At 57.2% G+C, this 42,896-nt stretch carries 44 protein-coding genes (1 of these 44 only partly in view); 13 read left to right on the top strand and 31 right to left on the bottom strand.

From position 1 onward, the window contains the following. Positions 1–65: 65 nt before the first annotated feature. The 3 genes from L2W58_RS07535 to L2W58_RS07525 all read right to left on the bottom strand — a co-directional run bounded on the left by L2W58_RS07535 (position 66) and on the right by L2W58_RS07525 (position 2,440). Complete coding sequence (locus tag L2W58_RS07535) at positions 66–275, bottom strand: hypothetical protein (protein ID WP_236102736.1); 210 nt, start codon at positions 273–275, stop codon at positions 66–68. 191 nt (positions 276–466) lie between these two features. Further along, positions 467–1,384, bottom strand: coding sequence for an RluA family pseudouridine synthase (locus tag L2W58_RS07530; protein WP_236102735.1), 918 nt, complete (start codon positions 1,382–1,384; stop codon positions 467–469). 3 nt (positions 1,385–1,387) lie between these two features. Then, a complete protein-coding gene (locus L2W58_RS07525; RefSeq protein WP_236102734.1) occupies positions 1,388–2,440 on the bottom strand; it encodes a 3'-5' exoribonuclease YhaM family protein in 1,053 nt (350 codons plus the stop codon). 131 nt (positions 2,441–2,571) lie between these two features. On the opposite strand from L2W58_RS07525, the gene L2W58_RS07520 reads away from it, so the two are divergent. Further along, positions 2,572–4,695 (top strand): CDC48 family AAA ATPase, encoded by a 2,124-nt coding sequence (locus L2W58_RS07520; RefSeq protein ID WP_236102733.1) that lies wholly within the window; start codon positions 2,572–2,574, stop codon positions 4,693–4,695. Between the two features lie 204 nt (positions 4,696–4,899). Here L2W58_RS07520 and L2W58_RS07515 read toward each other — a convergent pair whose 3' ends face one another. The 3 genes from L2W58_RS07515 to L2W58_RS07505 all read right to left on the bottom strand — a co-directional run bounded on the left by L2W58_RS07515 (position 4,900) and on the right by L2W58_RS07505 (position 9,255). Then, entirely contained in the window at positions 4,900–6,081 is a 1,182-nt protein-coding gene (locus tag L2W58_RS07515) for an aminotransferase-like domain-containing protein (protein ID WP_236102732.1), read from the bottom strand. Between the two features lie 464 nt (positions 6,082–6,545). Beyond that, complete coding sequence (gene argH, locus L2W58_RS07510; RefSeq protein ID WP_236102731.1) at positions 6,546–7,919, bottom strand: argininosuccinate lyase; 1,374 nt, start codon at positions 7,917–7,919, stop codon at positions 6,546–6,548. A 100-nt stretch (positions 7,920–8,019) separates the two neighbouring features. Further along, positions 8,020–9,255: an argininosuccinate synthase gene (locus tag L2W58_RS07505; RefSeq protein WP_274705050.1), complete on the bottom strand. Its 1,236-nt coding sequence runs from the start codon at positions 9,253–9,255 to the stop codon at positions 8,020–8,022. A 334-nt stretch (positions 9,256–9,589) separates the two neighbouring features. Here L2W58_RS07505 and L2W58_RS07500 point away from each other — a divergent pair, with 334 nt between their 5' ends. The 4 genes from L2W58_RS07500 to L2W58_RS07485 all read left to right on the top strand — a co-directional run bounded on the left by L2W58_RS07500 (position 9,590) and on the right by L2W58_RS07485 (position 14,171). Then, positions 9,590–10,801 (top strand): aminotransferase-like domain-containing protein, encoded by a 1,212-nt coding sequence (locus L2W58_RS07500; RefSeq protein ID WP_236102729.1) that lies wholly within the window; start codon positions 9,590–9,592, stop codon positions 10,799–10,801. Positions 10,802–10,906: 105 nt separating this feature from the next. Further along, positions 10,907–12,124: an aminotransferase-like domain-containing protein gene (locus L2W58_RS07495; protein WP_236102728.1), complete on the top strand. Its 1,218-nt coding sequence runs from the start codon at positions 10,907–10,909 to the stop codon at positions 12,122–12,124. Between the two features lie 15 nt (positions 12,125–12,139). Beyond that, complete coding sequence (gene mnmE, locus L2W58_RS07490) at positions 12,140–13,510, top strand: tRNA uridine-5-carboxymethylaminomethyl(34) synthesis GTPase MnmE (protein ID WP_236102727.1); 1,371 nt, start codon at positions 12,140–12,142, stop codon at positions 13,508–13,510. Between the two features lie 67 nt (positions 13,511–13,577). Further along, complete coding sequence (locus L2W58_RS07485; protein WP_236102726.1) at positions 13,578–14,171, top strand: nitroreductase family protein; 594 nt, start codon at positions 13,578–13,580, stop codon at positions 14,169–14,171. Between the two features lie 74 nt (positions 14,172–14,245). Here L2W58_RS07485 and mce read toward each other — a convergent pair whose 3' ends face one another. Then, the gene (gene mce, locus L2W58_RS07480) at positions 14,246–14,650 is read right to left on the bottom strand and encodes a methylmalonyl-CoA epimerase (RefSeq protein WP_236102725.1); all 405 of its coding nucleotides are present in this window, start codon (positions 14,648–14,650) and stop codon (positions 14,246–14,248) included. Between the two features lie 110 nt (positions 14,651–14,760). Further along, positions 14,761–15,249, bottom strand: a complete 489-nt coding sequence (locus L2W58_RS07475; RefSeq protein WP_236102724.1) for a universal stress protein — start codon at positions 15,247–15,249, stop codon at positions 14,761–14,763. Between the two features lie 131 nt (positions 15,250–15,380). Between L2W58_RS07475 and L2W58_RS07470 the strand changes: the two genes are divergently transcribed. Continuing rightward, positions 15,381–16,160, top strand: a complete 780-nt coding sequence (locus tag L2W58_RS07470) for a prepilin peptidase (protein ID WP_236102723.1) — start codon at positions 15,381–15,383, stop codon at positions 16,158–16,160. On the opposite strand, the gene L2W58_RS07465 is transcribed toward L2W58_RS07470, so the two are convergent. From L2W58_RS07465 to L2W58_RS07400, 14 genes are all read right to left on the bottom strand, one after another. After that, entirely contained in the window at positions 16,124–16,948 is an 825-nt protein-coding gene (locus L2W58_RS07465; protein ID WP_236102722.1) for an alpha/beta fold hydrolase, read from the bottom strand. The genes L2W58_RS07470 and L2W58_RS07465 overlap by 37 nt on opposite strands. Before the next feature lie 80 nt (positions 16,949–17,028). Beyond that, on the bottom strand, positions 17,029–17,769 hold the full coding sequence (gene pssA, locus L2W58_RS07460) for a CDP-diacylglycerol--serine O-phosphatidyltransferase (RefSeq protein WP_236102721.1): 741 nt from the start codon (positions 17,767–17,769) through the stop codon (positions 17,029–17,031). Next, positions 17,753–18,385, bottom strand: coding sequence for a phosphatidylserine decarboxylase (locus L2W58_RS07455; RefSeq protein WP_236102720.1), 633 nt, complete (start codon positions 18,383–18,385; stop codon positions 17,753–17,755). The genes pssA and L2W58_RS07455 overlap by 17 nt, the downstream gene beginning before the upstream one ends. Further along, a complete protein-coding gene (gyrA, locus tag L2W58_RS07450; RefSeq protein ID WP_236102719.1) occupies positions 18,382–20,826 on the bottom strand; it encodes a DNA gyrase subunit A in 2,445 nt (814 codons plus the stop codon). The genes L2W58_RS07455 and gyrA overlap by 4 nt, the downstream gene beginning before the upstream one ends. A 188-nt stretch (positions 20,827–21,014) precedes the next feature. Then, positions 21,015–21,824, bottom strand: a complete 810-nt coding sequence (locus tag L2W58_RS07445; RefSeq protein ID WP_236102718.1) for a formate/nitrite transporter family protein — start codon at positions 21,822–21,824, stop codon at positions 21,015–21,017. Between the two features lie 59 nt (positions 21,825–21,883). Next, positions 21,884–22,444: an ATP-binding protein gene (locus L2W58_RS07440; RefSeq protein ID WP_236102717.1), complete on the bottom strand. Its 561-nt coding sequence runs from the start codon at positions 22,442–22,444 to the stop codon at positions 21,884–21,886. Positions 22,445–22,462: 18 nt separating this feature from the next. Further along, the gene (locus L2W58_RS07435) at positions 22,463–23,209 is read right to left on the bottom strand and encodes a PHP domain-containing protein (RefSeq protein WP_236102716.1); all 747 of its coding nucleotides are present in this window, start codon (positions 23,207–23,209) and stop codon (positions 22,463–22,465) included. Next, a complete protein-coding gene (locus L2W58_RS07430) occupies positions 23,206–23,541 on the bottom strand; it encodes a serine kinase (RefSeq protein ID WP_236102737.1) in 336 nt (111 codons plus the stop codon). The genes L2W58_RS07435 and L2W58_RS07430 overlap by 4 nt, the downstream gene beginning before the upstream one ends. Positions 23,542–23,553: 12 nt before the next feature. Beyond that, entirely contained in the window at positions 23,554–24,861 is a 1,308-nt protein-coding gene (locus L2W58_RS07425) for a [Fe-Fe] hydrogenase large subunit C-terminal domain-containing protein (protein WP_236102715.1), read from the bottom strand. Positions 24,862–24,865: 4 nt separating this feature from the next. Continuing rightward, the gene (locus L2W58_RS07420) at positions 24,866–25,297 is read right to left on the bottom strand and encodes an ATP-binding protein (RefSeq protein ID WP_236099563.1); all 432 of its coding nucleotides are present in this window, start codon (positions 25,295–25,297) and stop codon (positions 24,866–24,868) included. Then, positions 25,294–25,662: a DRTGG domain-containing protein gene (locus L2W58_RS07415; protein WP_236099562.1), complete on the bottom strand. Its 369-nt coding sequence runs from the start codon at positions 25,660–25,662 to the stop codon at positions 25,294–25,296. The genes L2W58_RS07420 and L2W58_RS07415 overlap by 4 nt, the downstream gene beginning before the upstream one ends. 4 nt (positions 25,663–25,666) lie before the next feature. Further along, positions 25,667–26,191 (bottom strand): nitroreductase family protein, encoded by a 525-nt coding sequence (locus L2W58_RS07410; RefSeq protein WP_236102714.1) that lies wholly within the window; start codon positions 26,189–26,191, stop codon positions 25,667–25,669. Positions 26,192–26,206: 15 nt separating this feature from the next. Further along, positions 26,207–26,794, bottom strand: coding sequence for a uracil-DNA glycosylase (locus tag L2W58_RS07405; RefSeq protein WP_236102713.1), 588 nt, complete (start codon positions 26,792–26,794; stop codon positions 26,207–26,209). Continuing rightward, complete coding sequence (locus L2W58_RS07400; RefSeq protein WP_236102712.1) at positions 26,787–27,158, bottom strand: DMT family transporter; 372 nt, start codon at positions 27,156–27,158, stop codon at positions 26,787–26,789. The genes L2W58_RS07405 and L2W58_RS07400 overlap by 8 nt, the downstream gene beginning before the upstream one ends. A 135-nt stretch (positions 27,159–27,293) precedes the next feature. Here L2W58_RS07400 and L2W58_RS07395 point away from each other — a divergent pair, with 135 nt between their 5' ends. The 7 genes from L2W58_RS07395 to L2W58_RS07365 are packed head-to-tail and all read left to right on the top strand — an operon-like array spanning position 27,294 to position 34,756. After that, positions 27,294–28,934 (top strand): ArnT family glycosyltransferase, encoded by a 1,641-nt coding sequence (locus L2W58_RS07395; protein ID WP_236102711.1) that lies wholly within the window; start codon positions 27,294–27,296, stop codon positions 28,932–28,934. Continuing rightward, the gene (locus tag L2W58_RS07390; protein WP_236102710.1) at positions 28,931–30,103 is read left to right on the top strand and encodes a DegT/DnrJ/EryC1/StrS family aminotransferase; all 1,173 of its coding nucleotides are present in this window, start codon (positions 28,931–28,933) and stop codon (positions 30,101–30,103) included. Before L2W58_RS07395 ends, L2W58_RS07390 begins: the two co-directional genes overlap by 4 nt. Continuing rightward, entirely contained in the window at positions 30,100–31,041 is a 942-nt protein-coding gene (locus L2W58_RS07385) for a glycosyltransferase (protein WP_236102709.1), read from the top strand. Before L2W58_RS07390 ends, L2W58_RS07385 begins: the two co-directional genes overlap by 4 nt. Beyond that, entirely contained in the window at positions 31,038–31,970 is a 933-nt protein-coding gene (locus tag L2W58_RS07380; RefSeq protein ID WP_236102708.1) for a formyltransferase, read from the top strand. The genes L2W58_RS07385 and L2W58_RS07380 overlap by 4 nt, the downstream gene beginning before the upstream one ends. 24 nt (positions 31,971–31,994) lie before the next feature. Next, on the top strand, positions 31,995–33,008 hold the full coding sequence (locus tag L2W58_RS07375) for a bifunctional UDP-4-keto-pentose/UDP-xylose synthase (protein ID WP_236102707.1): 1,014 nt from the start codon (positions 31,995–31,997) through the stop codon (positions 33,006–33,008). After that, positions 32,992–33,921 (top strand): 4-deoxy-4-formamido-L-arabinose-phosphoundecaprenol deformylase, encoded by a 930-nt coding sequence (locus L2W58_RS07370; RefSeq protein ID WP_236102706.1) that lies wholly within the window; start codon positions 32,992–32,994, stop codon positions 33,919–33,921. Before L2W58_RS07375 ends, L2W58_RS07370 begins: the two co-directional genes overlap by 17 nt. Further along, positions 33,890–34,756 (top strand): ROK family protein, encoded by an 867-nt coding sequence (locus tag L2W58_RS07365; RefSeq protein WP_236102705.1) that lies wholly within the window; start codon positions 33,890–33,892, stop codon positions 34,754–34,756. The genes L2W58_RS07370 and L2W58_RS07365 overlap by 32 nt, the downstream gene beginning before the upstream one ends. Here L2W58_RS07365 and L2W58_RS07360 read toward each other — a convergent pair. The 9 genes from L2W58_RS07360 to pgsW (L2W58_RS07320) all read right to left on the bottom strand — a co-directional run. Beyond that, positions 34,722–35,777 carry an asparaginase gene (locus L2W58_RS07360; RefSeq protein ID WP_236102704.1) on the bottom strand — a complete coding sequence of 352 codons (1,056 nt, stop codon included), beginning with the start codon at positions 35,775–35,777 and terminating at the stop codon, positions 34,722–34,724. The genes L2W58_RS07365 and L2W58_RS07360 overlap by 35 nt on opposite strands. 75 nt (positions 35,778–35,852) lie before the next feature. After that, complete coding sequence (locus L2W58_RS07355) at positions 35,853–36,350, bottom strand: rubrerythrin family protein (protein ID WP_236102703.1); 498 nt, start codon at positions 36,348–36,350, stop codon at positions 35,853–35,855. A gap of 58 nt (positions 36,351–36,408) precedes the next feature. Then, entirely contained in the window at positions 36,409–37,395 is a 987-nt protein-coding gene (gene pgsW, locus L2W58_RS07350) for a poly-gamma-glutamate system protein (protein WP_338033078.1), read from the bottom strand. Between the two features lie 7 nt (positions 37,396–37,402). Further along, complete coding sequence (locus tag L2W58_RS07345; protein ID WP_236102701.1) at positions 37,403–38,974, bottom strand: dipeptidase; 1,572 nt, start codon at positions 38,972–38,974, stop codon at positions 37,403–37,405. Positions 38,975–39,085: 111 nt separating this feature from the next. Further along, positions 39,086–40,288: a M14 family metallopeptidase gene (locus L2W58_RS07340; protein WP_236102700.1), complete on the bottom strand. Its 1,203-nt coding sequence runs from the start codon at positions 40,286–40,288 to the stop codon at positions 39,086–39,088. Positions 40,289–40,298: 10 nt separating this feature from the next. Then, positions 40,299–40,475, bottom strand: coding sequence for a hypothetical protein (locus tag L2W58_RS07335; RefSeq protein ID WP_005659511.1), 177 nt, complete (start codon positions 40,473–40,475; stop codon positions 40,299–40,301). Between the two features lie 13 nt (positions 40,476–40,488). After that, positions 40,489–41,784: a transporter permease gene (locus L2W58_RS07330; protein WP_236102699.1), complete on the bottom strand. Its 1,296-nt coding sequence runs from the start codon at positions 41,782–41,784 to the stop codon at positions 40,489–40,491. Between the two features lie 24 nt (positions 41,785–41,808). Next, entirely contained in the window at positions 41,809–42,402 is a 594-nt protein-coding gene (locus tag L2W58_RS07325; RefSeq protein WP_236102698.1) for a DUF6305 family protein, read from the bottom strand. A gap of 221 nt (positions 42,403–42,623) precedes the next feature. Continuing rightward, positions 42,624–42,896, bottom strand: partial view of a poly-gamma-glutamate system protein gene (gene pgsW / locus L2W58_RS07320; protein ID WP_236102697.1) — the end only. It continues 795 nt past the right edge of the window; the window shows 273 of its 1,068 coding nt (coding positions 796–1,068); its start codon lies beyond the right edge, outside the window — the gene reads right to left on this strand; it ends in the stop codon at positions 42,624–42,626.

Genomic DNA, 42,896 nt, shown 5'->3' with positions numbered 1-42,896 from the left:
GGGCGGCTCCCTTTCGGGAAGCCGCACTCTTTATTGTTTTTTCCCTGTTCGCTCGAGAGTTCCTTCTAACCGCAGGAGGTGCATCCGGCGCAGCCTCCGGAGGAGGAGCCCACCACGGCGGTGGTCACCACCAGGTTCACCATCCACAGGAAACCCTGAAGGTCTATAGCAACTACGTCGCCGTCGAAATCGATGGATTCGGGAACCCAGACGGACATGTCCCCTTCCTTCAAGACCTGATAGTTATCTCTGATCTCGGGAGCTCCGCTCTTCACGAGAACGGCCTGTCTGGCTCCTCAACCGGCACCTAAAACTCCCTCGAAAACCGTGACTTCCGGCCCTATCTCGAGGATTCTCTCCTTCGCTCTATCGGTTACTTCCAGTTTAAGGTTTCTCACAATCCACACCTCCATGGTATGTTTTACTGTCGCCATCATACCATGAAGGGGTATCCCTAGCAACCCCTCTATCGAAGAAAAGCCCGATCGGGGACGATGCCGTTTTTCGAGCACATATCGGCCATATCCTCCGGCATGGGAGCCCTGAGGGTCTTGGAGGACAGCGAGGACAGATCCCCGAACATCTCGGGAAAGGAAACAGAGAAGGCGTGCAGCATGGGCCTTTTAGCTCCTTTGACGCCGTTGAGAGCTCTGTCGCCGTATTTAACGTCGCCCAATACGGGATGGCCTATATGACTCATGTGAACCCTTATCTGATGGCTCCTGCCGGTGATCAAGGTCACCAGGCACAGGGAAAGCCCTCCACCGGAGGCCAGACGGCGATACAGGGTCAGAGAGCTCTGCCCCTTCGAATCCACGAAAACCTTGTTGGAGGATCCGTCCTTAGACAGAGGGGCGTCTATCCTTCCCTCCTCGGGTAGATCTCCGACAACGAGGGCCAGGTAGACCTTTTCCATCTCCCCATCTCTCCAGAGAGAGGAGAGGTCTCTGAGGGCCCCTCCGGTCAGGGCCAGCACCATGATACCCGATGTATTTCGGTCCAACCGATTGACTGCCTGAGGCTGAAAGGACGATCCGGGCAGGAAGGCCCTTGTCACCACCGAGTCTCCGCCCTTTTTGTCCGGCTGACTGAGAAGGCCCGCCGGTTTTGACACGACCCAAAGGGATTCGTCCCTATAGACCGTTACGAGATGACCTCCGGTCCTTTTAGCGCCAACGTCGGTTGGAGCGCTCTCCCACGGAACCAGTATCTCCTGTCCCTCGACCAGTCTCTGGTCGAAGGAAGCCCTGGCTCCGTCGACCCGTACCTGTTTCTTCCTGAAAGCCTTCATCATGGCTCCCAGAGGCAGGGACGGCCATTTCTTTCGGATGACCTTGTCCAATCTACGACCGTCGTCGTGTCGGGAGACGACGAAGCGATCCATCGGTCAGCTCCGCTCCCCGTCGGGGCGCCATTTCCAGAAACGACGCTGAGCCGAGTAGTTGAGGTCCGAGATGGAGTCCTCCGGCTCCACTCCGCCCTCGAGCTGGGAGACCGAGTCACCCCAGCAGAACAGCTTGAAGTCGAGTTCGTCCGCCGCCGACACCACCAGGGCCTCCGGCGTGGCGGGCAGCACGGGTGATCCGTATTCCCTGAGGCCGTGGTGGCTCAACAGGATGTGTCCCAGGGCGGTCCTGACGGTTCTGTCCAGCCCGTACCGTTCTGCGAGAGCCTCGAAACGGCTGTAGCCGAGGGCGATGTGATCTATAACGGTACCCTCCACGGTCATGCCGGGGCCTGGATTCAACACGTAGGCCTCCAGCTTCCCCAGATCGTGAAGCAATCCTCCCGCCACGACCAAAGACCGGTCGGGACGAGCCTGCCCCTCTATGGCCTCAGCCATGGAAAGAGCCAGCTCCGTCACCGTCACCGAGTGCTCGAGAAGGCCGTGCACATAGGCGTGATGGTGGGAGACCGCCGCTGGCATCACCCTGAATTTCTTCCAAAGATCGCCGTCCTTGGAAAACAGCTCCTCCATGAAGGAACGGACGTCCCCTGAACACCGATCCACCAGCAGGTCGAAACGGCGCTCCAGCTCCTTAACATCCACCGGAGAGGTCTGGACGAAGGACTCGGGCCTGTACTCTTCCTTTTCCTGATCGACCAGGAAGACCTGGTTGAAGTTGTACTGGTTCTTGCCCCTAAACTCCGAGACCTGACCCATAACGCCGATCGAGCTGCCCTTGAGGTTTCCCACCAAGGTAGAGGAAGCCGGATCCTTTATCTCCGACTTTACTCCCTCTCTGAAATCCCACCACTGGGTGTTACCCCAGATCTTGGCGTCCATCGAACCAGTTTTGTCCATCAACGAAACGGTCCAGTAGCTTTTGCCGTTTTTGTCCTTCTTCTCGTGGATATCCAGCACCACACCTACGGAGGAAAACTTCTCTCCCACCGGAAGGTTCTTTACATCCTCTACGCTCTTTCTGGTCTCTGCCATAAAGACACTCCTTATCTTTACGTATCGATTCTCGAGTATAGGACATGATCGGTCAAAAGGCTAACACCTCACCTATGTTTTTCTATGATACAATCGATGCACTTAAGTTTACAAGGGAAGGAAGGCATACCATGCTGAAGGTTAAGGACGGGAATAAAAAGGATATCGGTCGCGGACTCGTCAGGATGGACCCGGTGGACATGGACAGGCTGGGCCTGTCGGACGGAGAGATCGTCGAGATCAAGGGCAGCCGAAGAACCCCGGTGAGACTGCTGGCAGCGGACCACGACGACTGTGGCCAGGGAGCTCTCTTCATGGACGGGTTAACCAGAGGCAACGCCGGAGTCGCGCTGGATGACCGCATATCCGTCCACAAGGTAGTGGTGGATTTCGCCTTCGAGGTAGCCATAAGGCCTCTTACCACCATGCACCTCCTGGAGAAAGACCTCGATCCGTCCGGACTGAAGGAAAAGCTGAGCGGACTCCCGGTTATCAAGGGAGACAGGATAAGGCTGGTCCTCGGAGGGGGAAGAGACTGCGACTTTCAGATAACCTCCACAAAACCGGGAGGATCGGTCATGATAAGCCCCGCCACCGAGCTGGTAGTCGAAAAGCCCTCCGCCGGAGCAAAGAGCGACAAGGCTACCTACAAGGATGTCGGGGGGCTCTCCAACCAGCTACAGAGGATAAGGGAGATGATCGAGCTTCCCCTGAGGTTTCCCCAGGCATTTCTAAGGCTGGGAGTAGAGCCTCCCAAGGGAGTCCTGCTCTACGGACCTCCCGGCACGGGCAAGACGGTGATAGCCAAGGCCGTGGCCAACGAGACCGACGCCTGGTTCACCCATATATCCGGACCGGAGATCATAGGCAAGTACTACGGCGAAAGCGAACAGAGGCTCAGAGAGGTCTTCGAAGAGGCTCAGGCTCACGCCCCGTCCATAATATTCATCGACGAGATAGACGCCATAGCCCCCAAGAGGGAGGAGATGGGCGGAGAGAAACAGGTGGAAAGGCGTGTCGTGGCCCAGCTTCTGGCCCTTATGGACGGCCTTCAGGCGAGAGGGCAGATCGTGGTGATCGCCGCCACCAACCTCCCCAACACCCTGGATCCCGCTCTGAGACGACCGGGGAGATTCGACAGAGAGATAGCCGTCCCCATACCGGACAGAAAGGGCAGAGAGGAGATCCTCCAGATACACACCAGAGGGATGCCCCTGGCCAGGGACGTAGATCTTACCAGGATAGCGGAGGTCACCCACGGGTTCGTAGGAGCCGACCTGGAGGCCCTGGCCAAGGAGGCCGCCATGGCGGCCCTTAGGGGCATAATGCCTTCCATAGATTTCGAGGATTTTCAGGTACCCTACGATCGTCTGAGAACCATGGAGATCGACATGAAAAGCTTCACCACCGCCCTCAGAGAGGTTGAGCCCTCGGCGATAAGGGAGGTCTTCGTGGAACGACCTAACGTCACGTGGCAAGACGTCGGAGGGCTGGACGAGATAACCGAGGAGCTTCGAGAAGCGGTTCAGTGGCCCATGGAACACGGGGACGTGTTCCGCCGCTTCCGCATATCCCCCCCGAGGGGAATAATGCTCCACGGGAAATCCGGAACGGGGAAGACCCTGCTGGTGAAGGCTTTGGCCAGAGAGAGCGGAGCCAACTACATATCCATCAAGGGTCCGTCCCTCATGTCCCGATTCGTCGGCGAGAGCGAGAGAGCGATCCGAGAGGTCTTCCGCAAAGCCAAACAGGCGGCTCCTTCGCTGCTCTGCTTCGACGAGATAGAGTCTCTGGTCCCTGTAAGGGGCAGGGACTCGGGATCCGCCTCTCAGTTCACCGAGAGGGTCATAAGCCAGTTTCTCTCCGAGATGAGCGGACTGGACGAGATGGACGGGGTGGTGGTGCTCGGAACCACCGACAGAATAGACCTGATCGATCCGGCCCTTTTCAGCGCCGGACGATTCGACATGGTCCTGGAGCTTCCTATGCCCGACCACGACGGCAGGAAGGAGATTTTCCAGATACACCTTCAGGAAAAGCCCATGGCGGATGACGTCGACATCGACTCCCTCGCAAAGGCGACCGAGGGAGCCAGCGGAGGGGACATAGCCATGATATGCCGTACCGCCACCACCGCGGCGGTACGGGAGTACATCAGGGCGGGAGAGACGGGGGATCCTCTGGTGGAATCGAGACACTTCGCGGCCATCCTGGAAAAGAGGGGCCGGAAAACGTCGTCCGCGACCGAGAAATGAGGAACATCTAAAAACTTACGTCCGAGTCTCCGCGAAGAGGCCGTTTCGGATTCGCCCTATCCCGCCCGAACCGTATTTCCGACCTGCCTGTTTCGTACGGACCGCCTCGGAGGAGTTGAGTTTTTAGAGATGCCCATAAAGAAGAGGGTCCGGAGTTCATCAGACGAACTCCGGACCCTCCACTTTTTTATGCGACTGACGGCATCACACGCTCTGAGAGAGGACCGCTCCCAATCGGCGGATGCCCTCTCTGAGCCTGTCCTCCGGCACGTTGGAGAAATTGAGACGCATGTAGTTCTCGTGCCCAGGCTCGGCGAAAAAGGCTCCGCCCGGGACGAAGGCCACCTTATGCTCCTCCACAGCGACCTTGAAGACCTCCCTGGCGTTGACTCCCTCTGGGAGCTCCACCCAAGCGAAAAGGCCTCCGGCAGGGGGGACAACTACGGCTTCCTTCGGGAAGAACTCCCTAACCGAATCTATCAGAACCGACATCCTCTTTTCGTAGACCTTGCATATTCTCTCTACGTGAGCGTCCAGGTCGAACATCTCGTTGTAGGCCACTATCTGAGCCTGGTGCAGCGTAGAGGAACAGAGTATGGCGTTTTGTTTCATATCGCCGAACTTGGAGAGTATCTCAGGAGCCGCTATCATCCAGGCCACCCTCATGCCGGGAGAGAATATCTTGGAGAAAGATCCCAGGGAGATCACCACACCGGCACGGTCGAAGCTCTTTATCGAGGGCGGACAGGGCCCCTCGAAACGGAGCTCTCCGTAAGGGTTGTCCTCTATAGCGGCTACTCCGTATCGACCGACAACCTCGGCGAAGGCCTTCCTTCGCTCCACCGACCAGTCTATCCCGGTGGGATTTTGAAAATCGGGGTTCACGTAGACCAGTCGGACGTCGTCGATCTCCTTCAGCTTACGCTCGAGGTCCTCTATTATCATGCCGTCCGAATCGGTCTCGACACCTACGAACTCGGCTCCGTAGGTCCTGAAGGCCCCAAGAGCCCCGAGATAGGTGGGACTCTCGCACAGGACGACCGACCCCTCCTCCAGAAAGACCTTTCCCGCCATATCCAGAGCCTGCTGAGATCCGTTGGTTATCAGCACCTCCTCTGCCTTCGCCGGAGTGCCGTACTTATCGGTCATCCTCCTGGCTACCATCTCCCTCAGCCTAGGGTCTCCCTGGGCCGACGAATACTGAAGTGCTTTGTCTCCCTCTCGATCCAACACGAAAGCCGTGGCGGTCTTGACCTCCTCTACGGGGAAAAGCTCCGGGGCGGGCAGCCCTCCGGCCAGGGACAATATCTCCGGATCTGAGAGAGCCTTGAGGATATCCCCTACATCGGAGGAATCGCACCATTCCAGTCTTTTAGCGAATTTCATACATAATCGTCCCCTTTCTCGTTAAGGTATATCTAGAAAGTCACGTCCGAGTTTCCTCGGAGAGGTCGTTTCGCCTCCGCCCTGTCTCGCCCAAACGTATTCCCGACCTGCCTGTTTCGTACAGACCGCCTCAGAGGGCACGTCCTGTGCCCCCTCGGCTTGGGGCGACGTCCTGTCGCCCCATCCGTACTACACGACGGCAGGTCGGAAATACGGGTTCGAATGGGCTTCGCCGAAACGACCTCTCCGAGGAGTAGCGTTTTTAGAGATGCTCTTTAGAAATACCCTTTAAAAATATGAAAAGGCCGAAGCTCTCGGAGCTCCGGTCTCCCATGGACTTGACGACAAAATAGAGCTTTCGAAAATTGCAAGAATTATACACAGCTATCTCCACGATGTCAAAGCCAAACAAAAGACGATAGAACCTCCAACGAACGACGGACTCCGCCGGAGGATCGCCCCTATCAGCTCAGCCTCGAGAGTAGATCCCGTCCCCTCTCTATCTGTCTGGAGACCTGTCTGAATCCGGTGCCACCCAGGGTATCACGTCTGGCGACGGCGGCCTCCAGGTCCACCAGGGAGAGCAGTTTTTCGTCGACGTCGCCAAGAAAGTCCTCGAATTCCTCAAGGGTCAGATCGAACAGACTCTTATCCTCCCTGACACACCATCCCACCAGACTTCCGACCCTGTGATGGGCCTCTCTGAAGGGGACTCCTCTGGTAACCAAATACTCGGCTATATCGGTAGCAAGAGCCAACCCGTCGGCGAAGGACTCGGCCGCCCTGTCGGCATCGACCTCTATGGCCCTCACCAGGGATGGGAGCACCCCCAAAACGTGAGAGAGGACGTCGAAGGAGGAAAAAAGCCCCCTCTTGTCCTCCTGCAGATCTCTGTCGTAGGTCATAGGAAGACCCTTTAGCGTCACCAGGATATCCACAAGATAGCCTATCATCTGACCGGTACGGCCCCTGACGAGCTCCAGCACGTCGGGGTTCTTCTTCTGAGGCATCATGCTCGAGCCGGTGCAGAAGGCATCGGGAAGCTTAAGCCAGCCGAACTCGGCGCTGGAATATATTATAAGGTCCTCGGCCATGCGACTGCAGTGCACTGCGAACATGGCGGAGAAGCTAAGGGCGTCGAATATATAGTCCCTCTGCCCCACCCCGTCCATGCTGTTCTCGCAGAGCCTGGAGAAACCCAGAGCCTCGGCCGTGTACTCCCGATCCAGGGGAAGGGTGGAACCGGCAAGGGCTCCGCATCCCAAAGGACATTCGTCCGCTTCGTCCATGGCGAACTCCAGCCTCTTGAGATCCCTGGAGAAAGACTGGAAGTAAGCCATCCAGAGATGTCCCATGCTGACCGGCTGGGCCTGCTGTAGATGGGTATAGCCGGGCACGATGGTCTCTCTATGGGACTCGGCCCTGTTCAGGAGGGCATCCATTAGATCTACCATACCGGCTTTGACCTGGCACAGAACGTCCTTCACGTAGAGCCTCATGGTGGTACCTACCTGATCGTTTCTGCTCCGTCCCGTATGAAGCCTGGCTCCGGCGTCGCCGATCTTCTCTGTAAGACGGTGTTCCAGATTCATGTGGACGTCCTCGAGAGACTCGTCCGGGGTGAAATCCCCCCTCTCTATCTCGTCCATAATCTCCTGAAAACCGGACCTTATGGCTTTCAGCTCCTCCTGGGATATCAGGTCCTGCTTCGCCAACATCTCCGCATGGGCGAGGCTACCTCTTATGTCCCATCGGGCCAACCTCCAGTCCAGATCGAGCGACTGGGAAAAGGCCTGGACCTTGCGATCCGTCTCCTGGGAAAAACGGCCCTTCCACATGAGAACACACTCCTCTCTTATATAGACATAGCACGACGACGAAAGGGGGCTCCGGGCCGTCCGGAACCCCCTTGAAGAATACCACGCAAGTCTCGATTTATCAGCAGGAGACGGAAATAGACTCGTTTTTCTCCGGATCCTGTTTATGAGCCTGCTTCCAGGTCTTGAGAGGCAGTCCCCATACCTTTATGAATCCTACGGCGGCGGAGTGATCGAAGGAATCCTCCTCCGAGTAGGTCGCCAGATCGTGGCTATATACCGAGCTGAGGGATTTGAGCCCCGTAACGGTAGCCATACCCTTGAAGAGCTTCACCCTCACCGTGCCGTTGACGTTTTCCTGGGTCTTGTCCACAAAGGCATCTATGGCCTCCTTCAGAGGGGAGAACCAGTAACCGGTGTAGGCGAGTTCGGCGAAGGAAGCCTCAAGCCGCTTCTTCTCCGCCAGCACCTCTTTGGAGAGGGTCATCGTCTCCAGGGCCCTGTGAGCCGAGATAAGGGTGATCGCCGCCGGGCACTCGTAGACCTCCCGACTCTTGAAGCCGACCAGACGATCCTCGAGCATATCGATCCGACCCACGCCGTGGGCTCCGGCAATCTCCCGAAGCTTCAATATGAGGGAGACTCCGTCCATGGGAACCCCGTCCAAGGCCACGGGAATACCCTTCTCGAAGGTTATCTCCACGTTTTGGGGCTTGTCGGGAGAAACCTCCTGGGCCACCGAGATCTGGAAGGCATCCTCTGGACATTCGTTCCAGGGATCCTCAAGGGCGCCGCACTCTATTGCCCGTCCCCATAGGTTCTCATCTATGCTGTAGGGAGACTGGACCGAGGCTCCGACCTCTATGCCATGCTCCTTTGCGTACTCTATCTCCGCCTCGCGACTGAAATGCCAGTCCCTGACGGGAGCTATGACCTCCAACTCCGGATTCAGAGCCCCTATGGCTACCTCGAAGCGAACCTGATCCTGTCCCTTTCCGGTACACCCGTGAGCCACGGCGACGGCCCCCTCGTTTTTCGCCACCCAGGCAAGCTGCTGGGAGATAAGAGGCCTGGACAGTGCCGAACTGAGGGGATAGGTTCCCTGATACATACCGTTGGCCTTGAGAGAGGGCCAGACGAACTCCTGCACGAACTGTTTTTTCAGGTCCATGACGTAGGCCGCCACAGCCCCGGTCTTGAGGGCCTTGGCCTTCTTCTCCTCCAGATTGACAGACTGCCCCACGTCGGCGGTCAAGGTGACCACGTCGTATCCCCGCTCCATCAGCCAACATACCGCCACGGAGGTATCCAACCCTCCGCTGTAGGCCAGAACCACCTTTCCCTTTTTCTCCATCATCTATCCCTCCATATGAACTAGCATTCTCTTTATATCAATCCATAAACTTTAGTTGCCTATTATAGGGACTCCTATGGACATGTCAAGGCGAAAAAACTGAAAAAACCTCTATCGCCGGATAGATAAGTCGAAATTTTAAGTCATTTCACTTCTTCGTAGTCAACGCTATAATGGAAATAGGCAGATTTTCAAAAATAAGTCCTCTAGGGAGGCCAAGAACTGCCAGAGACACCGAATCGAACGGGAAGCCAACGCCGCTCGACGGAAAAGACCTCCGCATAAGACGGAAGGACAATCCCAGGGATTTTTCCCGCAGAAAAGGAAGGCGATCGACTTGAGTACCGTTTGGGAGGACAACTACAGCTACACGGCGAGAAACGTTCGTCCCTCGCCGGTCAGGGAGATGCTGGCGGTCATAAAACAGCCGGGCATGATCTCCTTTGCCGGCGGCATGCCTGCTCCGGAGGTATTTCCGGTGGACAAATTCTACGAGGGGGCTCACGTCCTCAAGGACGACGGCAAAAACCTGCTACAGTACGGTACGACCGAGGGCTTCCCTCCTCTGAAAGAGTTTCTGGCGTCCTTCACCGCCGAGAGGATGGGAAGGACCGTGAAAACCGACGAGATGCTTCTCACCACCGGATCCCAGCAGGCCCTGGAGCTCTTCGCCTCCGCCCTCATAGATAGAGGAGACTTCGTGATAACGGAGAACCCCTCCTACCTGGCGGCTCTGACCACCTTCTACAACCACGGAGCCCAGTTCCTGGGGATACCCACTGATAACGAGGGGATGAAGGTCGACCTGCTTCCGGGAGTCATAGAGAAGGCCCGGGCCGAGGGCAAGAAGGTGAAGTTCATATACACCATAGTGAACTTCCATAACCCCGGCGGATCGACCATGAGCCTCGAGAGGCGCAAGAAGCTGGTCGAGATATCCCAGCGGTTCGACATCCCCATATTCGAGGACGACCCCTACGGCTACGTCCGCTACGAGGGGGAGCACCTTCCTTCCATATTCTCCTTCGACGACAAGGGAGGAACCCTCTACGCCGGATCCTTTTCCAAGATATTGGCTCCCGGGTCCAGGATCGGCTGGGTCACAGGCAGCAAGGAGATCATCCGAAAGATGGTGGTCTTCAAACAGGCGGCCGACCTCTGCTCGAGCCCCATATGTCAGTCTCTGGTCTACGAGTACTGCCGCAAGGGATACCTCTCGGAGCACCTTCCGGTGATAATAGACACCTACCGCCCCAAGAGAGACAAGATGGAGGAATGTCTTCAGAAGTACCTGGCCCCCTACGGCATATCCTGGGTGAAACCCGAGGGAGGGTTCTTCTTCTGGCTCGATATGCCCGGAATCGACTCCAGGGAACTCTTCAAGAAAGCGGTGGACAAGAAGGTCGCCTTCGTGGTGGGAACCCCCTTCTGCGTTGACGAAGCGGCTGGAATAGACAAGGCGAGGCTCAACTTCACCTTCGTACAGCCCGACGTGATAGAGGACGGAATCTCCCGACTGGCCGAGGCCATAGGGGAGATGAAGGCCTAGGGTCTGGCGTCGAAGGGACAAGAAGGCTACAATCTAGAAGGACACTTAAGAGGTCTGCCCTAAGGGCAGACCTCTTCGTCGAAGATATAATAAGGAGGAATAGAGATGTCCGATACGATCCAAGGCCTTTTGAGCCAGTCCGCAAGGGGAATAAAGCCGTCGCCCATAAGGGAGATGTTCCATCTGATAAGAAAACCGGGAATGATCTCCTTCGCAGGAGGCATGCCCGATCCCGACATCTTCCCGGTGGAACAGTTCCACCAGGGAGCGGACATTCTACTGGAGGAAGGCCGGGATATCCTCCAGTACGGGGTCACGGAGGGCTACACCCCTCTCAAGGAATTCCTGTCCCGTTGGACCGCGCCCAAGATGGGCAGAGAGCCTTCGATGAACGAGATACTCATAACGTCTGGCTCCAGCCAGGTAGCCGACCTCCTCACCAGGGCCACGGTAGACAGAGGAGACTACGTCGTCTGCGAGGAGACCTCGTTCCTGGGCAACACCATAAACATGTACAACCAGGGAGCGAACTTCCTTACCATACCCTGCGACGAGAACGGAATGCTGGTAGACAAAATCTCCGACGCAGTGGACCAGGCCAGATCGGAAGGCAAGAAGGTCAAGTTCATCTACACCATACCCAACTTCCACAACCCCCTGGGCTGTACCCTGTCGCTGGAGAGGAGAAAAGAGCTGGTCGCCGTCGCCAAGGACAAGGGGCTCATAATCCTCGAGGACGATCCCTACGGCTGCGTCAGGTTCGAGGGAGACGAACTGCCCACCCTCTACTCCCTCGACGACGCCGGGTTGGTCCTCTACGCCGGGTCGTTCTCCAAGATACTTGCCCCGGGAACCAGGGTAGCCTGGGCTATAGGCCCTAAGGACCTCATAAGGACCATGACCGTATTCAAACAGGGTGTGGACACCTGCACCAGCGTGGTGGCCCAGGCACTGGTCTACAAGTACTGCCAGTCGGGCAACCTCGACGCCTTTTTGCCCAAGATAGTGTCCCACTACAGGGCGAAAAGAGACGCTATGGAGGCGGCTTTCGCAAAATATCTTCCTAAGGAAGAGGTAGAGTACGTTACCCCCAAGGGAGGCTTCTTCTACTGGCTCACGACCCCCAACATCAGGGCGGAAGACCTCTTCCAGAGGTGTCTGGAGAAAAAGGTCGCCTTCGTATGCGGCGCTCCGTTCTTCCCCAACGGAGGGGGCGAACACAGCTTCAGGATGTGCTTCACCTTCGCCTCGCCGGAGGAGACCGACCGAGGGATCAAGGCCATGGGAGAGGCCATGAGGGAGCTACTGGCCGAAAAAGGGTAACACGAGGAGGTCGCCATGTTCGGAGACACCATAGCAGCAATCTCCACGGCATGGGGGGACGCAGGCATCTCGATAATTCGGATGTCCGGCCCCGATGCCTTCGATTTCGCCGGGTCCCTCGTAAGGACCCTTACCCCGCCGGATAAGATGAAGTACAGGATTATGTACAACGGATCGCTCCTGGACGAGAGCGGAGGTTCCATCGATCAGGTGTTGCTCGTCCTCTTTCAGGCTCCCAAGAGCTACACCGGCGAGGACCTGGCGGAGATACACTGCCATGGCGGAAGCCTGGTGGCACAGAGATGTCTTGAGAGGTGTCTCCAGAAAGGCTGTCGTCACGCCGATCCGGGAGAGTTTACCAGGAGAGCCTACGAAAACGGCCGACTGGACCTTTCCCAGGCGGAGGCGGTAAACGGCATAATCCACGCCCGCAGCAACGAGGCGTTGAGGGCGGCCAACAGGACGCTCCAAGGGGAGCTATCCCGGTTCGTCCGAGAGATATACGACGAGTTGCTGGGGCTATCCGCCGAGCTGGAGGTAGGCATAGACTTTCCCGAGGAGGACGTTCCCTACATAGAGGATCAGGACGTCTCCGACAGAATGGAGACCCTTATTCAGGATCTGGGAGACCTGTTGGATCGCTGCACCACCGGTTACCTCCTGAGAGAGGGGATAAGGGTCGCCCTGATCGGGAGACCCAACGTCGGGAAATCCTCTCTCCTCAACTCCCTGCTCAGGGAGAGCAGAGCCATCGTGACCTCCATACCGGGAACTACCAGAGACGTGATAGAGGAGGTCTTCACCCACAGAGGCATCCCTCTGAGACTGATGGACACGGCAGGACTAAGGGAAACCCCGTCCGACGAGGTCGAGGCCATGGGGATAGAGAGAACTACCAAGGCGATAGACGAATCGGACGTGATCCTATGGATATTGGACGGAAGCGAGCCCCTGGAGATACCGGACAGGTCTCTGGCAGGAAAGCTATCGGGAAAACCCCACATAGTAGCCCTGAACAAATCCGATCTGCCCAAGGCCTTCGACGAGACGGATATAGCGAAGCTCCTTCCTGAATCCTGGGTAATAAGGATATCGGCACAGGAAAAGCGGGGACTTGAGGAGCTGAAGGAGGCCATAGTGGACCTGGTATCGGGAACGGGGACCCTAGACGCGGGACTCAACGCGACTGCCAGGCAGGTAGAGGAGATAAGGGTAGCCATCGAATCCCTGGCGGACGGAAAGGGAGCCCTGGACTCCTATTCGGATCAGACCCTGGCCGCCTCAAGCATCAGGGAGGCCCGATCGGCCCTGGAGAGACTATTAGGACTCCAGGACGACGAGGCTTTGCTCGACCTCGTGTTCTCTCGATTCTGTGTCGGAAAATAACTACTAATATGCAATTTGTAAAACCGGTTGTTTGAGTATATTATAGAGTGGCGGAGGAGGGTGAGCCATGGAAAAAAAAGCGAGAACAAACTACCCTATAAACGACCTTTTGGTCAGACGATGGAGCCCCAGGGCCTTTTCTTCCAAGATTCCCGGGAAGGAGATAGTCCTGTCCTTTTTCGAGGCCGCCCGATGGGCGCCGTCTTGTTTCAACGAGCAGCCCTGGACTTTTATCTACGCCACCAAAGAGGATCCCGAGGAGTTTCAGACCATGCTGGACTGTCTGGTACCGGGCAACGTCAGGTGGGCCTCGGAGGCACCGGTACTGGTTATAGCCGTGGCGGCGGAAAAATTCGCCAGCGGCAGGGACAACCTGTGGGCCTGGCACGACGTCGGGATGGCGGTTGAAAACCTCATACTCGAGGCCACGTCCAAGGGCCTGTTCGCCCATCCTATGGCCGGTTTCGATGGAGACAAAATCAAGGAGACCTACGATATACCTGAGGACTACACCCCTGTTACTGCCATAGCCATCGGATACCCCGGAGAGGCGTCTTCGCTTCCAGAGGATCTACAGGAGGCCGAGGTAGCACAGAGGGAGAGGAAAGCGGTTTACGAGTTCACCTTCCGCAGAACCTGGGGCGACAACAGAGGGGTTTAAAAAGCATAAAAGAGCCGATCCGTCTAGACGGATCGGCTTTTTTGTCGTCTCTATACTGCCTGTAGGCAGTTGGGTCAGCTTCTCTCGCAGAGTTCCAGCAAGACACCGCCGCTGGCCTTGGGATGCACGAAAGCTATCTTTGCGCCGCCGGCTCCGATTCTGGGGGTCTCGTCTATCAGGCGAACACCCTTTTCCTTCAGCTCGGCCAAGGCTTTCTCGAGATCGTCAACCCTGATCGCCATGTGGTGGATACCCTCGCCCTTCTTCTCTATGAACTTGGAGACCGGGCTGTCCTCCGAGGTCCCTTCCAGAAGCTCTATCTCCGTCTCCTCGATGGGAAGGAAGGCGGTCTTCACCTTTTGATCTGCGACCTCCTCCACTCCATGACAGTGGATACCGAGACTATCCTCCCAGAACTTTAAGGATTCCTCTATGCTCTTAACCGCTATTCCGATGTGGTCCACGACCTTTACGTTCACCACGAATCTCCCCTTTCAAGAACATGGATCAATTGTATCAGGTTTTTACCGTCCCGACACGGGGGAAAAGAGAGGACATTCGACCTGTTTGAATATCGTCGGACCTTATCTCAACTCTCCTCGGATGACTCCTCTTCCTCCTCCATCGGAGGACGGTATATCAACACGGAACAGTTGGCATATCTGGCCACCGAGGTGGCGGTGCTGCCGACCAGGAACCACTCTAGAGCCGACTGCCCTCTGTGCCCCATTATTATCAGATCTATATCCTTATCCTTGGCCAGGTCTATTATGGAGGTGGCGGGATTGCCCTCTTTAACTATTACGTGTATCCTTGCCGGGTCGTAGCCTATACAGGTGTTGCTCTCCTCGCTACAGGCGGACTTTATGTACCGTCTCAGCTTTTTCTCCGCTATCTCCAGTATCTCCTGGCCGAACTGAGGCGGGAGCCAGGGCTCGTAGCCCTTCCATAGCGTTGGATGGGGAACTATGTGGATGAAGCCAATGTCGGCATCCATCATAGCCGCCATCTCGTAACCGTAACGGACCAACCCCTCCGAGAGATCGCTGAGGTCCACTGCTACCAGTATCTTCTTCATATGGATCTCCTCCTTCCTGCCGCCGACGGATCGACGCTTTCCAAGCTCGGTCTCTAAGGTTATTATGGCAAGATAAAGGAGCAAACACAAGAAAGAATGTTTAGGAATAGACCGGAAAGGATGAACCGTATATGTCGCTTCCCAGCTATACCCTGGCGGCCATAGGAGCGGTGATAGGAGCGGTGGCGGGATCTTTTTTCAACGTCGTCGCAGAGAGGACCGTCTCGGAGAGACCCTGGTGGGGCTCGGAGAGGTCCACCTGTCCCAGCTGTGGTCAAACCTTGCAGGCCCTGGATCTGATCCCTCTGATCTCCTGGGTCGTCTCCGGAGGAAGATGCAGATACTGTAAAGCCGCCATATCGATGAGATACCCCATCGTGGAGCTGCTTTACTCTATGTGGGGGGCGGTGGCCCTCTACCTATGGGGACCGTCTCCGGCAGGAGTCGGGGCTATGGCGGGGGGATGGCTGATGATGCTCAACGCCCTGACGGACCTCGAGTCGGGCTACGTCTACGACCACCTGGCCGGGACCATCGCCGCGACAGGAGCGCTACTTCGGATTTTCGGAGGGACGGAAGCCCTGCTGGACGGGGCTATCGGCGCCGCCGCCGCCGCTGGGATCATAGCGATCATAGTGATATTGAGCAGAGGCGGAATGGGCTGGGGAGACGCAACTCTGATGGGAGGAGCGGGAGCTCTTCTCGGATGGAAGATGGCCTTGATAGCCACCTATCTGGGATTCATGATAGGCGGACTCTTCGCCGTACTTCTCTTGTTGTTGAAAAAGGCGGCAAGAAAGGACTCGGTTCCCCTCGCTCCCTTTCTGACCGCCGGGTTCATGGCAGCTCTCGTATGGGGACCCGACATACTGGGTTATCTGGGACAATCGCCCGGCTGGCCCTGGAGATGAGCCGACACCGTCTCCGCCATAAGATCCAGAGGTTGTGTAGAGGGAACTCCATCTAGGCTCCTGAAGGGATGATCGGCCCCGTCGATCACGGTAAAGTAACTGCTGGAGACCGATATCAGGTCGAAAAGCCTCCGACAGGAGAGCTCGTCGAAGGTATCGTCCTCGCTTCCGTAAAAGAAATCCACAGAGGAGACCTCCACGTTTCGGCAGGCCTCCCGGAGGACCTCGGGCTCACAGATGGAGCTCAGTACAGGCAAGGAGGTCTTTATGGAACTGCCGGACCTCAGGGTATCGCCGCTACCGGAGATGACCAAAGCCTCTACCCGGTCCAAAGGCACGGAGGGGACCTCCAGGCCAAGATCGGAAACCGGCTCCACCGCTCCTCCTGCGATCATTAGAGAGTCTATTCCACCGAGAGAAAACCCCCATAGGCAGATCCTCCCATCGGGAAATAACTCGGAAACCTTGCTTAGCCCCGACATATGGTCGAAAAGCTCCTGGCCGTATTTTTTTCCAGAAAAAGCGGCGTAGGCCCAATCGGACCGGTCGGGAAAATCTGACCTGTTCCTCTCGTCCCTGCTTGTCTCGACCAGACAGGTAGTTATTCCCCGTTCCGACAGTCTCCTGGCCAGATCTCCGTATTTATTGCCCTCCTCCAGAGACGCCACTCCGTAGACACCGTGAAAGAGACAGACCACCCAAGGGCTTCCCTTAGGGGCCTCGAGGACCTCGATCCTGACGGAACGATCGCCGTAACTTCCAGGCGCATCCACATAAAAACCGCTCATCTACTGGACACCTCCATAGGACGAGAAAACGGGAGAGAAGGTTTCCCTCCTCTCCCGGCTAAAGACGACAGACTTTACGTTTAATCTCCGTCGTATTCCACAGAGTCCTCTTCCGCAATGGACAGCCAGGCCTGCCAGTCGAAGCGGATGAGACCGCTTACTATGTAGACCGATATCAGGGCCAAGAGAGCCTTTTCCTTGAGGAGAAACACCACCGTGGCCACCAGGACCTTCAGGAAGAGCATCCTCTTTCGATCAACTCCACCTCTTTTAAGCCCCTTCAGATTGCTGTAGGAAACGGTGGAGATCATTAGAGATCCAGCCAAAACCACCATGGCCGCCATCGCCGCCGGAGACAAAGAGACACCGGCGATGGTCCAGGAGGCCAGAAAGAGCCCCCCCGCCGGTATGGGAAGTCCCTGGAAGGGACCGGGAACGTGAACGACGTTGAACCGGGCGAGACGAAGCGCCCCACAGAGGGCGAAGAAGACCGCCACTAAAGCCCCCCCGACACCGGGAACGGAGGACAACACCGTCGAGTAGACCAGTATGGCCGGAGCCACGCCGAAACTCACGACGTCGCCGAGACTGTCGAACTCCACTCCGAAGGCGCTGCTGACCCCCAGCATCCTGGCGACCTTTCCGTCCATGAAGTCGAAGAAGACGGCGAAAGCGACCAGCCAGGCCGCGGGGAAAAACTGCCCCTTCATGGTCAATATCAAAGACAACATGCCGCAGAGCAGGTTCCCGCTGGTTATCATGTTAGGGATGTAGGCCCTCCAGTGAATATCGTGGCCCTTCAGCTTAATCGGTCCTCTCATGGCGACACACTCCTATACAGGTTTTGCCGGCGAAAACCTTTTGTCCGACAGATGTCTTTAACTGTACACCTTCGGGAAGATAGACGTCAACTTTAGAGCCCAACTTAATCATGCCGAAACGCTGACCTCTATCGTATCGACCTCCCCTTCTGGTCCTGGAGACGATCCGTCTCGCCAGAAAACCGGCTATCTGGACCACCATGGAAGGCCCGCAGTCGGTGTGGAAGCCTAGGTAGAATCTTTCGTTGTCCTCCGAGGCCTTATCGGCGAAGGCCATCCATTTTTTGCCCGGAACGTATTTCATGTACTCCACCGTACCGGCCCGGGGAAGCCTGTTGACGTGCACGCTGAGAGGGTTCATGAATATGCCCACTTTGGTGGCAGTACCGGTGTAGGGATGGTCCACCGAAACTATCTCCACGACCTCTCCGTCCGCAGGTGAGACCCATCCCTCCGGGCCGCATTCGGGGACCCTGTCGGGGTCCCTGAAGAACCACAGCACCAAAGCGGCCACCGGCAACAGCAGAATCAGCGAAGGGATCCATAGGACCGTCCCCGCCGCCACGGCGCTCCAGGCAAGAGCTATGGTGACGTAGCCGTCCTTGGCGAACCTCATTCCAGATCCTCTCCGTCCATTTTAACCACGCTCAGATCCACCACCGAGTCCCCGCCGTCCAGACGGACCACTATCGATCCTGCTGCGGTACGGCCGAGTACCCTGATCTCCTTAGCCGCCACCCGAATCATGCGGCCTTTGGCGGTCATGACTATGATCTCGTCGTCCTCGGAGACGGACGTAGCGGCTGCGAGCAACCCGGTTCTGGAGTTGGTCGTCATGACCTTCATGCCGCCTCCGCCCCTGTGGTGGACGGTGAAGTCCTCGAAGTTCGTCCTCTTTCCTATGCCGGTCTCGCTGACCAGGATGGGACGACGATCCTCCGTGACTACCTCGCAGCTTATTATCCTATCTCCGTCCTTGAGTCTCATCGCCTTGACTCCTCTGGCGGACCTGCCCATGGGACGGAATTCGTCCTCCGAGACCCTCAGGGCCTGTCCCATGGCGGAGATCAAAAGGAGGTCGTCCATCCCGGAGGTGGGAAGGATCTGGGCTATCTCGTCTCCCTCGTCGAGGGTTACCACCCTGCGGCCCGCCCTGGTGAGGTTGTCCAGCTCGGAGGAGGGAAGCCTCTTGGCTATGCCCCTTCTCGTAAGGAAGAAGAGGAAACCGGCTTCTTGGCCTCTGCGGGTCTTCATGCTGACGACTCTCTCGTCGTCCTCTAGGGAGATGTATTTGCCGATGAGCTTGCCCTTTCCGGTCCTGCTCTCGGATATGACGTACCCCTTTATGGCGAACACCCTGCCCTTGCTGGTGAAGAGGAAGATGTCGTCGTGGGTGGTCCCCACTCCCATGAGAGACACCTCGTCCTCCTCCCTGAGCCTGGCTCCTCTACGACCCTTGCCTCCCTTAGCCTGAAGCGAGTAGTCCTCAAGGGGAACCCTGCGCAGATAACCGTCCCGGGAGAGCATTACCACGATGTCCTCCCGGGGTATGAGGTCCTCGTCGGAGCAGTCCTGACCCACCCTGTCCACGATCTTGGTCCTGCGATCGTCGCCGTATTTGCCCTTCAAGGCGACCAGTTCCTCCACTATGACGCCGTCCAGGACCTTCTCGCTGTCCAGGATCGAACGATACCTCTGGATATCGGCAAGAAGCCCGGCGAACTCGTCGTTGAGCTTATCCCTCTCGAGTCCGGTGAGTCTCTGAAGCTTCATGTCCAGGATGGCCTGAGCCTGGATCTCTGTGAAGCCCAGTTCCTCCACAAGCCGTTCCTTGGCTAAAGCGGCGTTGTCCGACCCTCTGATCAGGGCTATGACCCTTTCTATCACGTCTAGGGCCTTCACCAGCCCCTCCAAAATATGGGCCCTGGCCTCGGCCTTCTGCAGCCGGAACTCGGTCCTCCGTCTGACGACGGTCCTTCTATGCCCCAGGAAGACATGGAGCATATCGGTCAGGGAAAGCTCCACCGGCCGTCCGTCCACCAATGCGAGGTTTATCACCCCGAAGGTGTTCTGGAGCTGGCTCCTCCTGTAGAGCTGTCTTATTACGAGCTCGGGGTCGACGTCCCTGGAGACCTCGAGCACTACCCTGAGCCCCTTTCGGTCCGACTCGTCCCTGATGTCGGTGACTCCGTCGATGGTCTTGTTTTGCACACATGAAGCTATGGTCTCTATCATTGTGGTCTTGTTGACCATATAGGGGATCTCGGTGATGACGACGTTGCTCTTACCCCTCTTGCCCTCCTCCACGTGCACCAATCCCTGCACCACCAGGCGGCCTCGACCGGTGCGGTAGGCGTCTATTATGCCGTCCTTTCCGAGAATTATCCCGCCGGTCGGAAAATCCGGACCGGGCATACGAGCCATCAGCTCGCCGAACTCGGCCTGGTCTCCCGCCTCTATGAGATAACATATGGCATCGACGACCTCTCCAAGGTTGTGGGGAGGCATATTGGTGGCCATACCGACTGCAATGCCGGTGCTTCCGTTAACCAAAAGGTTGGGCACCTGGGAGGGCAACACCATAGGCTCCTTCAGGGATTCGTCGAAGTTGGGGCCCCACTCCACCGTGTCCTCGTCGATATCCTGAAGCATAAGCTCTCCCAGCTCCTGGAGTCTGGCCTCTGTGTATCTCATGGCGGCGGCGCTGTCTCCATCGATGGAGCCGAAGTTGCCCTGTCCATCGACCAGGGTGTAACGCATACTGAAATTCTGGGCCAGTCGAACCATGGTATCGTATATGGCCGAGTCTCCGTGAGGATGGTACTTACCCATGGTCTCTCCGACCACCCTGGCGGACTTCTTGTAAGATTGATTGTGTCTGAGCCCCAGTTCCTGCATGGCGAAGAGGATACGCCTCTGCACCGGCTTCAATCCGTCCCTGGCGTCGGGGAGAGCTCTCCCGACTATGACGCTCATAGCGTAGTCCAGATAGCTCCTCTTGATCTCCTCCACCAGAGGATGACGGATTATCTTTCCGAAAAGAGTCTGTTCTTCCATTAAAAAACCTCCGTAGGGGTAAATTTGAGAACCCCGTCTTTATGCGACGAAAGATCTTTCGTCGCATAGCCTATTTATTTTATCACGAAGGACAACGGCGGTGACGGGAAAGTCCCGCCACCGCCGCCGCCCCGTGTCGCGAAGAGATTGGAGGTAAATGCCCCGAGATGAAGGTCCCCCTCGGACCCTCACCGCGAGACAAGATTGGATTTAAATACCGAGAAATAAAGAACCGCCACGAAGAGAGCTCCTCCCACGATGTTGCCGACCGTGACCGGTATCAGGTTGTTGACGTATCCCCAGAGGCTGACGGCTCCGAGGTCACCGGCAGGAAGAGCCGCAGCGGCGACAACCGAGGGGTCTCCCTTCAGAAGAATCCCCATGGCCATAAAGTACATGTTGGCGATCGAGTGCTCGAATCCAGAGGCCACGAAGACCATTATGGGAAAGTAGATCGCCCATATCTTTCCTATCACGGTCTCGGAGCTCATGGAGAGCCACACGGCCAAGACCACTATCCAGTTGCAAAGTATGCCCCGAAAGAAAGCCTCCCACCAGGGAAGACCCATCTTTCCCGCAGCGATGGCCAGAGCCTTGGCTCCTATATCACCTCGCCACAGTCCAGTATTATACACGAGAACCGCCACCAAGACAGCCCCCAGTAAGTTGGCTAGATACACCCAAAACCAGTTTCTCAGCACGTCCCTCATGGGAAGTCGGCCAGCCATGACCGCAAGAGGCATAACGCAATTGCCGGTGAAGAGCTCCGCGCCGGCCAAGACCACCAGTATAAGCCCTATGCTGAAGACCGATCCTCCGATCACCTTGGCGACCCCGACCGAGGCGACGTCGAAGGTGGTCACAGTCATCGCCCAGCCCCCGAAAGCGACGTAAGCTCCGGCCAGACCTCCCAGGACCATCATCTGAGGAACGGACCAAGCAGCCTTCGTCTTGGCTGAATCGCATACGGAACGGGCGATGTCCAGGGGTTTTTTCATCGAGACACGTCCTTTCTATATTTTACGATCGGATCGGTCAAGTATAACAAAAATAACGGCTATTCGGGCGAAGTTTCCTCGATCGCTCCGACGTTCTCAGCCATATATTCCTTAAGCCACAGGGCTATGTTCGGGTCCCTCAGAGCCTCTGGGTCTCCTAAAATATCCAGGATCTCCACGCTATCCAGCACGAAGACCCTGCCGTCTATCTCGTGACGATATATCCACCGAACAGTCGGATCCGACATCAGGAGGGTCACGATCGACGAGGGAACGTCTCCCATCGGAGGAAGGTCGATGGAGTCCAGCCGAAAAGAGGCCTTCAAGGAGGTACCGACTCCCAGGCGAGAGGATAGTTCCAGAGAACCACCGCATAGCTCCGCCGACTGACGTAGAAAGGGGATCCCCAGCCCGACCTTTCTGGTGGTCCTTGTGGTGTAGAAGGGATCCACCACCTTGGCGCAGGTCTCCTCGTCCATCCCGTCGCCGTCGTCCTCCACCAAAAGGGTAAGCCAGCCTCCGGCACGATCCTCTACGAGATCTACCGTGACGTTACGGGCTCCGGCTCCTACACTGTTCTCAGCTATGTCCAATATGTGAAGGGACAGATCGTCAAGCATGGAGATTTCCTCCTTCCGTCATATGATAACAGACCGTCCACCCTCTCCTCTAAGGGCCAGGGCGACCTCGTCAAAAGTGGGTTCCTCCAAAAACATCAGAGAACAGCGATCTTTCGATATCTCCTCCAGTCGATGGGAATCGGACGACCTGAGAAAGGTTCGGTCGGGATAGCTCTCCCTCCAAAGGCCGATCTCGTCCGTCGTGACCCTGGGGGAAAGCTCCAGTCCGTCCACCGGGAGGCTCTTTGGCACGAAACCGAGGACGGCGGGATAGGAAAAAGCCGGTCTGTCCACGTGGGCCAGTATGGCCACTCCCCTCAGCTCATGGACCCGATCTACCACACGATCCACCGAACGATCCGTTCCCTGTATCAAGAGCCTGGAGACCATGTCGACCACCCCGTTATCCCGGTCTATTACGACCTGATACCCAAAGACGTCCTCTCTGTTGGGGACATCGGGCAGGGTATCCCAGACCCACTCCTGACAGACAAGGGCCGAGCCGTAATCGCCGAACAGGGCCACCACGTGAACGTCCTCGGCCGACTGGATCTCCATGCCTGGGATTATCCTTATGGGCTGACCCTCCGCCGCCCCCGCCAGAGCCGGGTAGTTGAGGCAACTGTTGTGGTCGGTCACCGCCAGTAAGTCTATGCCCTGTTCGACCGCTCTGCTCACTATCTCCGGAGCCCCCATCTCCAGCTCGCCGCAGGGGGACAGGACGGTGTGGAGATGGAGATCGACGACGAAGGGCTTCAAGGTCATTCCCCCTCGACGAGCCCCATGCCGTATATCCTGCCGCACAGGCCGTAGGCGGACATCTCCGTCTTCGCCAGGGTTATTCCCTCGGCGTCGCATCGGGCCACCAGGTCCTCCTCGACAGGACGGCCCGCCGCCACTATAACTAGAGGCATATCCCTGAGCACCGCCACGGCCGCCACGTTTACGTGGGAATGTATGGTTATCCATCCCCAGCCGGGCTGTCCTTTGGCCATGACGAAACTCAACAGATCGCCGACGACCATCCCGGACACATCCGCCTGGACGTCTCCGGCGGTCAGCACGGTCAACCCTAATTTATCCACTAGCTCATTCACCTTCAAAAGGGATCACCTCTTTCTGTTCAAAGCGTGAGGCGAACGGGACGACAGCTCCGCCACCTCCCGAGCCAGTTCGTAGATTCTCTCCCTGAGCTTGAATATGCAGTCCGTAGGCTCTCCGTTACCTCTGACCACGTCCTCGGCAAGGGCCTTGCAGGACGGACGCCCACAGGATCCGCAGTCTATATGGGGCAGCTCGGCGTAAATCTGGTTCATCTCCCTCAGCCTCACCATGGCCTGCCCCAGATCCTGGTCCAGAGGGAGTCTCTGCCTCGCCTTGAGGGGATCCGCTAGCTTCCATATTCCGATCTCGTACCATCGACTCACCGCCTCGGTCTCCTGTTCCGTCATGGTCCATTCCACGTCTATGTGATCCAACCTGAGGTGGGTCAGAAAGCGGGATTCCAGGTTACCTACCCCTCCGATACAGCCGAGATCGCAGGCACGACACTCTATGTAGTCGACCCCCTCCAGCCTTCCGAGCTCCAACTCCCTGAGGAGATCCATCGTGTTTCTGAGTCCGGCGACGGAGATGGTCCTTATAGGCCTATCGCAAAAGGCAGCGACGTGCTTGGCTTCTCCTCCTCTTAGCGACCATAGGAGATAGCGGAGATCGCCGCCGCAGGGCTCCACCGGTTGATCGACCTCGACCCCACCGGCCAGGAGATCCCTGACGACGTTCTGTATGGAAACGGCGTATTTCATCGAGCTCTTCGAACGTCCCTCCGGGGACCTGACCAGGGCCACCTTGGCGGGACAGGGAGCTATCAGGGTGACGTCGTCTCCTCGTCCCGTATCCTCCCGCCAGAGGGAGACCGCCGTCTCCAGAGGAGACTCGACCGACACGAAGCGACCGACCAGCTCGGGATAGTTTATCTGTATCAGCCTTATGACCGACGGACAGTAGGTCGAGATAAGAGGGAGACCCTCCGGCCCCCTCTTCTCTATTTCCTTGGCGATGGCGTAGGCGGTGACGTCGAAGGCCAGGGACGTCCAGGGAGTTATGTCCTCCAACCCCGCCTCTTTCAACCTGGAGCTGAACACCTCGGGGCAGTTGTAGCCTCTAGTTTGAACGTAGAAGGCCGGGTCCGCCGCAATAAGGGCGCTGTCCTGACTGGCCAGGAGCCGCCAGTTGTCCTCGTTGATCAAGATGGCCCTATCCTCGCACTTTCTAATGCATTCGCCGCAGTCGACGCAGAGTTCCGGAATGATCATGACCTTTCCGTCCAGCACTCTCATGGCCTCGGTGGGGCAGACCTTTATACATCTGGCGCATCCCCTACAGGCGGAAAGCTGAACCTTGATGCCGGTAGTCACCACATCACCCTCTCTCGAAACGCAAGGTGGCCCTCAAGGTGGTTCCCTCTCCGAGAGCCGTCTCTATGTCGAGTTCGTCCGAGTTCCTCTTTATGTTAGGCAAGCCCATCCCCGCTCCGAACCCGAGCTCTCTGATCCTGTCCGAGGCGGTGGAGTAGCCTTCCTGCATGGCCAGATCGACGTCGGCGATCCCTGGACCGTGATCGACCGCCTCTATCACCAGGCTATCCGAGGAGATGGAGGCCTTTATGACCCCTCCTCCGGCGTGGATCATCACGTTCATCTCCGCCTCGTAGACCACCACGGAGGCCCGCCTCGTGACGTCCGACGGTATGCCAAGCATCTTCAAAGTACCCTTCAGCTTGGTAGAGGCCTCCCCGACCTCCAGAAAACTATCGCCCTTGACGACGTATTCCTCAACGTAGACCTCCGTCATCTGGGACATCGCCTCTCTATCTCGCAGGGCAACATCCCCTCCCTGAAGAGGATTCCACAGGTCTCGAACATGCTTTTGTAGGAGAGCAAAACGGGCATATTCAAAGAGGAAGCCAGCTCCACAGCCTCTTTCTGCGGATACTTTCCCCTGACGAACACTACCGCTGGAATGTCCAGCATCTGGGCGGTCCTGACGATCTGTATGTTGGTCAGACCGGTCAGCAAGAGCGATCCCGGGACGGCGAAGGCCAGGACATCGCTCATCAGGTCGGCACCGTAGACCCTCTCGACCTCCAATCCCTCCAGCAGATCGTCTCCGTAGAGGACGTCCGCCTCTATATGCCGGACCACCTCGAGCAGATTCATGGATCTACCACCGCTCCAGGTGAAGCCTGTCTCCCGGATCGCCGCTATGGGGCCTCTTGGTCTCGGCGGGATAGCCCACGGAGGCCAGTCCCATTACCGGCACGTTACCCGGGACCCCCAGCATCTCCTGGATTCGGGCCCCTCCGTCGGAAAGATGACATACCCCCAGCCACACAGCCCCTAGCCCCAGGGCCTGAGCGCCTATCAACAGGTTCTCCATGGCGGCGGCACAATCCTGCTCCCAGTAGCGACGAGACAGGTCGGTCTTCTCCGTCTCGGCACAGATCGCCACGGCCAGAGGGGCCTTGGCCAGCATGGCGCCGTAGGGATGGACTTTCGACAGTTCCTCCAGGGTCCCTCTTTCCTTTATAACCACGAAATGGGTCGGCCTGCCGTTTCCGGCACTGGGAGCCGCGGCGGCACAGCGGACCAGGACATCTACCTTGTCGTCCTCTACGGGTCTGTCCTCGTAGCTCCTGATGCTCCTCCGTGCAAAAATGGTCTCCATTACCTTGTTGTCCATCTCCATGGCGATACCTCCTGTTCAACTTGTGGTTCTCACGAAATCGACGAGAGCCCTCAGATCCTCCAAAGTAGAGGCGACCGGACGCCCTTCCTCTCTGGAACGATTGCGCAACAGATAGGCGGGGTGGAATATGGGCCTGACGGCCAGATCCATGCCACCCAAGCTACCGCGGTGAAAACGCCCCCTTAGGGTAGAGATCCCCTCTTTGGTGTCCATGATCGCCTGGGAGGGGACGTTCCCCACGGTCACCACCACCTGCGGTCTTAGAAGGCCGACGATATCCTCCAGCCAATGGAGACAGGCCTTGATCTCCCCTTTTTTGGGGTTCCTGTTTCCCGGAGGACGACAGTGGACGACGTTGGATATAAACAGATCCTCCCGTTTAAGCCCAGCCTCGGCCATGAGATCGGTGAGGAAACGGCCGGAACGACCCACGAAAGGTCGCCCCGAAGAGTCCTCCTCCGCACCTGGGGCCTCTCCCACCAACAGGACAGAGCTGTCCTCCGGGCCCTCTCCGAACACCACGTTGTTCCTCGTCTCCCAAAGGGGGCATTTGCGACATCTCCCGACGGCCTCCTTCAGTTTCAACCAGCTCAAATCAGCCACCTACCGAAAGGGCGACCACCCCGAAAAGGATGGCCCCTATACCCAAAAGCTTCGATAATCCCATAGGCTCGCCAAACCAAAACACAGACACGGCCAGAACCAGAACGTAGACCATGGCGGACATCATAGGATATGCCACGGACAGGTCTACCCTGGAAAGGGCGGCGCTCATGAAGATAAAGGAGACCCCGAAAAGCGACACCCCCGCTATAGCCCAAGGGTTAGAGACTATCTGAAACAAGGCCCTCAAGGCCCCATCGTCCATCAGATCCCCTCTTCGGCCGAACCCCGCCTTCATCATAGAGCTACCGGCGGCGTTGGTTAGGGCCGAGCCGAGTATCAACATAAAACCGAGCCTATCCATAGGACAACTCCTCTCCCCTCGGATCGTCGAAAATTGCAAAAAACCTCGAGACCGTATATTATCGCCGAGGTCGTCTTTTCCATTATACACGGGGATATAAAACAGCTGAAACGGCGGTTGGGGGAATGATACTTTATGTTCAAATCTGACGTGAGAAACGGGATACTCCTTTTCATACTTTCCGGGGTCATGTTCTTCTCTCTTCTGGGAGGACACGGCCTGCTGGAACCCGACGAGGGGCGTTACAGCGAAATTCCCAGGGAGATGATCGAGTCGGGAGACTACGTCACCCCCAGGCTCAACGGGGTGCTATATTTCGAGAAGCCGGTCCTCCATTACTGGCTGACGGCGTCGGCCTTCTCCGTTTTCGGCCAAAACGAGTTCGCCTCCCGGTTCTGGCCGGCCCTGCTCGGGGTGCTGGGGGTCCTCTCGACCTACGTTATGGGATCGGAGCTTTACGGTAAAAAAAGCGGCTTCCTGGCAGGGACGATCCTGTCCTCCTCGCTGCTCTACTACGCCACGGCTCAGATCAACCTGACCGACATGCCTCTGAGCGCCTTCGTGACCCTCGCCATGATCGGGTTCGTACTCGCCCTTCGAAGGAACAGACGATGGTTGATATTGTTCTATCTGGCCATGGGGGCGGCGGTGCTGACGAAAGGGCTCGTAGGCATAGTCCTTCCCGGCGGGGCTATACTCATGTACATACTGTGGACCAGAAGATGGTCCATTGTGACCTACTCTCTGTACCTTCCAGGCATCGCCCTCTTTCTGGCGGTAACCGTTCCGTGGTTCAAGGCGGTCTGCGACGCAAATCCCGACTTCTTCCATTTTTTCTTTATCCAGGAGCATTTCCTGAGATACACGACAAGGCTCCACCACAGATACGAGCCTTTCTGGTACTTCATTCCCATAGTGATACTGGCGACCGTGCCATGGACGGGCTTCCTGGTGCCCTCGAGAAAAATATCGACGGATAAAAACGGCCAGACACCTCTGATGATCTGCTGGTTCGCATTCGTGTTCATCTTTTTCTCGGCCTCGAGCTCCAAGCTGGTACCCTACATGGTGCCGGCCCTTCCTCCTCTGTCCATACTGATAAGCGCCAGGGCGATCTCATTGACGAAGAGGGGAAATCTGAGATCTCTAAAGACCGCGTTGGCCTGGACCTCCACGATAACGGTCCCCCTGGGAGCCGCCTTGATCGCCTATCCTTTTCTCCAGGACGACCTTCCCCGTGATATCATGGTTGGTCAACTGGTCCACAAAGGGATAATATTGCTTTTAGGAACCGTTGCCGCCTGGATCTTCGCGTCCAGGAAAAACCTGGAGAAAACCGTTATATGCCTCGCCGTCACGGGGGTAATATGGACGGGGTCCTTCAAGACGGGATTCTCACTGTACGACCGGATAAACTCGGCCAGGGACCTGGCGATGCTTATAAAGCCCCATATCGAGGAAGGAGACGTCATGGCTCAGTACGGCCAATACCTACAGGGAATAACCTTCTACCTCGAGAGGAGAAACGTGTTGGTCGACTACGAGGGAGAGCTGGCCTTCGGGGCATCCAGAGAAAGAGATCCCCGATGGTTCATCGGCCTTCCCCAGTTTATCCGGCTCTGGAACGGCGGCGACAGGGTTTTTCTGATCGCTAAAAAAGAGAGCTACGACAGCACGCTGAAGGACAGGCTTGAACCGGCCTACGTCCTGGGAACCGACTGGGAGGGCGACAACGTCGTGATATCCAACAGAAAGACAGAGGAGGCGACAAAATGAGAGAATCATTTCTTCCCTTCGCCCGTCCCGACGTGGACGAGGCATCCATAGAGGACGTATGCGACTCCATAAGGTCCGGGTGGCTGACCACCGGGCCGAAGACTGTAAAATTCGAGAGGGAGTTCGCCGAGAAGGTAGGAGCCACCCACGCCATGGCGGTGAGCTCCGCCACGTCGGGACTGCATCTGGCCTTTCTGGCCTTGGGTATAGGTCCGGGAGACGAGGTGATAACCACTCCCATGACCTTCGTGGCGACGGTCAACGCCGCCATATGGACCGGAGCGAAACCGGTTCTGGCGGACATAGACTCGAAGACCCTGAACGTGAGGCCCGAGCTCATGGAAAAGCTCGTCAACGAGAGGACCAAGGCCCTGGTCCCGGTCCACTTCGCCGGACGTCCCTGCGACATGGACTCCATAGAGGACCTGGCGTCCAGACACGGCCTGGCGGTGGTGGAAGACGCGGCCCACGGCCTGGGAGCTTTCTACAGAGGGCGTTCAATAGGGTCGGACAGGGGGGCCAGACGATGCTCGGTGTTCAGCTTCCACCCGACGAAAAACATCACCACCGGGGAGGGAGGCATGGTATGCACCTCCGACGAGGATATGGCGGAAAGGGTCTCGGTCCTGAGACAGCACGGCATGAGCAAGGGAGCCTGGAACCGCTACGCCGCCAAGGGGCCCCCTCACTACGACGTTCTGTTCCCGGGATACAAGGCCAACATGATGGACATACAGGCGGCCATAGGCAGAGGACAGCTCCGTCGTCTCGATAGATTCAACAGCAGAAGACGTGAGATAGTCGCCAGATACATGGCCGAGCTATCGGACCAGCCCGGGTTGATACTGCCCCAACCTCAATCGGACGACACTCTCCACAGCTGGCACATATTCACCCCCTTCGTGGACGTGGACGTCCTCGACATAGACAGGGACGGCTTCATGGCGGCCATGAGGGAGCTCAACATAGGCACGGCCCTGCACTACCAGGCCTTGCATCTGTTCTCCCACTACAGGGACAGATACGGATGGAAAAGGGGCGACTTTCCAGAGGCGGAATACGTCTCTGACAGGATAGTATCCCTCCCCCTGTTTCCCGCCATGAGCGATACCGACGTGGACGACGTCGTAAAAGGGGTCCGATCCGTCCTGAGGTCTCATCTAAAATGACCCCGGAACTATCGGTCGTCGTTCCCGTCTACAACGAAGAGGCATCCCTGCCGGAGCTGTTCAGACGAGTCCTTCCGGTGCTGGACGGCTTGTCCAGATCCTACGAGCTGATACTGGTGGACGACGGCAGCAGGGACAGATCTCTTGCTATCTCCCTTAAGTTCAGGGAAAAGCGAAAGAATCGGGTCAAGGTAGTGGAGCTGAACGGCAACTTCGGCCAGCATATGGCCATAATAGCCGGGTTCTCCATCTCCCGAGGGAAGATGCTGATCACCATGGACGCCGACCTGCAGAACCCTCCTGAGGAAATACCCCGGATAGTGGATGCCATGGAAAGAGGACACGACGTGGTCGGCACGATCAGAAAGTTCAGACAGGACCCCTTGTTCCGCAAGGCCGCCTCTAAAATGGTGAACGCCGTGACCAACAGGATCACAGGCCTCAGGCTTCACGACTACGGATGTATGTTGAGAGGTTACGACAGGCGTATCGTGGACCTCATATTGCAATGCCGGGAGACCACGACCTTCATACCGGCCCTGGGGCAGAAGTTCGCCGTAAACCCCGTGGAGATAACTGTCAGACATTCGGAGAGGGTAAAAGGGGAATCCAAATACGGCCTGTTCAGACTGATAAGGCTTAACTTCGACCTGATGACGGGCTTCTCCATCGCCCCCCTCCAGGCCGTGACGGTTACAGGAATGACCGTTGCGGTCATGAGCCTTCTCTTCACCGCCTTCCTGATCCTCAGGAGGATAATAATAGGACCCGAGGCGGAGGGACTCTTCACCCTGATGGCGATAAACTTCTTTCTGATGGGGGTGACCATGATCTCCGTAGGCATAGGAGGCGAATACATAGGCCGAGTCTATCAGGAGGTAAGGCAGAGACCTCGCTACGTCGTCAGACAGGTCTATCAGGAGGAGGAAGAGCTATGAGTAAACCGGCCATAGCGGTATTCGCCTACAACGAGGTGGGATACCGCTGCCTGGAGACCCTGTTCGACATGGGAGCCAACGTAGTTGCGGTCGTGACCTACACCGACGACACCGACGAGGAAATATGGTTTCGATCGGTGGCGGAGCTGGCCAGGAGCAGGGGAATAGAGCCCTGGCTCGATCTGGACCTGAAGGACCAGGAAAACGTAAAGACGATAAAGAAACTCAAGCCCAAGCTGATCTTCTCCTTTTACTACCGCGACATCATACCGGAGAAGATCCTCAAGACCGCAAAGCTGGGAGCCTACAACATGCACGGGTCCCTGCTGCCCCGCTACAGAGGGAGAGCCTGCATCAACTGGGCCATACTGAACGGAGAGAAAGAGACAGGGGCGACGCTCCACCGCATGACCTCCAGGATAGACAGAGGCGAAATCATAGACCAGGAGGTCGTCAGAATAGAGGAAACCGATGGGGCCAAAGAGGTCTTCCTGAAGGTATGCGACGCGGCATCGGAGATAGTGGCAAGGACCCTTCCGGAGCTGGAGTCGGGCAGGGTCGTCGGAGCCGCCCAGGACGAGACCATGGCCACCGAGTTCGGAGGCAGAAGGCCCGAGGACGGCATAATACGCTGGTCCAACGACAGCCGCAGGATATACAACCTCATAAGGGCAGTGACCCACCCCTATCCCGGAGCCTACACCGACTACAGAGGCAGAAAGCTCTTCATCTGGTGGGGAAAACCCCAGGAAGGGGCCTCACTGGGGAAACCCGGCGAGGTGCTGTCGCTGGATCCCCTCACGGTGGCGACCGGACGGGGAAACCTCATGATACTGAGAGCCCAGCTGGACAAAGAGAACGAGATGGACGGACCGGACTTCGCCCGGAAAAACCTGAACGTAGGAACCCTGCTGGGACAGGGCTCCTAGGAAGACTAAAAACGGAGGAAATAAATGAAAGTATTCGTGCTAGGAGCAAACGGCTTCATAGGATCCCATCTGATAGAGAGAATTCTGGAGAAAACCGACTGGACCGTCACGGCCTTCGATCTGAGGGACGACAATCTGAGAGGATCGGACAACCCCAGGCTATCGATCAAATTGGGAGATCTCTACGAGGAGGATCGCTGGATAGAGGACGAGATAGCCGGCAGCGACGTGGTTATCCCTCTGGCCGGAATAGCAAAACCGGCCTACTACATAACCAACCCCCTTATGACCTTCGAGCTGGACTTCGAACAGAACCTCAAGATAGTCCGGATGTGTGCCGAACGGGGCGTCCGGATAATCTTCCCCTCCACGTCCGAGGTGTACGGCATGAGCACCGGAGACTGGCTTATGGAGGACGAGAGCCTGCTGATCCAGGGCCCCATAAAGAACAGCAGATGGATATACAGCTGCAGCAAACAGATGATGGACAGGGTCATAGCCGCCTACGGACAGGAAAGGGGGCTTCCCTACACCCTGTTCAGGCCCTTCAACTGGATAGGCCCCAGGCTGGACACCTTCAGGGACGCGGAGGAGAGAAAGGCTCGCTCGATAACCCAGATGATCTACGACGTCTCGATCGGACGACCGATAACTCTGGTCGACGGAGGAAGACAGAGGCGAAGCTTTACCTACGTCACAGACGGGGTAGACGCCCTTATAGCCATAATAGCCGACGTAAAAAAGAGCGCCGACGGCGAGATCTTCAACATAGGCAATCCCGACAGCAACCACTCCATAAAGGGGCTGGCGGTGGCGGTGGTGGATGCGATGAAAGACTTCCCCAAATTCGCCGAGGCCGCTTCGAAGGCGACCTTCGTGGAAAAGGACTCGACCGAATACTACGGCAGGGGCTACGAGGACGTACAGGACAGAAAACCGTCCATATCCAAGGCGGAGGAGCTGCTGGACTGGCACCCCCAGGTCGACTTCCACGAGGCGGTCAGGAGGACAGTGGCCTTCTATGCGAATCGCCCTTAAAGTCGACGTAGACACCCTGAGGGGTTACCTCGAGGGAGTCCCCCGCCTGCTGAGACTGATGGACCGAAGGGAGATAAGGGGATCGTTTTTCTTCTCCTTCGGACCGGATAACTCGGGCAAGGCGATACGACGGATATTCCGAAAGGGATTCATATCCAAGATGGTTCGAACCAACGCGCCGGGGACCTACGGCCTCAAGACCATGATGTACGGCACTCTGCTTCCGGCACCCATGATAGTGCCCTCCGCCCCCTCGATACTGAAAAAGGTCGCAAAGAGCGGCCAGGAGACGGGTATACATTCCTGGGATCACGTGAAGTGGCAGGACCGTCTGGACCGTCTGTCGAAATCGGAGGTAGAATCTCTTCTTCGAAAAGCCGGGAAGATGTACCGGGAGGTCCTAGGGACGCCCTCTCTGTCCTGTGCCGCTCCTGCCTGGAAGACCAGCCTCGCCAGCCTGTCCATACAGGACCGTATGGAACTTCTCTACGCCAGCGACGCCAGGGGGAAAAGCCCCTTTCTTCCGTCTCTGAGAGGAAGGGTTTTCCGAACCCCTCAGATACCCACGACCCTCCCGACCATGGACGAGATACTCGGAAGGGTCGGCTGCACTCCCGACAACGTCAACGACATCTACATGTCGCTTTTGACGGAGGGTCTGAACGTACACACGGTCCACGCGGAGATGGAGGGCATGTCGATGCTTTCCAAACTGGACGAATTCGTGAAAAGGGCGAAATCCGACGGCGCCGAGTTCGTGACCCTCAAGGAGGAGGCGGAAAAACTGGATACGGAGAAACTTCCGGTCTGCGAGATGATCCAAGGAGAGATCCCCGGCAGAGCCGGAGCGGTCTCGCTACAGGGGAGGGAGGTATATAACCTTGAGGATAGGGGTCGATCTGGGGGGACATAAGATAGCCGCCGGAGTCGTGGAAAAGGGCAAGGTAGTAAACCGGGCCTGGGAACCCACCCCCAGGTCCAGGACGCCGGAGGAGACCACCGAAGCGGTGGAAAGGCTGGTCAAATCCCTGAAGGTGAAGTCGACAAAATCCATAGGGATAGGGCTCCCGGGGATGCTGTCCCTGGACGGAAGATCCGTTTTGAGACTGACCAACCTGCCCCGATGGGAGAACTTTCCCATGGCGGAGATCCTCGAGAAAAAACTCTCCCTCCCGGTAGCACTGGACAACGACGGAAACTGCGCGGCCCTGGGAGAGATGGAATCGGGAGAGGCAGTCGGGATGAAGGATTTCGTGATGATGACCCTGGGCACGGGCATAGGAGGGGCTATCGTATCAGGAGGTCGCCTGATAAGAGGTCACAGAGGTCTGGCCGGAGAGATAGGACACGTGGCCCTGCTCCACCACGCCCCCTGTAACTGCGGCGGCGTGGGACACGGGGAGACCCTCTTCTCGGCGGACACCTTCGACCTCAGGTGCTCGGAAAAAGGGGTTCCGTCGGTGCCGGATCTGTGGGACCGACGGAACGACGAAGAGCACAGGGGCTTCTGGGACCGATCCCTGGAGGGACTGGCCTGCGTGATGATATCGGCGATACACCTTCTCGATCCGGAGGCCATCGTCCTGGCAGGTGGGCTGTCAAACCTGCCGGGACTGGTCAGGGAGCTGCGACCGTTCCTGGAGGAGCGCCTGGCCATAGCTTTTCGACCGATGCCCCCTGTTAAAATATCCTCTCTCGGAAAGGACGGTCCGGTTATAGGAGCGGCGTCTCTGACGAGCACTCCCTGAGATAGTGGGACAGGACGAACCCCGGAGCGGAGGACGAGGCCAACAGAGAATAACATCCGAGAGCGTGGATGAACTCGACGGGATAGTCCATCTGACTCCAGACGGTGAACCCCCTGCCGGCTAGTGAGGCTATCCCCACCCCGGCATAGCTGCCGGGGTTCTTCATGTCCCCCTCTGCCTGACTGCAGGCTATGACGTGGGGCTTGGGAAGCCCGTCGAAAGCGCTCTCCACCGCATGAAGAGCGCCGGAGGGGGCGTTGCCCGCTCCGTAGCCCAGTATGGCCAGAACTCGCTCCTCACCGGAAAGCCTGGGAGAGAAACCTGGCGTACAGAACAGCCAGGCCATCCGGCTGCTTATATTCCTCGCCTCTTCCGGGCCGTGGCCCATGGCCTTCTCCGCCAGAGGAGACAGGGTATGGGAAAGAGGCTGTCTCACAGTTCCCTTTCGGTCCTTCCTGGCCCATTCAGGGTTGAAGTACATAGGCTGACCGTTGGTGGCCACATAGGCGTCGGGATGAAGAGCCTGGGCCTTGTGGGCCCTGTTCCCCGGGATCAGCTTCCAGTTGCAGTAGATCCATACTCCGGAGATATCCGAGCAGGCCACCTGGGCCGCTCCCCTGAGGTTTACCGTGACGTCCTCCGGCATATAGTCCAGTGTGAGCTGACTGCCGGTAAGCACTATGGGCACGTCCACGTGGGGAAAACACAGGCTGAGCCAGGCGGACGTGTAGGCCATGGTGTCCGTTCCGTGGAGGATTAGAAAGCCGGTAGCGCCGTTCTCGAGCTCCCTAGCGATCGATGACGCCAGCTCGACCCAATGACCGGGATCCAGATCGGAGCTGTCCAGCCCCGGAACTCCCCAGGGTTCGCGACATATCACGTCCACGTCTCTGCCGGCGAAGAAACCGGAGAGATGCTCCCTTAGAGCGCCTACCACCGTGCTGTCCGGTCCCTTGCTTCCTCCCTCTCCGAAGGCGCTGGCTATGGTGCCTCCGGTGAAAAGCACTACAAATCTCTGCAAATCCCGTCACGTCCTTTTTTGCAAAATAAGGGTCCGGACGGATACGTCCGGACCCGGTTCAAACGATATAAGCCCCTACTCCACCAGCTCGTAGGCCTTGGACGGAGCTCCGCAAACCGGGCACTTGTCCGGAGCGGATCCTTCCTCGATGTGGCCACACACGGTGCACAGATAGTAGTCCACCGCCCTCCTCTCCGAGAGGTGCTCCAGGGCTTTTTTATACAGCTCGGCGTGGACCTTCTCCACCTCGTTGGCCAGGGAAAAGCCCTTATGGGCCTTCTTCTCACCCTCCGCCTCGGCGTCGTCGATGAAGGGAGGATACATCTCGGTGTACTCGTAGGTCTCACCGGCGATGGCGTCCTTGAGGTTGGTCTCGGTGTCGCATATCTTGCCCATGTTGCGATAGTGCATCTTGGCGTGAAGCGTCTCCGCGGCGGCGGCGGCCCTGAAAAGCTTGGCAACGGAGGAGAATCCTTCCTTATCGGCCACCTCGGAGTAGAAGAGATACTTTCTGTTGGCCTGGGACTCGCCGGAAAATGCCTCGGCCAGGTTTGCCATAGTTTTTTCGCCCATGATCAATTCCCCCTTGAAAAGGTTTATATACCCTCTCGGGGGTATTATATCATGTGGACTACCTCCGAGAAAATCGGTGTCTCCGCCAGTTCAGGGGATTGTCGCCGTAGGGGATAGACCACCTATCGCACAGGTCCCTCACGCAGAGAAGATGGATCACAGGAACCCCGCCACGGAGAAAACGGGAGAGCAGCCCCTCCGAGGGCATCGATTCGAAGGGCTTCGACGTCGTCCCGCCGGGGAAGGAAGCCGACTGGTCCGAGTCTCCAAACGTCACGGAGGCCCCTCCGACCCCTACGAAACATCCTACTTCGCCGCCGGATGCCTCGTCGTAAAGGTCCATCCTGACCTCGACGCTCTCATCGAGGGACTCCTCGCAGATGAACCTCTCCTCAGATCCAAGTCTAAAGGCCTCGTCCAAGGTCAGATCGCGCCACTCCGGAAACAGAGGAGCGTCGTATCTGTCGTCGTCTCCTCCAAGGGAGAACCCCAAAAGCTCGAAATCCAAAGAGCCTCTGTCCTCCAGGAGCTTGACCATGTCCACAACGTTGAAGCCGACCTGGTTGGCCCCGTACATCGACGACCCCAGAGAGCAGATCAGAAGGGGACGGAGCCCCATGGCGTCGCAGGCGGACAGCACCGCCACCAGCAACCCCGGAAAAGAGCCGCTGGCCCCTATCGCCACGGAGTCACCTCTCTTCAACCCCATACGGCGAAACTCGCCGACCAGAGCCGCGGCGAAAAGGGGGTTTGCCGAGGCTATCTTGTCCTCCAGATGGCCCAGGGTGGTCGTGAGAGGGGTAAACTCCTCTCCTATCACTCCGATCCCGTATGGATCCAGGTCGGGAGACGCCACTATCCCCAAGGCCTCTCTCTCGGACTTCAGGATCCTCAGGGAGTTCTCCATCGTTACCGAGGCGGCGATACCTTCGTCGTATCCCCATGAAAACGACCTCGGCAGGAGCGTGCTTCCCATAAGGAAACAGCATAACAGGACGCTACGAGAAAGGCCCCCCTTGAGGGGGGCCTTCAATAGATCGATCACGGCAGAGCTATCTCTCGAGGGGTCCGTAACCGATGAAGTCGTTCCACCACTGGGGATAGCCGGTGGTCTTGAAGTTCCTGTAGCCCAGAGCGTAGTTGCCGAGAAGGTGATCGCCCAGCTTCAGCCAGGTACGGTTCCAGTCCACTGCCCTGTCGTAGGCGAAGCGGGTCAGCTGGTCGATGGCCTGGTTCTTCTTGCCCTGTCTCCAGAGTTTAGCCGCGTCCTTCTGTACCGCGTAGGTCTCGGTAAACTGCTCCCTCATCTTGGGATCCCTGAGGGCGTAGATCTCCTCGATGGCCTCGCAGTAGCGAAGGGTGGCCATCTCCTGGACGTAGCTGTTGACCCACCAACCGGAGTCGCGGCGGAAGTCCTCGAAACGGGATCCGACCTCGTAGAACTCGGGAAGATTCCTCATGATCGGCCAAAGAGGGGTAAGGTAGGTAGTGTCGGGAGCGCCGTATCCGAACCAGCTGATTCCCTTGATCGGGGCGGGAAGCTTGGGATCAACCTCTCCGATGTGGACGTAGCAGGTTCTGTGCATGTTGATGGATCTCTCCCAGTCCCCCTCGCCCTTGTTGGCGATCCTGATGGGGTTGCCCCAGGGTCCGGCGGCAGGTCCCTCGGTGAGGTCGTAATCGGTACCCTCGTAATAATCTCCCTTGATCTTGAAGATGTCCCAGGTGGAGAGCTTCTTGTCGGGCTTCACGAAGAGAGGGTAGTTATGCTCCTTAGGGCTCTGCTTCAGAGAGGGAGCTACCAGTTCCTGAGCCCTCCAGACTCTCCTGGTGGAGTAGAGTCTGTCGTGATGGGGAGCGTAGACCTGGGCGGGACTGAAACTCTTCCAGTTCACGTTTCCCTTGATCCAGCCCTTGTTGACGCCGTAGGAGACGATATTGGGAGAATGCATGACGTTCTCCTTGTCGGTCAGGTCGATATCCCTGAGCCTGGCCCTGTTGGCGGACACGAAGAACATGTCGTCGGGCATGCGAACTGCGCACCACAGATCGCGGCCGTAGAACTCGGCGATCCAGACCTCGTCTCCGTCGGTAACGTTGATGGTCTCTCCGCTCCCGGCCCAGCCGAATTCCTCGACCAGGTCGCCCATGATCTTGACTGCCTCACGGGCGGTAGCGGCCCGCTCCAGGGCTATGTCCTGAGCCAGCCAACAGTCGATGATACCGTCGCTGTCCTTTACCAGGTCCTTCTTGATCTCCTCGTTATCGGTTCCGAAGGTGGACTCGCCCATGGCGACGCCCATCTCGTTCATGAAGGAGTAACGACTCTTGAAGTAACGATAGGTATGGCTGGCCTGGGGCATCTCCCCCATAACATCGCCGGGCTCGTAACCGTGATCGTTCATTATCAGCTTGCGAACCGATCCTTCCGGCCAATCCTTCTCCTCTATGATCCATAGTTTGAAGTTGGCACTGGTGGAATCGTCGTTATGGGTGATGATGGAAGTTCCGTTTACGGTGGCGTCCTTGCCGACTGCGACCACCGTACAGGCCGAGGCGACCAAAGCCATGGCCATTACCAGGCATAGCGCAACAGCAAGGGATGCCAGTTTCTTGTTCCTCATCGCTCACACTCCTTTGTATAAATCCGGTTATCTCTGCAAAAACTACAGCCCTCTAGCCGCTATTTTAGCTTTCTCGACGGACCACCTCCGTTCATCCCGATTTTTAGAAACTCAGTTCCAGAAGACCCTGGTGCTGTGGGCCTTGGCCGGATCGTGGAGATAATGGCCTATGCCGTTCTCCATGAGCCCGTCGAACTCGGGCCATTGAAGCTGTATTTCCTTTTCGGGGAAGAAATCGTTCATCTGACGGACCAGCTCGGCTATGGAGGACAGATGCCGCCCGACACGATATTTCATGGGACCGCCGAACTCTATATCGTACTCGGGAACGCAGTACAACAGGCCGTGCTCCGAGGCGGTCTGAAGGAACTCGTCCTTGCCCTCCATCATTAGCTCCTCGGTTATCTTACCGGCCACCCGATCTATGAAGGGCTCCATGGTCTCCATCAGGACCGCCAGGACCCCCTCGTATCCCTGCTCGGGAACGGGGGAGAAGTCTCCGACCTCCCTGTGAGATAGCCCTCTCAGGCTCTTGGGACTGGCCTCGCACTTCATCGGAAAGGTGGTGGCGCTGAGATCCATAGCCGCCATCATGGCAACGTCCAGAGCCCTGTCGTGGGCCACGTAGGTGCTAACCACCGGATACATCAACGACGCCTCGTGGGTATCGCAGTACAGGTCTGCCTTTTCCTTCCTTATCAGCTCCATGACGGCGTAGGCCAGCTGTTCCGTAAGGTTACCGTCGGGACGACCGGGATATGTCCTGTTGAGGTTCCTGGCGTCGGTGTACGCCAGGTTCTGCTTGGACGGATAGTGGACGTAGGTGAAGGGATCGGGCCACTGGTCCAGAGGATCGGTGGATCGATCTCCTATACGGTAGGCCCTGGGGCCGTGTTCGGTCTGCACGTGCAGAAACTTGGGATAGGCGTTGCCCAGCATGCCTACCTTGGAAGCGCTCAGGTTGGTGTGAGGAATTATGAACACCCTTCCCTTGGAGACGGAGATGTTCTCCATAGCCACATAGGCCGCCAGCATGGTGGCAGGTTCGTAGGGATGGGTCCCGCCTAAAAAGACCAGGGTCCCTCCTGGCACGCCCGAGTCGAACAGGTAGACAGGCGTGTCCACTCCCGTTCCCTTTATGCCCTCGAAATAATCGCTGAGCATCACCTTCTCGGTGAAGGCATCCGACACGACCACGGGTTCTTTGAAGTTTCGAAGCTCCATAAACTCCTTGGCGCCCAGAAAAGCGATAACCGCAACTATAGCCAGCACCGCTAGCTTTCTCTTTACCCCTGGGATCTCTCTTCTCTTCATCAAAACCACCTTACTTTATGTGAAGAACCCTGAGGACGAAGGGTATAAGGGTATAGGCATACACCACATCGTATATCAGGCTAGTCCTGGTCTTCCTGAAGAAGAGGTTCCTTAGAAGCAGGAGTCCGAAAAAGGCGACTATAACGTAGTAGATCTGATGGATAACCTGGTTCAGCACCGTCGTCATGATCTTCTCCTCCTCACCGGATCACTAAAAACTTGAACGCGTTGGCGTTGATCAACATGAACAACGCGACCAGCCCCATGAACAGGGCCGGGACGAAAATCCCCTTGAGGAAGGACATATAGCTGCCCTCGTAGCCCGACACCTCTATGGCAACCCTGCCGGATATCCTAGAGGGAGGAAGACAATCTCCAATAGGAAACATCAGGCTCAGAGCCGTCGCCACTATGGTCACGTTGAACCCGACGGAGTTGAAGAGGAATATCATGGGAGTTCCCAGTATTATGGCGCTTCCGTAGCTAAGCGACCCCTGGGCCATCGGAAGCACGAAAAGGGCCGTCAGATATATGAAGATGGTCGGAAGGGTAACGAAGGTTATGGCTATAAGCCCTCTTACCCCGGTCGCGGTCATTATATTGACCAGCACCCCTACGCTGATGACAGTGGCCAACAGGGGGAAGACCTGCTCCATCGTCTCCAGAACGGTATCTCCCCATTCTCCGACTGAACGCTTGATCGGAGAACAAAGCACGGCCACCCCCGCGGAGATGAGAAAGTTGAGAGGCAGTCCGACGGTGGGAACGCTGAAGGCCATGTACTTGGACAGAAGGACTATCACCAAAAAGGTGAGCATCGGAGCCAGTATACGGAACCAGTTCATGCCTTCCGGAGGAACCGGTAGCTCCTCCAGGATCTTCTCCTTGGGCTCGGGCTCTCCTCCTCTGAGAAGATAGACCACGGTGAAGACGGTTATAACAAAGATGGGGGCCAGAAGGGGAACGGAGAACCCCACGTAGGGCATGTTCGCCTGGGCGGCCATCAACATGGCCCAGAGGTTTATGGGAGGAGCCACAGCGGCCAACATGGAGGTCACGTATATGAAGGCGGTGGTCCTGACCGACGTGATTCCCATATAGCGAAGGACCGTGGCGATCATTCCTCCTACGACGAACATCGACACGCTTCCCGCACCGGTGAGAGCACCGGGGATCAGCATTATCACGGCCAATATGGAGAAAAGCATCCACTTGCGATGGTAGAAACGATCCACCATCTTGCGAACCAGGGCGTTCATGGCCCCTGTAGCGGAGTACATGTTGATGAAGACCGAGGCCGTGATGAATATTAGCCCCACGTCGAAATAGGTGAAGGTTCCCTCCACTAGAAGCCTGACGGGAAACCACAGCCGTCCCGCCAGGGCTCCGGCTATAGCTGTGATTACCATGGAGATCTCCGGCGATTTGAGCTTCCAGCTGCAAAGGGTGAAGACCACCGCCATCACCGCCAGGACCATGGAAGTCTCGGCGTACATAGACAAAATCGACTTCCCCCCTGGCTACTTCGAGTACATATCCTTGACCACGTTCATAAAGTCGATGGTCTCGTCTATGATGGTCAGGGGAGCTCCGTTGGCCTTGGCCAACTCGGTGAAACGTCCGTCCGAGTTGCTGTCGTTCTTGACTATGAAGCCCTGGGCGTAGGGGGCTATGGCGTCGATGGAACGCTCGTCGGCGCTGCCGGGCTTTCCTCTCCTGGCCTTACCCTCTATGTGGGCCGCTATGACCTGGATTCCCTCTTTCTTACAGGCCTCCATTATGGCTCCAAGCCTGTCGATCTCGTCGTCGATGGTGATACCAGAGGCGCCGAGCCCCTTGGCGGACGAACCTATCACAACGAGAACGGTCTTATAGCCACCGGACAGAATGTCCTCCGGCGTGGGCTCGGCGTTGTAGGTAATGTCCTTCACAGCCTTGGACCGGCTGACTAGAAGCCGCCCCATCTTGCCTCCCGGTCCCTGCCCGGCGTTGGTGATCAGAAGGGGCTCATCGCCCTTCAAAGGCGCGTCGCCGGTGACCGCCGCCATGGCGGAACCGACGAAAAGCGAAAACAACGAAACGAGAACAGCTAGTACTACGGCGTTTCTTCTCATAAAAACCAACCTCCCCAAAAGGATAAACGAAAAAATTTCTATCGCTATATCTGTTTAGATTATCCCTTTTCACCCTGCGGGGTCAACGATACACATCTGTTTTTTCAGAACAAAAAGCAGGCAAATGACGCCAACTGACAGCAACAGACACAAAAAACAAAAATCAGAGGGACCTCTATGAAAAAAGGAATCCCTCTGATTTCATGGTCTAGCCTATTAAGTTATATTTTGTTCCTAAGAGTTTCGCCTTCGTGGGAAAATCTTGAGAAGAACAGGACCGCTCCGAGATAGACCGCCACCCCCGCCAGAGATAGAAAGATAGACCGTCTCCCGACGTTACCTCTTACAGGCTCGGAGTCGAATGGGACCCCCTCCGCCAGGGCCAGTTCTCTCAGGTTGAGGAGATGGATGACGGTATAGCCCCCCTTCAGAGACCTGCCTATGACCCCGTCTCCTCCCTGGGCTCCGGGCTTGGAGATGCCGGGAGGAAGGGA

It is taken from the genome of Dethiosulfovibrio faecalis (assembly GCF_021568795.1).
GTDB lineage: Bacteria > Synergistota > Synergistia > Synergistales > Dethiosulfovibrionaceae > Dethiosulfovibrio > Dethiosulfovibrio faecalis.
This window is presented reverse-complemented; position numbering and strand designations above follow the sequence as displayed.

What these genes read in the sequence shown, in the direction of transcription:
- L2W58_RS07355 (WP_236102703.1), bottom strand. Translation starts at nt 36,350, where the DNA reads ATGGGCGAAAAAACTATGGCAAACCTGGCCGAGGCATTTTCCGGCGAG.
- argH (WP_236102731.1), bottom strand. Translation starts at nt 7,919, where the DNA reads ATGTGGAAGGGCCGTTTTTCCCAGGAGACGGATCGCAAGGTCCAGGCC.
- pssA (WP_236102721.1), bottom strand. Translation starts at nt 17,769, where the DNA reads ATGAGAGGACCGATTAAGCTGAAGGGCCACGATATTCACTGGAGGGCC.
- mnmE (WP_236102727.1), top strand. Translation starts at nt 12,140, where the DNA reads ATGTTCGGAGACACCATAGCAGCAATCTCCACGGCATGGGGGGACGCA.
- L2W58_RS07380 (WP_236102708.1), top strand. Translation starts at nt 31,038, where the DNA reads ATGAGTAAACCGGCCATAGCGGTATTCGCCTACAACGAGGTGGGATAC.
- L2W58_RS07325 (WP_236102698.1), bottom strand. Translation starts at nt 42,402, where the DNA reads ATGAGAAGAAACGCCGTAGTACTAGCTGTTCTCGTTTCGTTGTTTTCG.
- gyrA (WP_236102719.1), bottom strand. Translation starts at nt 20,826, where the DNA reads ATGGAAGAACAGACTCTTTTCGGAAAGATAATCCGTCATCCTCTGGTG.
- L2W58_RS07455 (WP_236102720.1), bottom strand. Translation starts at nt 18,385, where the DNA reads ATGAGGTTCGCCAAGGACGGCTACGTCACCATAGCTCTTGCCTGGAGC.
- L2W58_RS07475 (WP_236102724.1), bottom strand. Translation starts at nt 15,249, where the DNA reads ATGAAGAAGATACTGGTAGCAGTGGACCTCAGCGATCTCTCGGAGGGG.
- L2W58_RS07335 (WP_005659511.1), bottom strand. Translation starts at nt 40,475, where the DNA reads ATGACGACGGTGCTGAACCAGGTTATCCATCAGATCTACTACGTTATA.
- L2W58_RS07375 (WP_236102707.1), top strand. Translation starts at nt 31,995, where the DNA reads ATGAAAGTATTCGTGCTAGGAGCAAACGGCTTCATAGGATCCCATCTG.
- L2W58_RS07520 (WP_236102733.1), top strand. Translation starts at nt 2,572, where the DNA reads ATGCTGAAGGTTAAGGACGGGAATAAAAAGGATATCGGTCGCGGACTC.
- L2W58_RS07495 (WP_236102728.1), top strand. Translation starts at nt 10,907, where the DNA reads ATGTCCGATACGATCCAAGGCCTTTTGAGCCAGTCCGCAAGGGGAATA.
- L2W58_RS07525 (WP_236102734.1), bottom strand. Translation starts at nt 2,440, where the DNA reads ATGGCAGAGACCAGAAAGAGCGTAGAGGATGTAAAGAACCTTCCGGTG.
- L2W58_RS07515 (WP_236102732.1), bottom strand. Translation starts at nt 6,081, where the DNA reads ATGAAATTCGCTAAAAGACTGGAATGGTGCGATTCCTCCGATGTAGGG.
- L2W58_RS07465 (WP_236102722.1), bottom strand. Translation starts at nt 16,948, where the DNA reads ATGAGCGGTTTTTATGTGGATGCGCCTGGAAGTTACGGCGATCGTTCC.
- L2W58_RS07505 (WP_274705050.1), bottom strand. Translation starts at nt 9,255, where the DNA reads ATGATGGAGAAAAAGGGAAAGGTGGTTCTGGCCTACAGCGGAGGGTTG.
- L2W58_RS07400 (WP_236102712.1), bottom strand. Translation starts at nt 27,158, where the DNA reads ATGGATAGGCTCGGTTTTATGTTGATACTCGGCTCGGCCCTAACCAAC.
- L2W58_RS07435 (WP_236102716.1), bottom strand. Translation starts at nt 23,209, where the DNA reads ATGACCTTGAAGCCCTTCGTCGTCGATCTCCATCTCCACACCGTCCTG.
- L2W58_RS07390 (WP_236102710.1), top strand. Translation starts at nt 28,931, where the DNA reads ATGAGAGAATCATTTCTTCCCTTCGCCCGTCCCGACGTGGACGAGGCA.
- L2W58_RS07370 (WP_236102706.1), top strand. Translation starts at nt 32,992, where the DNA reads ATGCGAATCGCCCTTAAAGTCGACGTAGACACCCTGAGGGGTTACCTC.
- L2W58_RS07330 (WP_236102699.1), bottom strand. Translation starts at nt 41,784, where the DNA reads ATGTACGCCGAGACTTCCATGGTCCTGGCGGTGATGGCGGTGGTCTTC.
- L2W58_RS07470 (WP_236102723.1), top strand. Translation starts at nt 15,381, where the DNA reads ATGTCGCTTCCCAGCTATACCCTGGCGGCCATAGGAGCGGTGATAGGA.
- L2W58_RS07385 (WP_236102709.1), top strand. Translation starts at nt 30,100, where the DNA reads ATGACCCCGGAACTATCGGTCGTCGTTCCCGTCTACAACGAAGAGGCA.
- L2W58_RS07340 (WP_236102700.1), bottom strand. Translation starts at nt 40,288, where the DNA reads ATGAAGAGAAGAGAGATCCCAGGGGTAAAGAGAAAGCTAGCGGTGCTG.
- L2W58_RS07345 (WP_236102701.1), bottom strand. Translation starts at nt 38,974, where the DNA reads ATGAGGAACAAGAAACTGGCATCCCTTGCTGTTGCGCTATGCCTGGTA.
- L2W58_RS07440 (WP_236102717.1), bottom strand. Translation starts at nt 22,444, where the DNA reads ATGCTTGACGATCTGTCCCTTCACATATTGGACATAGCTGAGAACAGT.
- L2W58_RS07530 (WP_236102735.1), bottom strand. Translation starts at nt 1,384, where the DNA reads ATGGATCGCTTCGTCGTCTCCCGACACGACGACGGTCGTAGATTGGAC.
- L2W58_RS07485 (WP_236102726.1), top strand. Translation starts at nt 13,578, where the DNA reads ATGGAAAAAAAAGCGAGAACAAACTACCCTATAAACGACCTTTTGGTC.
- L2W58_RS07410 (WP_236102714.1), bottom strand. Translation starts at nt 26,191, where the DNA reads ATGGAGATGGACAACAAGGTAATGGAGACCATTTTTGCACGGAGGAGC.
- L2W58_RS07395 (WP_236102711.1), top strand. Translation starts at nt 27,294, where the DNA reads ATGTTCAAATCTGACGTGAGAAACGGGATACTCCTTTTCATACTTTCC.
- L2W58_RS07445 (WP_236102718.1), bottom strand. Translation starts at nt 21,824, where the DNA reads ATGAAAAAACCCCTGGACATCGCCCGTTCCGTATGCGATTCAGCCAAG.
- L2W58_RS07415 (WP_236099562.1), bottom strand. Translation starts at nt 25,662, where the DNA reads ATGAATCTGCTCGAGGTGGTCCGGCATATAGAGGCGGACGTCCTCTAC.
- L2W58_RS07420 (WP_236099563.1), bottom strand. Translation starts at nt 25,297, where the DNA reads ATGACGGAGGTCTACGTTGAGGAATACGTCGTCAAGGGCGATAGTTTT.